Raw genomic sequence first — 56,798 nt, 5'->3', positions numbered from 1 at the left:
AGATCGTGGCCGCGCTGTCCCTTGACTTCGGCAACCGCTCGCCGCATGCCACCCGCACCGGCGACGTGCTCGGCGCCGTGGCGGCGATCCGCTACAACCGCGACAACCTGAGCCGCTGGATGGCACCCACGCCCATCGCACTGCCCGAGCCGATGGAGCGGGAAGGCGCGCGCGCCGAAGTGCGCTGCCAGCCGCTGGGGGTCATCGGTGCCATCGTGCCCTGGAACGGGCCGGTGCTGATGGGCGTGCTGGCCGCTGCCGGCGCGCTGGCAGCGGGCAACCGCCTGATGCTCAAGGTGCCCGAGCTGACCCCGCGCGCATCCGTGCTGCTGGAGCGCATGTTCGCGGGCAGCTTCGCGCCCGAAGAGGTCTGCGTGGTGCAAGGCGATGTGGCCACGGGGGCCGCCTTCAGCCGGCTGCGCTTCGATCACCTGCTGTTCACCGGCTCCCTGGCCACCGCGCGCCATGTCGCCCGTGCGGCGGCCGAACAGCTGGTGCCCGTCACCCTGGAGCTGGGCGGGCGCAACCCGGTGATCGTCGGGCGCAGCGCCGACATCGAACTCGCAGCGGCGCGGCTCGTCACCGGCAAGATGGCTTCCGCCGGCCAGGTGTGCGTGTCTCCCGACTACGTTCTGGTGCCGCGCGGCAGCGTGCAGGCGATGGTGGACGCCATGGCCGCACAGGCAGCCCGTCTCTATCCCACGCTGCTGGACAACGACGACTACACCGCCATCGCCTCGCCGGCGCATTTTGCGCGGTTGCGGCGCCTGCTGGAAGATGCGCGGCTGAAGGGCGCCCGGGTCCTGGAGATCAACCCTGCGGGCGAAGCCGTGTGGGACAGTGCGCAGCGGAAGTTTCCCCTGTGCCTGCTCACCGGCGTGACGCCCGACATGCGGGTGCTGCAGGAGGAAAGCTTCGGCCCGCTGCTCTGCATTCTTCCCTACGACTCTCTGGAGGAAGCCCTCGCCGTGGTCGCCGAGCAGCCGTCGCCGCTGTCGGCCTACTACTTCGGCAGCGATCCGGTGGAGCAGGAGAGCGTGGTCGAGCGCGTGGTTGCCGGCAACATGGTGGTCAACGACGTGCGCTGCCAGCTGTTCTTCGAGCAGTTGCCGTTCGGCGGCGTCGGGGCCAGCGGCATGGGCCGCTACCGGGGGCACGAAGGCTTCAAGACCTTCAGCAACGCCAAGACCGTTGTCCACCAGATGCCGGGCGATGCGCTGCTCGCGCAGCAGCGCCCGCCCTTTTCCGAAGCCTCCCGGGATGCCGTCAAGGCCCAGGTGGCTGCGCTTAGCCCGCACTTTTGAGTTCACCCCCCACAACACCCACAGCCAGGAGACAAACCATGATGATCTTTCGCGCCATCGCTGCGATGGCCTGCACCGCCGCAGCCTGCGTCGCCTTCGCCCAGGACTACCCCCAGCAGCCGATCAAGGTCGTTCTGCCCTTCACGGCGGGGGGCGGAACGGACAGCGTCACGCGCATCATCACGGAGCCGCTGGGCAAGCTGCTGGGGCAAAGCGTGGTCATCGACTACAAGGCCGGCGGCAACACCATCATCGGCGCGCAGGCTGTGGCCACCGCCCGGCCGGATGGGTACACCTTTCTTGCCACCATGGACATGACCGCCACCATCCTGCCGGCGGTCTACAGCAAGCTGCCCTTCGACCCGGCGAAGGACCTGATGCCGGTGGCCCTGCTGGCCCAGGTGCCGGCCCTGTTCGTGGCGCATCCCAGCGTGCCTGCCCGCAACCTCAAGGAGCTGGTGGAATACAGCAAACGCCATCCGGGGAAGCTCAACTACGGCTCGGCCGTCCTCTACGGGCAGGTCCTCGGGCAGCAGTTGAAGGGCGTCAGCGGGCTGAGCTACACCTATGTGCCCTACAAGGGCGCCCCTGAGGCGGTGCAGGCGCTGCTGGGCGGGCACCTGGACTTCATGATGCTGGACATCGCGACGGGCCTCAACTTCCTGAAGGACGGGCGGCTGAAGGCGCTCGCGATCACGGCACCGCAGCGCTCGCCCCAACTGCCGGATGTTCCCACGGTCGGCGAGATGGGCTGGCCGGAGGTGGAGATGAGCGTGTGGTATGGGCTCTTCGCCCCAACCGGCACACCGGCTTCCGTGGTCGAGAAAGTCAACGCCGGTGTCGCGCAGGTGGTGGCTGACCCGGCGATCCGCAAGCGCCTGGCCGACCTGGGGCATGAAGTGTCACCCCTTTCGCCCGTGCAGGTGCAGGCCTTGCTGCGCAAGGACACCGCCAAGTGGACCAAGGCGGCCCGGGAGGGAAACATCCGGCTGGACTAGCAGCGCCGCTGCATCTTCAGCGGCAGTTCAACGGCAGCAGGCCGGCCGGCACCGTGGTGCGGTCCTCGCCCATCACCGTCATCTTGTCGGGTCCCTTGGCGAGCCCGCAGACCCAGGCGACCGGCACCACCGGGGCGTCTGTCACCACGGCAGGACGCAGGGACAGGACCTTGTCCTTGAGGGCGCCGCTGGCGCGGTTACCAAAGCGGACATGGATGGCGCCATCGGCTATCGTCACTGCGCTCACGTAGTTGTTGACGATCTTGTCCGCTGCCGGCAGGCCCGCCGCGGCATTGTCGGCCGGCATCGTCTGCGTGCCGCTCCAGGCCAGTGCGATCGGCCGCTTCGCGAGATCGGCCAGTGGCAGCGCTTCGGCGATCTGTCCACGCACGACGCGGTCGAGGTAGCTTGGCAGGGCGATCAGCGAGAGGATGGCAATCACCGCCACCACCACCATCAGTTCCACCAGGGTGAAGCCGCGAGCCGGCTTTGGCTGTGCGCAGCGGCGGCGCGGGAAGCAAGAGGACGGCATGGAGATCGGGGCCCGGTGGAATGACCGCGCCACTTTACACGCGAATGCACGCGAACCGGCTGGAGCTCCGGCCACGGGGCTGCCCGCAGAATCGCAGCGCTCCGAGGCCGCGCCCCGGTGGCGGGCTTTCGCCCGCCACCGCCTACTTCAGCGTCTTGAGGTAGGCAACCAGGTCGGCGCGCTGCTTGGCGTCAGACACGCCGGAAAACGGCATCACATTGCCGGGGATGGCCTTTTGCGGATCGGCGAGGTAGGCATCGAGGGTCTTCTCATCCCACGCATAGCCCGCCGCCTTCATGGCGCGGCTGTAGCGGAAGCCGGGAAAGATGCCGGCCTTGCGGCCGTCGATGCCCTGCAGGCTGGGGCCGGCGCCATTGCTGCCGTCGATCGAATGGCAGGCCGCGCATTGCGCGAAGGCCGTCTTGCCGGCCGCTGCATCCTGGGCATGGCCGGAGTGGAATGCCAGCGCGAGTGCGCCGGCCGCGAGCAGTTGGAGTGAGGGGGTGAGGCTCATGGGCTTGCTTTCTGGTCGAAGGGGTTGGGAAGCCTCACAGCCTGCGCGGCCGCTCGACGTAGGACGCCATGTCGTCGCCCAGGCGCAGCGCCAGCGCGGCGAGGGGCCCCGTGGGGTTGTAGCCTGCGTTGTGCGTGAACACCGAGGCGCCGACGATGAACAGGTTCTGCGCATCCCAGTGCTGGAGCCGGGGTGACACCACGCTGGTGCCGGGGTTGGTGCCCATGATGGTGCCGCCGGTGATGTGGGTGCTGTTGTAGATGCGGGTGTCGAAGGGCGCCTGCAGCGGATTGGCCGGGCCGACGATGTCGGCTCCCACGGCCTTGGCGATGTCGGCCATCTTCTGCGTCACGTACTTCGACATCTTCAGCTCGTTGTCGCGCCAGTCGAAGTTCATGCGGATCAGCGGCTGGCCGTAGGCATCGGTGTAGGTCGGGTCGAGGTCGAGGTAGTTCTCGCGGTGGGGGTAGCAGCTGCCCTGGATGCCCAGGGCCATCGAGTGCGGATACCACTGCGCGTTCGCCCGCTTCCACTCGGTGCCCCAGCGCGGCGTGCCGGGGGGAACGCGCCGCCCGCCGATGGGTCGGCCGTGGAACTGGCTCGCGCCAATGCCGCCGCCGCCGAGAAAGCCCAGCCCGGTGTGGTCGAAGTTGTCGTTGTTGAACTCATCCATGTAGACCTGCGTGCTGCCGGTGGCCAGGAAGGGGTTGAACCAGCGGTCCTTCATGAACAGGCTCACGCCCGAATTGGCCTGGTAGCAGAAGTTCTTGCCCACCACGCCGGTGTTGCGCACCGGGTCGTAGGGACGGCCGATCCGGCTGGTCAGCAGCAGCTTGGTGTTGGTCATGGTGAACGCGCCCAGCATCACCACGTCGGCCGGCTGTTCGTACTCCTGGCCGGTCAGCAGGTCGACATAGTGCACGCTGGTGACTCGCTTGGCGGCCGCGTCGTACTTCAGCCCCAGCACATGGCAGTGCAGCCTCACCTCGAAGCTCTTGCGGCCCTTGAGCATGGGGTAGAGCAGCACCTCGGGCGAGGCCTTGGCCTTGGCCTCGCAGATGAAGCGCTCGCAATGGCCGCAGTACTGGCAGGCGCCGAGCTTCTGACCGTCCGGGTTGGTGTAGGCCCCCGAGGAGTTGGCGGCCGGCGTGGGAAACGGCTTGTAGCCCAGCTTCTCGGCCGTGGCCTTGAAGACCAGCCCGGCTTCGGTGAACTCCAGGGGCTTTTGCGGGTACTCGCCGTCGCGCGGCGCCTCGAACGGGTTGCCGCCGGGCTGGATCGCGCCGTTGATGTTGCCGGCCTTGCCGGCCAGGCCAAACAGCTTCTCGAACAGCTCGTGGTAGGGGCGCAGTTCGGCGTAGGTCGTGCCCCAGTCCTGCAGCGGCACATCCTTGGGGATGGCCTGCTTGCCGTAGCGGGTTTCGTTGCGTGTGCGGATCTGCGGCTCATATTCCGACCAGCGCCAGGTATGGCCGTTCCAGTGGTTGGCAGCGCCGCCCAGGCCTTCGCCGGGCAGGAAGGCCTCCATCCAGCGCACCGGCAGGGCGGTTTCGCTGCGGTTGTAGCGCAGGGTATAGGTCTGCACCGACCAGTCCTGCACCAGGCCCTGGCGCGTGTCCCAGCGCAGTTCGTCGCGCTGCGTGGGCAGCTTGGCTTCGGCGCCGTTGGTATGGTCGCCACCGCGCTCGAGCACCAGCACCTCGATGTTCTTGTCGGTGAGCTGGCGTGCGGCCAATGCGGCCGTCAGGCCTCCGCCGACGATGACCACGGTCTTGTTCGGGAGTTTCTTGATCATGATGCCTGCTCCTCAGCTGAAATCAGCGATCGACTTCGGGTCCTTGGCGCCCGGGAAGGGCTTGCCGCGGTACTGCACCATGTTGATGGTGTTGGTCGCGGGCAGGCCCGGATAGCCCACCATCTTCCAGAACACCTTGTTGTAGTTGCCGCCGTAGATCGGGTCGGAGAAGCAGGCCTGCGTGAACAGGGGGTAGACCAGGTCGTTGAACCAGGCCGCGAGCGACAGGCGCGGGTCCTTGACATTGCCGGAGGCCAGGTCGTTGAGGAAGGTGCTGGCGTCGGCCGGCGCGATCTGGTCGAAGGGCTGGCGGTGGCGGGCGACGCAGGCCTGATTGGCGGCTTCGATCCCGGCCTTGAAATGCTGCTCGGGCGTCATCGGCAACTGGTAGCCCTGCTGCGGCCTGCCGGGCTGCCACGGGCCCCGGCTGTAGCGCTTGGCGCCGCGGCCGAAGTCGCCGGCGAGCTGCCGGTCGATGTAGATCGGCAGGCCGCAATCGACGCCGCTGGGCGTGAATTCGTCGGCCGGGCACATGATGTTGACCATCGTTTCCACGAAGGCGGCCTCGTCCTGGCTGAAACAGACGTATCCGACCACCGGGTCGGCCGTGGCAGGCGGCGCGCCAGGCGCCGCCGTCGCCGCCAGCGAGGTGGCGGCCACGCCGCCCACCAGGCCATGGGTGAAGGGCAGCGCGCCCGTCGCCCCTGCCACCTGCTTGAGAAAGCCGCGCCGCTGATGGATATCTGTGGTTTTGTCGCTCATCGTGCTCTCCTGTCGTTAAAGACCGCTATTTCCGTGCCTTCATGGCAGGAGGTGGCGACTTCAAGCGAGCCCACGAGTTCATGGCGGCTTTTTTTGAAATGACGGCCTCTGCCCACTCCGGCGGCAGGCGGGGCCGATCGCTTCGAAGAACGGAGAGGAGGGCCCGCACTGCTGACAATGATCTTCCTGGTTTCGAGAAATACCGGTTGTCATTTTTGATACCAAATGTGAGAAACAGGCGGTTGCGCTGTAGGACAACTTTGACTTTGCATCTGCGCAGGTTGTGCGCGGCGCGGCGGCGGTGCTGCCGCCATGTCGTCAGGGGCCGGAGCAAACCCGCATGAGAGCCTGCATGTGGCACCCGGGTGGGCGACCCGATGGCGAGACGGACTACGGGTTCAGGAGGGAGAGGGAAGAGAGCCCACCACATCGCGAGCGGCGAGCGTTGCCGCCAGGCTCAGCGCTGTGCCTGGGGGTCGTCGGGCTGGGCAGACTGCGAGGCGTGCACGCGGCGCGCGCCATCGAAGCGGCGCTGCCAATAGCTCATGCGCATGTCTTCCACACGCACTTCCGCCCCAGGCTTGGGCGAATGGATGAACTTGCCTTCGCCCACATAGATGCCGACGTGGCTGAAGGCGCGGCGCATGGTGTTGAAGAAGACCAGGTCGCCGGGCTGCAGTTCGGTCTTGTCGATCTTTTCCGTGGCGGCGGCCTGCTGGTCGGCGCGGCGGGGCAGGATCAGGCCCACGGTCTGCTCGTACATGGCACGCACGAAGCCGCTGCAGTCGAAGCCGGTTTCCGCGGTATTGCCGCCGCGCCGGTAGGGCACGCCCAGAAACCCCATGGCGTTGACGACCAGTTCGGATGCGCGGTCGCTGACGGTCTGGCGCACCTGTTCAAGGTGCGTGAGCAGGCCCTTGTCGGCCAGAAAGCGGTCCATGTCGTCGGAGTTTGCCGGCGCCGGTGCTGCCTGCGCGCAGGCGCCGGCGAACAACAGGACGAAGGCAAATCGGGTCATGGCGGCTAGGTTAGTGGCTGGAAACCTAGAAGTCAAGTGAGATTTCAATTCCAAGTTGTTGATTCATATGAATATCAACTCGAAGGTACTCAAATAAATGCCAGATCGGACGGCTGCGGGCTGGAATAATCCCTGTCATTTCCAGGAAAAACCATGCTGCTCGAATCCGAAGACTCCCAATTGGTGCTGGTGGATTACCAGACCCGCCTGATGCCCGCGATCCACGAGGGGCCGGCCGTGCTGGCCCAAGCCGTGCGCCTGGCCCGCCTGGCGCAGGCCCTGCAAGTGCCGGTCTGGGGCACGGAGCAGAACCCGGCCGGATTGGGCGAGAGCGTTCCCGAACTGCGCACGGCCATCGAGCAGGCGGGCGGCAGGATGCTGGCCAAAATGCACTTCAGCGCCTGCGCCGACGGATTGCTGCCGTGGCTGCGCCCGCCGGCGCGCCAGCCGCAAGGCAATGCGCGCAGCCTGCCCAAGCACCTGCAAAAGGCCGCGCCGGCACCGGCTCCCGAACGCAACAGCGTCGTGATCGCGGGCTGCGAATCGCATGTCTGCCTGCTGCAGACCGCGCTCGAGCTGCTTGAAGAGGAGTTCGACGTCTGGGTTGTGACCGACGCCTGCGGCTCGCGCACCGAGCGCAACCGCGATGCGGCCTTCGACCGCCTGGCCGGCGCCGGGGCCGAACTGATCACCACCGAGATGGTGGCGTTCGAGTGGCTGCGCTCGGCGGAGCATCCGGTTTTCAAGGAAGTCTTGAGCCTCATCAAATAAGGCCGGGAGGCCGCGTCAGGTCTGCGCAAGTCCCTGCTGCCCATAATTTGGGCCATCGTCAGCAGTACAAAAGAGCAGGAGACCACAGCATGGGCAGTTTCGCGGACTTCTACCGCCGATCCATTGAAGACCGCGACGGCTTCTGGGCCGAGCAGGCGGCGTTGATCGACTGGGAAACACCGCCCCGGCAGATCTGCGACGCCAGCCAACCGCCCTTCACGCGCTGGTATGCGGGGGGACGCACCAACCTGTGCCACAACGCGGTGGACCGGCATCTCGCAACACGCGCCAGCCAGCCGGCATTGATCTGCGTGTCCACCGAAACCGGTACCGAAAGAACCTGGACGTTCGCCGAGCTGCATGCCGAAGTGCAGCGCATGGCGGCGGCCATGTTGGAGCTGGGTGTGCGCCAGGGCGACCGGGTGCTGATCTACATGCCGATGATCGCCGAGGCCGCGTTCGCGATGCTGGCCTGCGCGCGCATCGGGGCCATCCATTCGGTGGTGTTCGGCGGCTTCGCCTCGGGTTCGCTGGCCTCGCGCATCGAGGATGCGGCGCCGGTGCTGATCGTCAGCGCCGACGCGGGTTCGCGCAGCGGCAAGGTGGTGCCCTACAGGCCGCTGCTGGACGAGGCGATCCGGCTTTCGAGCCACAAGCCGGGTGCGGTGCTGCTGGTTGATCGGCAGCTGGATGCTATGAATTTGATAGCTGGCCGCGACCATCTGTGGCGGACCTTGCGCGAAAAACACCTGAATTCGGTGGTGCCGTGCGAGTGGCTGGACGCCACCCATCCCAGCTACACGCTCTACACCTCGGGCACCACCGGCAAGCCCAAGGGCGTGCAGCGCGACACCGGCGGCTATGCCGTGGCGCTGGCCGCCAGCATGAAGTACATCTTCGAAGGCAAGCCGGGCGAGACCTACTTCTCCACCAGCGACATCGGCTGGGTGGTGGGCCACAGCTACATCGTCTACGGCCCGCTGATCGCAGGCATGGCCACCCTCATGTACGAAGGCCTGCCGGTGCGGCCCGACGCGGGCATCTGGTGGCAGCTGGTGGAGAAATACAAGGTCACGCGCATGTTCAGCGCGCCGACGGCGGTGCGCGTGCTCAAGAAGCACGATGCCGCCTGGCTGAAGAAATACGATCTTTCCAGCCTCAAGGCGCTGTACCTCGCCGGCGAGCCGCTGGACGAGCCCACGGCGCAATGGATCAGCCAGGGCCTGGGCGTGCCGGTGATCGACAACTACTGGCAGACCGAGACCGGCTGGCCCATCCTCACGCTGGCCAATGGCGTGGAGCGGGCCGCCAGCAAGTTCGGCAGCCCCGGCGTGCCCATGTATGGCTACAACGTCAAGCTGCTGGACGAGAACACCGGGGAAGAGCTGCAGGGGGCGGGCCGCAAGGGCGTGGTGGCCATCGAGGGACCGCTGCCGCCCGGCTGCATGCAGACGGTCTGGCGCGATGATGCGCGCTTCGTCAACACCTACTGGAAGAGCATCCCGGGCCGGCTGGTCTACAACACCTTCGACTGGGGCATCCGTGACGGCGACGGCTACTTCTTCATCCTGGGACGCACCGACGACGTGATCAACGTGGCCGGCCACCGGCTCGGCACGCGCGAGATCGAGGAAAGCATTGCCAGTCATCCCAATGTGGCCGAGGTGGCCGTGGTCGGCGTGGCGGACACGCTCAAGGGCCAGGTGGCCATGGCCTTTGCCGTGGTCAAGGACGCCAGCGCCCTCACGGACGAGCCGGCCCGGCTCAAGCTGGAGGGCGAGATCATGAAGGCGGTGGACGCTCAGCTGGGGGCGGTGGCGCGCCCGGCGCGCGTGCGCTTCGTGACCGTGCTGCCCAAGACGCGCAGCGGCAAGCTGCTGCGCCGCGCGATCCAGGCCGTGTGCGAGGGGCGCGATCCGGGTGACCTGACCACCATCGAGGACCCGGCCGCGCTGCAGCAGATCAGGGATTTGCTGGCGGCGTGACCGAGGGGCTGGGGGGCACGTCGAAGGCCACGGGCGGCAGGCCTGCGCGCGCGCGTTCGGTCATGAAGGTCCAGGCGGCTTCCCATTCCCGCAGGCGTCCCGCCAGATCGAACAGCGGTGCTGTGGCACGGGCGGCCTGCAGGCGCGCGCGCAGCGCCTCCAGCGCGCCGGCATCGCGGCCCAGCGAGATGATGGCGTCGACATAGGCGCCCGCGTCGTCGTGCACGCCCTCCGGCAGGCCTGCCGCGCGCAGGATGCTGCCGCCCAGCCGCGAGGCCATGTTGTGGCCCGCGCAGGTGACCGCTGGCACGCCCATGCGCAGGGCGTCCACCAGGCCCTGGTTGGCATTGAAACGCACCGCATCGATGAACAGGTCGGCCTGCGCGATCTGCCCCAGCGCGCCAGCGCGGGTGCCGGGGTTGGCAAACACCAGCCGGGTGGGGCTCACGTTCGCGGCCTGGGCCTCGCGGGCAAGGTTGGCACGCGCCGCCGAGCTGTAGCCCGGCAGCCAGAGCACGGCGTCCGGCAGGGCGCGCAGGGCCTGCATCCACAGGCTGAAGGTGTGCGGGTCGATCATCGCGGCCGGCAGGAACGAGCACAGCACCAGCGCGCTCTCGGGCAGGCCCAGCTCGGCGCGGCTGAGGGGCGGCGCGTCGGGCGTTTCGTCGCCGCCGGTGAGCCAGCAGGTATGGGGGAAGCGGACGATGGCGCCGTAGCGGGGGGTGTCGTGCAGGTCCGGGTGGGTGAAGGCGTCGCCGGTGCTGTACTCGCAGGGCGAGCTCAGGTGGATGCGCTGCCAGTTCTGGTGGCGCATCTGCACCGGAGCCACGCGCTTGTAGGGCAGCTCGGCCTGGCACCAGGGGGTGTAGAACGCCAGGTCGATCATCACGTCCAGGCGGTCCAGGCGGATGCGCTGGGCCATTTCGTCGACGGACAGGTGCGCGATTTCCACCACGCTGTCGGCCAGCGGGCTCAGCGCCTGCGTCAGGCGGGCTTCGGGCTGCGGCGTTGGCGAATACACGTGGAAGGCGAAGCGGTTGCGGTCGTGCAGCGCCAGCTGCGCGCGCAAGCTTTCCGCGAACCGGCCGTCGCGCAGGCTCTGCGCCACCAGGCCGACGTGGATGCGGTCGTCGCCAGAGCGCCGGGTGGGCGTTCGGAAGGGCGGACTCCCGCTCTTGAACGTGGCCGGAATGGTCTGGGCCGTGACCACGCGCAGCTGCGTCTGCTCCTCCTCATCGAGCGGCAGCATCAGCGCATAGAACTGGGTGTCGCGCCAGTCGCGCAGCGCGCCGGTCTGGCGGGTGGTGGCCAGCATGGTGCGCAGGGCCTGGGTCAGGCGGTCGTGGTCGCGCCAGTCGGCCTCCTGAAGAGCCTCGAAGGCCTGCTGGGTGAACAGCTCATACGCGTCGGGCAGCACCAGCGGCGCCTTGCGCACGGCCCGGTTGCTGGCCGCGGCGGCGGTGCCAAGGAACGCCTTGAGCATGTCCTGGCCCTGCGGGCCGAGCGCGGCGAAGGCGGCTTGCGATGCCTCGAACTGCGCGTCAAAGGCCAGCAGGATCGCGCGCCGCAGTCCCAGTTCGGGAATCTGGGGAAAGCGCTGCACGGCCTCATCGATGCGCGCGAGCGCCACGGCATAGTCGCGCGAGGCCATGAGCAGATCGCCCAGGTTGGCCCACAGGTAGGGGTCGTTGGGCAGCAGTTCGACACAGCGCTGCGCATGGTCGATGGCAATGGCCCAACGGCCTTCGCGCGCGGCCATCAGCCCCAGGTTGTTGAGCGCCCGCACGTGGTTCGGATTGAGCGCCAGCGCTCGCTCATAGGCAACGCGCGCTTCCTGGTCCTGGCCGCAGGCCTCGGCCGCGATGGCCAGGTTGGCCGCGCCATCGGCGTCCTGGAGCAGGGCCTCGCGGGCGCCCTGCAGGGTCCGGTAGGCGGCCTGGGGCCGGTCCAGCTCGAACAGCAGCGTGGCGCAGGCCGATGCCGCGCGCGGGTGGGCCGGGTGCCGTTCCAGGGCCTGCTCGAACACCATCAGCGCGCGTTCCGCCTGGCCTGCCGCATGCAGTGCGGAGCCGTGGCGCATCAGGGCGTCGAGGTCCAGCGGCGAGGCGGCGGCCTGCGCTTCCAGTTCGGCCAGGGCGTGTGCGGTGGAGGGGGAGGCGGGCGGGGCGCGATCGGTCATGGCCGGATTATGGGGCGGGGAAGCCCGCCATCGCGATGCGGCTGCCGCCCTTCATAATGAATCGGCTCATGTCCGCCCCCGCCAGCCCGTTGCACCTCGTCGGCCGTTTCAACGATCCCTACACGGGGGCGGAACGGCGCCTGCTGGAGCTGGCCCGGCGTGTGGCGGCGCGCCGGGCCGTGCGGCTGTGGTCCGACGTGTTTCCCCATCGCTGGCATGCACAGCAAGGGGTGCGGCCGATCCAGCCGTTTGCGCAGCAGTTTCCCAAGGGGGGCTTGCTGCTGCTGGCGGGGGTGCATGTGCAGACAGGGCTTTGGCTGAGGCATGTGCACCCTGACCGGGTGGTGCTGCTGTACAACCTGCCGAGTCCAGAGCGCCTGTTCTCCGCGATCGAGTTGCTGCGCGAATCAACGGGCTGCGAGCCCGAGATCGTGTTCGCTTCGCACAGCGCCCAGCAGGCTGTGGGCCTGCCGGGCATTGTGGAGCCGAGCTGGCTGGATCTCTCTGCATTCCTGTCGATTCCGCTGCTACGGCCGGACACGCGGCCCTTCACGATCGGCCGCATGAGCCGCGACGTGATCGGCAAGCACCATGCCGATGACGTGGCGCTGTACCGCATGCTGGCGGCTCGCGGCGTGCGGGTGCGCATCATGGGCGGGCGTTGCCTGGCTGGGCCGCTGGCCGGTGTTGCTGGCATCGAGCTGCTGCCCACCGGGGCCGAAGAGGCCTCGGCGTTCTACGGCTCGCTCGACGCCGTGTTCTACCGGACTGGGGCCTTTGCTGAAGCCTACGGCCGTGTCGTGATCGAGGCCATGGCCGCTGGTCTGCCCGTGGTGGCCGGTGCGGAAGGCGGGTACGTCGATGCGCTGGAGCATGGGCGCTCGGGCATCCTGGTGCAGACCCAGGAGCAGGCCTGGAACGCGTTGATGCATCTGGCCGCTCACCCCGGCCTGCGCCAGCAGATGGGCGAGGCTGCCCGCCGGCGGGCCGTGGCGGTGCATGGTGAAGACGCTGCCGAGGGACTGCTGTCGTTCTACCTGCGCTGAGGGCTGCCGTGCGGGATGTGTGATGGCGGCCTCGACATAATCAGGCATGGCCATCGCATCCAAGACACCCCTGCATCTGCTCGGAAAGTTCAGCAGCCCGTTCATCGGCGCGGAGCGGGAATTGCCCGATCTGGCGCAGTGCCTGGCGGGCCGCCGGGAGACGGTTCTGTGGTCGGATGCGCCACCGCATCCGGCTTTCTCTGCGCATGGCGTGCGCGTGATCCGTCCGTTCGCGCAGGATTTTCCGAAGGGCGGCATGCTGCTGATGGGCGGCGTGCACGTGCCCCTGGGCATCTGGCTGCACCACTGCCGGCCGGAGCGTGTGGCGTTGCGCTACAACCTGCCCCAGCATGAACGCCTGTTTTCGCTGATCGAGCATGTGCGCGCCGTCACGGGCGTGGAGCCGGAACTGCTGTTCGCCTCGCAGGCCCTGCAGTTGAGCGTGGGCTTGCCCGGCGTGGTGGAGCCCAGCCTGATCCGGCTCGATGCTTTCCTGAAAACGCCGGTCGAACGTCCGGATCGCGGCGTTTTCACCGTGGGGCGGGCCAGCCGCGATGTGCCCGAAAAGCACCATGCCGAGGACGCCGCCCTGTATCGCATGCTGGCAGCGCACGGGGTGCGGGTCCGCATCATGGGCGGTACCTGCCTGGCATCGCAACTGGCCGGCGTTGCGGGGATCGAACTGCTGCCCACAGGCGCAGAGGAGGTCAGCAGTTTCTACCGGACACTTGATGCTGTGCTGTATCGCACGGGTGCTTTCTATGAACCCTATGGCAGGGTGGTGTTCGAGGCCATGGCCAGCGGTCTACCCGTGGTGGCCGCCAGCACGGGGGGGTACGCGGAATTCCTCACGCAGGAGCAGGATGGCTTCCTCTTTCGCACGCAGGAGGAGGCTTTCAATCTCCTGATGCGGCTGGCGGCTGACCGGCCGCTACGTGAGCGGGTCGGCCATGCGGCGCGGCAACGCGCCACCGCCCTGCACGGGGCGGAAGCGATCGAGGCGATGCTGCAGTTTTATCTGACCTGAGGAGGTTTACCGCACCGGGGCGTCGGGGGTGATCACCGTGGAGCGCTGGAAGGCGGCGGCACCGGCGATCTTGCCCAGCGCTCCGTCGTTTTGCTCATAGACCAGGCCTGCACGGTAGGCCATGTTGCCGGTGAAGAAGCCCCGGATGTTGGCGCCGCAGCCGCCCGAGAACGAGGCGCCATAGATGCTGGCTCCCTGCGAGGAGACCGTGACCGCGGTGTTGCCGAACTTTGTGTCGATCGACGCGCTGACGGACCCATAGGTGAAGTCGGCCGACAGCGAACCGCCCAGCAACTGGCCCACCTGGCTGATCCCGTCCTTGGTCGCCGTCGGGGCCGTGCCGCCGACCAGGGCGTAATTCGCCGTCCCGCTGACAGGCATCTGGGCCGCCGGCGTCGGCACGCCGACGATGTAGTGCACCTGGTCCAGCATGACGGAGCTGCCGCTGTAGCCATAGGGTGTTTCGGCCTTGACCCAGTGGCCCCAGCCGATGAAATCGCTGTCGGTGGGTTTGCCCAGGGCGCCGAACGTGGCCGGCTCCGTGCCGGACTGGGCCATGCGGCTGTAGGGGCCGCCGTAGTAGCTGCTCAGCTGGTCTCCATTAAAGGCATGGGCCCCCGAGGGGTAGAACTCCACAGGGCCCGATGTGTACGTATTGGCGTCGTAGCTGGAGAAGAAGCCGCCAAAGAAGCTCGGGTTGTAGAAGTAGGTGTTGGAGCTCGATCCATAGGCATAGGCGGATGCCATGTTGGTGAAGCTCTGGCTCTGCGGGATCGCCGCTTGCGAACCTTTGGTGAAGGTGGCGGCACCGCCGAAATAGCCATGCGCCGAACTGGAACCGCCATAGGTCAGGCCGGCATTCATCGCATTCGGGCCGCTGACAAAGCCGTTGACGAAGCCGATGCCGCAGCTCGCATAGCCCTGAATGCAGGCATCGCTGGAAACGGACAGAGAGCCGGCAAAGCCTGCGCCCGTGCCCGTCACGCCGCCCTGCAATTTGTAGAGCGTCGTATTGTCGCTGCGCACCGCGAGTGCCTGTGACACGCCGGAGGGGGTGGTGCCGGGCATTTCGACATCCAGATTGACGTTGGCGTAGTTGCCCGCACCGAGGAAGTCGATGGAGAGCTTGCTGGTGGGCAGCAGCGTGCCGACGGCACCGGTCGATGACAGCACGGCCGTGGCGTGGGCCAGCGAGTATTCGCCGCGCTGCCCGGCCAGGGAGGCGATCGAGGTGCTGGAGGTGGGAACACCGACCACGAAGGCCGAGGACGCCACGTTCAGCGGCGAACTGGAGGCACCGTCTTTCCAGGTGCTGCTGTCCCAGGTTCCGATCAGCAGGTAGTCGCCGGTTTCGAGCGAACCGGTGCTGCTGACGATGGTGGCGGCTCCGGTGCGGGTTCCATTGGCCCCGCCGCTGGCCGCGGTGTAGCTTTCGGGGGTGCCATCGGCTGCCAGCACCAGTGTGCCGTTGGTCTGGTGGCGTGTATCGGGAAGGTTGTCGCTGGTGAACCCGTAGCCCGACAAGGCCACGCCCACAAGGGCCTTGGCTCGCGGGGCGGGCGGCGGCGCAGTCGTCGGCTTGGGCGGGATGATGGCGCTCGTGCCACTGCTGTTGACCTGGTTGGCCACGATCTCGGGGGTCTGGCGCGGTGCGGGCGTCGGCAGGCTGGCGCGCGCATTGGTGCGTACCGGCAGATCCTGGTTGTTGTCGACACGCGCGGCTTCGCCGGCCGTCAGGCCGACGCAGCCCGCTTGGGTGCAGACCTCGATCTCGTCGAGTTCGGTGGCGACCGACAGGCTGCCGTCGGGGTTGTAGGCCAGATTGAAGGCGGAGCCCCGGATGCCGATGGTGGCCGTCGTGGTCGTGACCCGGAAGTTCTCGCGGTTGCGCTTGCCGATCAGGCCGGTCACGGCCCGCATGCCGCCGCGCAGCAGATCCACGAAGAAGCTGTCCTGCTTGGGATCGTTCTTGTCGGCGTAGTTGGAAATGTTGAACTGGGAGTTGGGCTGCAGGGCCACCAGGCCGCCGTCGGAGAACCGGATCTGCGCCCGCCCGCCCGGGCCGGTGACGATGGCATCGCCGCTTTCGAGGTCGCGCCCCTTGGTGAGCGGGTCGGTGCCGGCACCGCGGCGCAGGGTGACGTCGCCGCTCGTGAACTGGGTGATGCCCGCCGCGGCATGGCCATGCAGGGGGTAGGCCGCGGCCAGCGCCATCATCAGCATGGCGTTTTTCAGTTTGAATTGTTGCTTCATCGGGGAGCCCTCACAGGTGGGTGGCGGACAGACAGATCGTCGATGTCGGTCAGAATTCGCGGCGCACGGTGACCGACACCATGGTCTTGTCGTAGTCCGCGATGGGCACGTTGGATTTCGTACGCACGTAGGCCAGCTGGGGCGTCACGCGCCAGGCCTTGGCCGGCGCCCAGGACAGGCCGAGATTCAGGTTGGACTGCTTGTCATGCCGGGTGGTCATGAAGAGCGGATCGTCACCGCCGAAGCGGCGGTCTTCGTAGCCGCCGGTGAGAAAGATGGCCAGCGTTTCGCTGAACGGCTTCTGCACGCCTGCCCGCAGCCCGAACAGCTTGTGCCCCAGGTGCGGAACGCCCGATGCGCGCACTTTTTCCTCGCCGAGGTAGAGCCCCCCGAAGGCCAGCAGGCCGGAGTCGCGGAACAGGTGGGCATAGGAGCCGCCGATCACGTTGCGGTCGACATCGCGCAGGCGCTGCTGCGGGTAGGTCAGGCGCGACAGCTGGAGATAGGTGTTGAACTGGCGGTAGCCGTCCAGCCGGTAGGTCCATTCGCCAACCAGGCCGGCCTGGTCGCGCAGGCGTTCGTGGCCCACACCGTAGGTGCCGACCTGGGCGACCAGGGTGTATTCATTGCGCTCGACGCGGTAGGAGGCGCCGGCGTTGGCATCGAGCTGGTCGATGTCGAACTGGCTGGCGCCGCCGGAGTTGTGCCGGAAGCTGCCGTTGACATTGCCGATCAGCGACCAGCGCGGATCGATCACATAGCGCCCCGACAGGCCGCCGCCCACGGTGGCATAGCCGGCGCTGGTCTTGACCCCGCCCGGATTCAGCGTGAGCACCAGGCCGCCGAACGCGGGAACGGCCACGTTGCTGATGCCCGGGCCGCTGTTGACGTTGGAGTCATGGCCGATGCTGGCTTCGGCGTAGCCCTTGAGGGAGGAGCGGCCCGACTCCTCGACGCGGTCGATGGCCTGCAGGAACTGGTCGATGGTCTGCGCGGCTTCCACCGGGACGCCCTGGTCCTTGGTCTGCTGCAGCAGCGCGCGCGCGGCCTGCGTGTCGCCCACGGCAAACAGGGCGCGGCCTAATTCGGCCCGCGCCCTGGCGTTGCCGGGCTGCACCGCCAGCACGCGCTCAAGCGCGAAGACGGCCCGCGTGTACTGCCCCGTTTCGTTGGCGGCAATGCCGAGCACGGTATCGAAGTCGGGGTCGCCGGCGCGCGCGACCTCCTGGGGGGACAGCAGGTCGAAAGCCTGTTTGGCCTGTCCGCTCGTGGTCAGGGACAGGGCCTCGCGAACCAGGGCGTCGGCTTCCGCCAGGGCGCGGCCTGGCACCAGGGCGGCCGCCAGCATCAAGCCGAACAGGAGGTGGGATGGTCGTGGGAAGGCCATTTTTTGCATGCCGGCAATAGTAATTTACAACTTATAGCACGCGGTAACGAAACCTGTGACTTTTTTGACAGGGAGTGCCGCAAGCCGTGTCCCAACCCCCCGATTTGTGGGGGAGCCTGTTTCAGGGGCGCGACAGCGGCCGGACGGAACACGCCGTGCATGAGGGAAATCACGGAGCGGGAAGGGCGAGGAAGTCCATCACAATATCGGTAATTGCTTATATTCGAATGGAAGGGTTTCCATGGAACCACTCATGGCTGCGGCTGAAGAAGCCGAATCGGGCCGCGTGTTCGAGCTGGCCGCCGAACTGTTTGGCGTCCTGGCTGCGCCGATGCGGCTGCGCATCCTGAGCGCGCTGTGCGACGGCGAGCGCTCGGTCACGCAGTTGCTGGAGAAGATCGACACCACGCAGCCCAATCTGTCGCAGCACCTCAACGTGCTGTACCGCACCGGCGTGCTGGCCAAGCGCAAGGAAGGCGCGCAGGTGATCTACCGGGTGCAGAGCGAGAAGGCCGTGACGCTGTGCCGGGCCGTCTGCACGCAGATCGCGATCGAGGTGGACGAGCCGCTGCAACTGCCGGTGGCCGAACGCCTGGTCGGGCGCGTGGTGGCCTGAGGGGAGCGGACCAGGATGTCGTTCAACCGTTCCAGTTCATTTTTGCGCCGCGCCCCGGAGAACTTTCTCAGCCGTGACCAGATCCGCGACGTCCATGCCGGGCGCCGCGGTTTCCTGGCCGCGGCGCTCGCCTCGGCGGCCGGCGCGGCGGCGGCTCAAGCCAACCCGGCCCCGGCCTCCGGCGGCGATCCCAACATCCTCAATCTGCCGGACCACAGCAAATCGCTGGGCCAGGCGGTGGCGGCGCGCGGCTATGGCATGCCCAGCGCCTGGGAGAAGAACCTGCAGCGCCGCGAGAGCCCGGGCCTCACGCGGGTGCGCCAGGCCAGCGTGAGCTTCTGCCCCTTGCAGGGGCTGTTCGGCATCATCACGCCCAGCGGGCTGCACTTCGAACGCCATCACCAGGGCTGGTGGGACATCGATCCGAGCACGCATCGCTTCATGGTCAACGGCTCGGACGAGCAGATGCTCAAGCGGCCCATGGTGTTCACCATGGATGAGCTGATGCGCCTGCCCAGCGTGAGCCGCATCCATTTCATCGAGTGCGGGGCCAACACCGGCATGGAATGGGGTAATGTGGCCGTGCCGACGGTGCAGTACACCCATGGCATGCTGAGCTGCAGCGAGTTCACGGGCGTGCCGCTGCGCCTGCTGCTGGAGATGTGCGGCGCCGACTTCAAGCGCGGCAAGTTTGTGCTGGCCGAGGGCGCCGACGGCTCCTCGATGACGCGCACCATCCCGATGAGCCTGGTCATGAACGACGAGGTGCTGGTGGCCTATGGCCAGAACGGCGAGATGCTGCGGCCCGAGAACGGCTACCCGCTGCGCCTGGTGGTGCCGGGCGTGCAGGGCGTGAGCTGGGTCAAGTACCTGCGCCGCATCGAGCTGGGCGACATGCCCTATGCCACCAAGGACGAGACCGTCCACTACGTGGACCTGATGCCCGACGGCCAGCATCGCCAGTACACCAGCATCCAGGAGGTGAAGAGCGTCATCACCTCGCCCAGCGGCGGGCAGATGCTGCTGGACAAGGGGTTCCACAACATCACGGGCCTGGCCTGGAGCGGGCGCGACAAGATCCGCAAGGTGGACGTGTCGGTGGACGGCGGGCGCAACTGGCGGCCGGCGCGGCTGCAGACGCCGGTGCTGTCCAAGTGCCTGACGCGGTTCAACATCGACTGGTCGTGGGACGGCAAGCCCGCGCTGCTGATGAGCCGCGCGGTGGACGAGACCGGGCAGATCCAGCCGACCTATGCCGAGCTGCGCAAGGTGCGCGGCACGCGCGGCATCTACCACAACAATGCGATCCAGACCTGGCTGGTGGATGAAAGCGGGGAGGTGAAGAATGTCCAGCTGTCCTGACCACCTCCGAAACGGCGCGCGTGCCTTGCGTATCGTATGGGCCGCATCTGCACTCATGGTGATGTGGCCGTCCATGGCGCAGGTGGCCGGCTACCCAGGCGTCGGCCGCGCCGCCACACCGGCCGAGCTCAAGGCCTGGGACATCGATGTGCGGCCCGACTTCAAGGGCCTGCCGCCAGGGCAGGGCAGCGTCCGGCGCGGCGAGCAGGTCTGGGAGGCGCAATGCGCCTCCTGCCACGGCACGTTCGGCGAGAGCAACGACGTGTTCACGCCCATGGTCGGCTACACCACGAAGAAGGACATCGAGACCGGCCACGTGGCCAGCCTGCTGCCCGGCGGCGGCGCGCCGACGCGCACCACGCTGATGAAGGTGTCGCAGCTGTCCACGCTGTGGGACTACATCCGCCGCGCCATGCCCTGGACCGCGCCCAAGTCGCTGACGCCCGACGATGTCTATGCCGTGACGGCCTACATCCTGAACCTGGGCAATGTGGTGCCCGACGACTTCACGCTCAGCGACCGCAACATCCGCGAGGTGCAGCAGCGCCTGCCCAACCGCAACGGCGTGACCACGGCGCACGGCCTGTGGCCGGGCACGGAACTGGGCGGCACGCGCAAGCCCGATGTGCAGGGCTCGGCCTGCATGCGCGGCTGCAACGTCCCGGTCTCCGTGGCCAGCACCATCCCGGACTATGCGCGCAACGCGCACGGCAACCTGGCCGAGCAGTCCCGCAGCTTCGGCTCGACACGCGGCGCCGACACGGCGCCGCCGGCCGCCGATAAAGCGAAATCTGGCTCCAATGAGCCAGATGTCCGCGCCAGCTCGACGCAGCTTGCTATGAATACAGGAGCATCCCCGCTCCGGCAGGCCGACGTGATGCCGCTGCTGCAGCAGAACGCCTGCGTGGCCTGCCACGGCATGGACAGCAAGCTGGTCGGGCCTTCGTTCAAGGAAGTCGCGGGCAAATACGGCGCGCGTGCCGATGCCGTGGCCTACCTGGCGGGCAAGATCCGCTCGGGCGGGCAGGGCGCCTGGGGCGCCATTCCGATGCCGCCGCAGTCGATCGGCGAGGCCGATGCGAAGCGGCTGGCCCAGTGGCTGGCGCAAGGAGCCGCCCCGTGATCCGGCGCCGTGCCGGGCCTGCCAGCAGTAAGCCGAAAGCGTGCAGGGTAATGCCCATGACGCCGGGGCCTCGCGTTTCCCTAAAATCCACTCATTGACCAAAGGAGAGTCCTCACATGGAACGTCGTGAATTCATGCACAAGAGCTCGGGCGCCACGGTGCTCGGGCTGGCCGCCGCCGCAGGCCTGCTGCCGGCCGCCGCCAGTGCGCAAAATGCCCCGGGCTGGAACAAGGCCGCATTCGAAACCAAGTCGCTCAATGACGCCGTCAAGGCGCTCGGCGGAAGCGCTGCGGTGGAAAGCAAGGACCTGGTGCTGCAGGCGCCGGAAATCGCCGAGAACGGCAACGTGGTGCGCATCGGCGCGCAAAGCAACATTCCCGGCACTACGCAGGTGGCCTTCGTCATCGAAAAGAACCCCTACGCGCTGACGGCGGTGTTCGACATCCCGGCCGGCACCGACGCCAGCGTGGCGACCAACGTCAAGATGGGCCAGTCGTCCAACGTCTATGCGCTGGCCAAGGCGGGCGACAAGTATTACTACGCCGTCAAAGAGGTCAAGGTGACGCTCGGCGGCTGCGGCGGTTGATCAAGGAGAACAAGAATGTCCGATCCGATGCGAATCCGTGCCCAGGTGCAGGGCGACAAGACCACCGTGCGCGTGCTGGTGAGCCACGAAATGGAAAGCGGCCAGCGCCGCGACGGCGCCGGCAAGATCATCCCGGCCTGGTTCATCCAGAGCATCAGCGCGGTGTATGACGGCAAGACCGTGATGAGCGCGCAATGGGGCCCGGCCGTGGCCAAGAACCCCTTTGTCCAGTTCAGCTTCAAGGGCGGCAAGGCCGGCGACAAGGTCAGCGTGAGCTGGGTGGACAATCGCGGCGACAAGCGCACCGACGAAGCCGTCATTTCCTGACGCCGCGCCGGCACAGTCCCTGACATGAACAACAAGAGGAGAACACGATGAAATGGAGCTTGATGGGGCTGGCGGCGCTGTGCGTGCTGCCGCTGTCCGCTGCAGCCCAGAAGAGCACGGCCGACGGCATTGCCGAATACCGCGCGATGCTGCAGGATGGCAATCCGGCCGAGCTGTTCGAGGCGCGCGGCGAGGGGCTGTGGAAGCAGGCGCGCGGCCCGAAGAACGTTTCGCTCGAGAAATGCGACCTGGGCAAGGGGCCGGGCGTCGTCAAGGGCGCCTTCGTCGAGTTGCCGCGCTACTTCGCCGACACCCAGCGCGTGCAGGATCTCGAGTCCCGCCTGCTGACCTGCATGGAAACGCAGCAAGGCTTCAACGCCGCGGAGATCGCCAAGACGCCGTTCGGCGCCGGCGAGCAGAAGACCCTGGAATCGCTGGTGGCCTTCATCTCGGCCGAGTCGCGCGACATGACGTTCAACCTGCCGCAATCCCATTCCCAGGAAAAGCTGGCCTATGAGGTGGGCAAGCGCCTGTTCTACCTGCGCGGCGGCCCCTACGATTTCTCCTGCGCCTCGTGTCACGGCGAGGACGGCAAGCGGGTGCGCCTGCAGGACCTGCCGAACCTCACGAAGAATCCCGGCGCGGGCAACGGCTTCGGCGCCTGGCCGGCCTACCGCGTCTCCAGCGGCGAGCTCTGGAGCATGCAGCGCCGCCTCAACGACTGCTACCGCCAGCAGCGCTTCCCGTTCCCGGGCTTCGCCTCGGATGCGACGATCGCGCTCGGTGTCTACATGGGCGTGAACGGCAAGGGCGGGGTCTCCACCGCACCGGCTCTCAAGCGTTAACACGGCAGGAAGCATTGACATGAAGAAGAAAACCTACAGGCATGCCGGGCTGCTGGCGTTCAGCGCCGTCCTCGCGGGATGCGCCACCGGCCCTTCCACGCAGCAGGTCGACGAGGCCACGCAGCAGGTGCTCAAGTCCTCGTTCCGCGAGCAGGGCATCGCCAAGCTCGACCGCCTGGTGCTCGACGCCTCGAACAAGGCCTGCTCCGAAGCGGCCGGCGCCAACCTTGACGACAAACTGGCGAAATCCATCGAGGCCGCCAACCTCGCCACGGTGAAGCTGCCGGCCGACGGTAAATTCCTGGGCGACTGGCGCGAGGGCGAAAAGATCGCCCAGAACGGCCGCGGCCTGACCTGGAGCGACAAGCCCGGCGAAGCGAATGGCGGCAGCTGCTACAACTGCCACCAGATCAGCAAGGCCGAGCTGTCGTTCGGCTCGATCGGGCCGAGCCTCTACAACTACGGCAAGATCCGCGGCGTGGCCGATCCGGCGTCGCCCGGCAGCCGGGCCATCGTCGAATACACCTGGGGCAAGCTCTGGAATGCCAAGGCCTACAACGCCTGCTCCGGCATGCCGCGCTTCGGCCATGCCGGCATCCTGAACGAAGGCCAGATCCGCGACGTGATGGCGCTACTGCTCGACCCGAAATCGCCGGTCAACCAGTGATTTGAGAGTGTTTTATGCCCGAGGTCCAGGTGGCTCGGGCATTTCCTGCTATTGAAACGATAGCATCCAAGGCGAAACCCATGAACTTGTCCCGCCGCGAATTTGCCAGCGTGATGGCCGCCGCACTGGCCAGCGGCTTCCCGCTGGCGCGCGAAGCCAGCGCACAGCAGGCCGCGAACCTGTACGACGCGCCGAAGTCCGGCAACGTGCACCTGCTGCACATGACGGACTGCCATGCGCAGCTGCTGCCGGTGTACTTCCGCGAGCCGTCGGTCAACCTCGGCGTGGGCGCCATGCGCGGGCAGATGCCGCATCTGGTGGGGCAGAACCTGCTGAAGGCGGCGGGGCTGAAGGCCGGCACGCCCGAGGCGCACGCTCTGACCTACCTCGATTTCGAGCGCGCGGCGCGGCAGTACGGCAAGGTCGGCGGCTTTGCGCACCTGGCCACGCTGGTCCAGCGGCTCAAGGCCTCGCGCCCCGGGGCGCTGCTGCTCGACGGCGGCGACACCTGGCAGGGCAGCGCCACCGCGCTCTGGACGCAGGGGCAGGACATGGTCGATGCCTGCAAGCTGCTGGGCGTGGACGTGATGACCGCGCACTGGGAGTTCACCTATGGCGAGGAGCGCGTCAAGCAGATCGTCGAGAAAGAGCTGGCCGGCAAGATCGAGTTCCTGGCGCAGAACGTCAAGACCAACGATTTCGGCGACCCGGTGTTCAAGCCCTATGTGATCCGCGAGATGAACGGCGTGCCGGTGGCCATCGTCGGCCAGGCCTTTCCGTACACGCCGATCGCCAATCCTTCCTGGCAGATGCCGAACTGGACCTTCGGTATCCAGGAAAAGGAGCTGCAGGACACCGTCAACGAAGCCCGCGCCAAGGGCGCGCAGGCCGTGGTGCTGCTCAGCCACAACGGCATGGACGTCGACCTGAAGCTGGCCTCGCGCGTGAGCGGCATCGACGCCATCCTGGGCGGCCACACGCACGACGGCGTGCCGGTGCCGGTGATCGTGAAGAACCCCGGCGGCCAGACCATCGTCACCAACGCGGGCAGCAACGGCAAGTTCCTCGGTGTGCTCGATCTGGAGGTCAAGGACAGGAAGGTCACGGCATTCCACTACCGGCTGCTGCCGGTGTTCGCCCACCTGCTGCCGGCCGACCCCGCCATGGCGGCGCTGATCGACAAGGTGCGCGCGCCGCACAAGGCGAAGCTTGAGGAAACACTGGCCACGACCGAGGGCACGCTGTATCGCCGCGGCAACTTCAACGGCACCTTCGACCAGCTCATCCTGGATGCGCTGATGGAGGTGCGCGGCGCCCAGATCGCGTTCTCGCCGGGCTTTCGCTGGGGCACCTCGCTGCTGCCGGGGCAGGCCATCACGCGCGAGCATGTGATGGACCAGACCGCCATTACCTATCCCTGGACCACGCTCACCGACATGACGGGCGAGACGATCAAGACCATTCTGGAAGACGTGGCCGACAACCTCTTCAACCCCGATCCCTACTACCAGCAGGGTGGCGACATGGTGCGCGTGGGGGGCCTGAGCTACACCTGCGACCCCAACGCCAGAATGGGTTCCCGCATCCAGGGCATGCGCCTGGGCGGCCAGCCGATCGAGGCCGGCAAGACCTACAAGGTGGCAGGCTGGGCGCCGGTCAACGAAGCCAGCAAGAACGCCGGGCCGCCGGTATGGGACGTGGTCGAAACCTGGCTGAAGGCGCACAAGACGGTCAAGCCGCTGCGGCTGAACAATCCCCAGCTGCTGGGCGTGGACGGCAATCCGGGCCTGGCCGCCTGACGCCGATCGGCCCGGAACCGGCGTTCCAGCACCAAAAGCGAACGGGCGTTCCATTCGTGGCCATCGATTCGGTGGCACAATCCTGCCTGTACTTAGGCCCTTCCCCAGCCACAGTCGCATCCGCCAATCGGTTCAGCCGTGTCGCGGAAGGTTTCTCAACCAGCTAATGTTTCCCGAAGGGAAACGGAGGTCAGCGCAACATGAGTGAGACAAATTCTGTCTACACCGCCTATCAAGGCAATTCGTATCTCTTCGGCGGCAACGCGCCGTATGTCGAGGAGATGTACGAGAACTATCTAGCCAACCCGGGCAGCGTGCCCGACAACTGGCGCGACTACTTCGACGCCCTGCAGCATGTGCCCGCCGTGGACGGCAGCAATGCCAAGGACGTGCCCCACCTGCCGGTCATCAACGCATTCGCCGAGCGCGCCAAGCAGGGCATGACCCGCGTGGTGGAGGCCAGCGGCGCAGACTCCGAGCTGGGGCGCAAGCGCACCGCGGTGCAGCAGCTGATCGCCGCCTACCGCAACGTGGGCGTGCGCTGGGCCGACCTGGACCCGCTCAAGCGCACCGAGCGCGAAAAGATTCCCGAACTGGAGCCCTCGTTCTACGGCTTCAGCGATGCCGACCAGGAAACCGTGTTCAACACCAGCAACACGTTCTTCGGCAAGGACACCATGTCCCTGCGCGACCTGATGAACGCGCTGCGCGAGACCTACTGCGGCACCATCGGTGCCGAGTACATGTACACCACCGACCAGAACCAGAAGCGCTGGTGGCAGCAGAAGCTTGAGGCGGTGCGCAGCAAGCCCAACCTGTCGGCCGACAAGAAGAAGCACATCCTGGACCGCCTGACGGCCGCCGAAGGCCTGGAGCGCTTCCTGCACACCAAGTATGTCGGGCAAAAGCGCTTCTCGCTCGAAGGCGGCGAGAGCTTCATCGCCTCGATGGATGAGCTGATCCAGGATGCCGGCGCCCGTGGCGTGCAGGAAATCGTGATCGGCATGGCCCACCGCGGCCGCCTGAACGTGCTGGTGAACTCGCTGGGCAAGATGCCCGCCGACCTGTTCGCCGAGTTCGACCACACGGCGCCCGAAGAGCTGCCCAGCGGCGACGTCAAGTACCACCAGGGTTTCAGCTCCGACGTCACCACCAGCGGCGGGCCGGTGCACCTGAGCCTGGCCTTCAACCCCTCGCACCTGGAAATCGTGAACCCGGTGGTCGAAGGCTCGGTGCGCGCGCGCATGGACCGCCGCGCCGACCCGCAAGGCAAGCAGGTGCTGCCCGTGTTGGTGCACGGCGACGCCGCCTTCGCCGGCCAGGGCGTGATCATGGAAACCCTGGCGCTGGCCGAAACGCGCGGCTACTTCACCGGCGGCACGGTGCACATCGTCATCAACAACCAGATCGGCTTCACCACCTCCGATCCGCGCGACAGCCGCTCCACGCTGTACTGCACCGACGTGGTCAAGATGATCGAGGCGCCGGTGCTGCACGTCAACGGCGACGATCCCGAAGCGGTGGTGCTGGCGACCCAGCTCGCGCTCGAGTTCCGCATGGAGTTCCGCAAGGACGTGGTGCTCGACATCATCTGCTTCCGCAAGCTGGGCCACAACGAGCAGGACACGCCGGCGCTGACCCAGCCGCTGATGTACAAGAAGATCGCGGCGCACCCCGGCACGCGCAAGCTGTACGCCGACAAGCTGGCCGCGCAGGGCCTGGGCGCCACGCTGGGCGACGACATGGTCAAGGCCTACCGCGCCGCGATGGATGCCGGCAAGCACACGGTGGACCCGGTGCTGACCAACTTCAAGAGCAAGTACGCGGTCGACTGGAGCCCGTTCCTCGGCAAGAAGTGGACCGATGCGGGCGACACCGCGATCCCGCTGGCCGAGTGGAAGCGCCTGGCCGAGAAGATCACGACCATTCCCGCCTCCGTGACGCCGCACCAGCTCGTCAAGAAGGTCTATGACGATCGTGCGGCCATGGGCCGCGGCGACATGCCGGTGGACTGGGGCATGGGCGAGCACATGGCCTTCGCCTCGCTGGTGGCCAGCGGCTACCCGGTGCGCCTGTCGGGCGAAGACTGCGGGCGCGGCACCTTCACGCACCGCCATGCCGTCATCCATGACCAGAAGCGCGAGAAGTGGGACATCGGCACCTACACACCGCTGCAGAACGTGGCCGACAACCAGGCCCCGTTCGTCGTGATCGACTCCATCCTGTCCGAAGAGGCGGTGCTGGGCTTCGAGTACGGCTACGCGTCCAACGACCCGAACACGCTGGTGATCTGGGAAGCGCAGTTCGGCGATTTCGCCAACGGCGCGCAGGTCGTGATCGACCAGTTCATCGCTTCGGGCGAGGTGAAGTGGGGCCGCGTCAACGGCATCACGCTGATGCTGCCGCACGGCTACGAAGGCCAGGGCCCGGAGCACAGCTCGGCGCGCCTGGAGCGCTTCATGCAGCTGTCGGCCGACACCAACATGCAGGTGGTGCAGCCCACCACGGCCAGCCAGATCTTCCACGTGCTGCGCCGCCAGATGGTGCGCAGCCTGCGCAAGCCGCTGATCATCATGACCCCGAAGTCGCTGCTGCGCAACAAGGACGCGACCTCGCCGCTGTCCGAGTTCACCAAGGGCGGCTTCCAGACCGTGATTCCGGAGCACAAGGAGCTCAAGGCCGACAAGGTCAAGCGCGTCATCGCCTGCTCGGGCAAGGTCTATTACGACCTGGCCAAGAAGCGCGAGGAAAAAGACTTCGACGACACGGCCATCATCCGCGTCGAGCAGCTCTATCCGTTCCCGCACAAGGCTTTCGCGAGCGAACTCAAGAAGTATCCGAATGCCACCGAAGTGGTCTGGTGCCAGGACGAGCCGCAGAACCAGGGCGCCTGGTTCTTCGTGCAGCACTACATCCACGAGAACATGCTCGAAGGCCAGAAGCTCGGCTACTCGGGCCGCGCCGCGTCGGCATCGCCCGCCGTCGGCTACTCGCATCTGCACCAGGAGCAGCAGAAGGCGCTGGTGGACGGCGCCTTCGGCAAGCTCAAGGGTTTCGTGCTGACCAAGTAAGGCCGGCCCCCGCACACAGAACACATAGATACAGATACGGAAAGAATTCAAATGGCTATCGTAGAAGTCAAAGTTCCCCAGTTGTCCGAGTCCGTTGCCGAAGCCACGATGCTGCAATGGAAGAAGAAGGCCGGCGAGGCCGTGGCGGTCGATGAAATCCTGATCGAGATCGAAACCGACAAGGTCGTGCTCGAAGTGCCGGCGCCGGCCGCCGGCGTGCTGGCCGAGATCGTGGTGGCCGATGGCGGCACCGTCGTCGCCGAGCAGCTGATCGCGAAGATCGACACCGAAGGCAAGGCCGGCGCCGCCGCGCCCGCGGCAGCGGCGCCTACCGCTGCACCGGCAGCCGCCCCGGCGCCTGCCGCAGCCGCTGCTGCCACGGGGGAGGCCATGGCAGGCGTGGCCATGCCGGCCGCTGCCAAGCTGATGGCCGACAACAACCTGGCGACGGGCTCCGTGCCGGGCACCGGCAAGGACGGCCGCGTGACCAAGGGCGATGTGCTCGGCGCCGTGGCTTCCGGCGCGGCGGCCAGGCCCGCGGCGCCCGTGGCGATCCCGGCCGCAGCCCCGGCGGCGGCCTTGCCCCAGGTGGCGGCCCCGGCCGTGAAGCTGGGCGACCGCCCCGAGCAGCGCGTGCCCATGAGCCGCCTGCGCGCCCGCATCGCCGAGCGCCTGCTGCAGTCGCAAGCGACCAACGCGATCCTGACCACCTTCAACGAAGTGAACATGGCGCCCGTGATGGAGCTGCGCAAGCGCTTCCAGGACAGCTTCACCAAGGAACACGGCGTCAAGCTCGGCTTCATGAGCTTCTTCGTCAAGGCCGCGGTGCATGCGCTCAAGAAGTACCCCGTCATCAACGCCAGCGTGGACGGCAACGACATCGTCTACCACGGCTACTTCGACATCGGCATCGCCGTCGGCAGCCCGCGCGGCCTGGTGGTGCCGATCCTGCGCAACGCCGACCAGATGAGCTTCGCCGACATCGAGAAGAAGATCGCCGAATACGGCAAGAAGGCACAGGACGGCAAGCTGGGCATCGAGGAGATGACCGGTGGCACGTTCTCCATCTCCAACGGCGGCACCTTCGGCTCCATGCTGTCCACGCCCATCATCAACCCGCCGCAGTCGGCCATCCTGGGCGTGCACGCGACCAAGGACCGCGCCGTAGTGGAGAACGGCCAGATCGTCATCCGCCCGATGAACTACCTGGCCATGAGCTACGACCACCGCATCATCGACGGCCGTGAAGCCGTGCTGGGCCTGGTGGCGATGAAGGACGCGCTGGAAGACCCCTCGCGCCTGCTGTTCGACATTTGATCAACCTTGCGGGGCAGGGCGCGGCAACACCGCGCCCCGCCTCGAACTGACTGGAAATCATGAGCAAGAACTTTGACGTGATCGTCATCGGCGGCGGCCCCGGCGGCTACATTGCCGCCATCCGCGCCGCGCAACTCGGCTTCAACGTGGCCTGCATCGACGAGTGGAAGAACGACAAGGGCGGCCCGGCGCCGGGCGGCACCTGCACCAACGTGGGCTGCATTCCCTCGAAGGCGCTGCTGCAGTCCTCCGAGCACTACGAGCACGCCGGCAAGCACTTTGCCGATCACGGCATCGAGGTCAAGGGCCTGGGGCTCGACCTGGCGAAGATGCTGGGCCGCAAGGACACCGTGGTCAAGCAGAACAACGACGGCATCCTGTACCTGTTCAAGAAGAACAAGGTCAGCTTCTTCCATGGCCGCGGCTCCTTCGTGAAGGCCGTTCCACCCGGTGAGGGTGGAACCTCCGGTTCCACGGGCGACTATGAAATCAAGGTCGCCGGCATCGCCGAAGAAACGCTCATTGGCAAGCACATCATCGTGGCCACGGGCTCCAATGCCCGCGCGCTGCCCGGCGTGCCGTTCGACGAAGAGAGCATCCTGTCCAACGACGGCGCTCTGCGCATCGGCGCGGTGCCGAAGAAGCTGGGCCTGATCGGCTCGGGCGTGATCGGCCTGGAGATGGGCTCGGTCTGGCGCCGCCTGGGCGCCGAGGTGACGGTGCTCGAAGGCCTGCCGACCTTCCTGGGCGCGGTGGACGAGCAGATCGCCAAGGAAGCGAAGAAGGCGTTCGACAAGCAGGGCCTGAAGATCGAACTCGGCGTCAAGGTCGGCGAGGTCAAGGCCGGCAAGAAGGGCGTGTCGGTGGCCTACACCAATGCCAAGGGCGAGGCGCAGACCCTGGACGTGGACAAGCTGATCGTCTCGATCGGCCGCGTGCCGAACACGATCGGCCTCGGCGCCGAGGCCATTGGCCTGAAGCTGGACGAGCGCGGCGCCATCGTGGTGGACGACGACTGCAAGACCAGCCTGCCCAACGTCTGGGCGGTGGGCGACGTGGTGCGAGGCCCGATGCTGGCGCACAAGGCCGAGGAAGAGGGCGTGGCGGTGGCCGAGCGCATTGCCGGCCAGCACGGCCATGTGAACTTCAACACCGTGCCCTGGGTGATCTACACCAGCCCCGAGATCGCCTGGGTCGGCCAGACCGAGCAGCAGCTCAAGGCCTCGGGCCGTGCCTACAAGGCCGGCACCTTCCCGTTCCTGGCCAATGGCCGCGCACGCGCGCTGGGCGACACCACGGGGATGGTGAAGTTCCTGGCCGATGCGGCGACCGACGAGATACTGGGCGTGCACATCGTCGGGCCGATGGCCAGCGAGCTGATCGCCGAGGCCGTGGTGGCGATGGAGTTCCGCGCCAGCAGCGAAGACATCGCACGCATCTGCCATGCGCACCCGTCGCTGAGCGAGGCGACCAAGGAAGCTGCCTTGGCCGTCGACAAACGCGCGCTGAACTTCTGATTTGGAATCAAATAGGCTCCATGTCCGCGTCCCGCGGTCATGGAGTGCTATTGAATCCATAGCAAATGGAAGATCGCCCGTGAACGTCCGTCAGGTCTATGAAGCCGAGCTGGTTGCGCGGGGCTATCGGAGCGACCCCGCGCAGCTGCGTGCCGTCGATGCGCTGGAGCGCTGCGCCGACGAATGGGCGGCCTACAAGCAAAAGCGCTCCAACAGCCTCAAGAAGCTCATCAACCGGCCGGATATTCCGCGCGGGGTCTACATGTACGGCGGAGTCGGGCGCGGCAAGAGCTTCCTGATGGACTGCTTCTACAACGCCGTGCCGATCCGGCGCAAGACGCGCCTGCACTTCCACGAATTCATGCGCGAGGTGCACCGCGAGCTGGCCGAGCTGCAGGGCACGGTCAACCCGCTGGACGAGCTGGGCCGGCGCATGGCGCTGCGCTACAAGCTGATCTGCTTCGACGAATTCCATGTGGCCGACATCACCGATGCGATGATCCTGCACCGGCTGCTGGCGGCGCTGTTCGACAACGGCGTGGGCTTCGTCACCACCTCCAACTTCCGGCCGGACGATCTCTACCCCGACGGCCTGCACCGCGACCGGCTGCTGCCGGCGATCGCCTTGCTCAACGAGAAGCTCGAAGTCATCAGTGTGGACAACGGCACGGACTATCGCCAGCAGACCCTGTCCCAGTTGAAGCTCTACCACACGCCTCTGGGCCCGCAGGCCGATGCCGAGATGAGCGAGGCCTTTGACCGGCTGGCGGAATCGCAGGACGAAGATCCGGTGCTGCACATCGAGGCGCGCGAAATCCGGGCGCGGCGCAAGGCCGGCGGCGTGGTCTGGTTCGACTTCAGGACCCTGTGCGGCGGGCCGCGCTCGCAGAACGACTACCTCGAGATCGCGTCCCAGTTCCACACGGTGCTGCTGAGCGACGTGCCCTACATGCCGGTGCGCATGGCGTCCGAGGCGCGGCGCTTCACCTGGCTGGTGGACGTGCTTTACGACCGGCGCGTCAAGCTCATCATGTCGGCCGAAGTGCCGCCGCAGGCGTTGTACACGGAAGGGCCGCTGGCCCACGAGTTCCCGCGCACCGTCTCGCGCCTGAACGAGATGCAATCGGCCGAATTCCTGGCGCTGGAGCGCCGCATGGTGGATACCCGTCTGACATGAAACGCCTGCTGTTCTCCCTGTTGTCGCTGGCGATCTGCACGGTCGCGGCCGGGCAGCAGGCCGCTGCCGGCGCCGAAGACTCCCCGGTGGCGGCCGAGCGGGCGCGCATCAGCGCCGAGCGCAGCAAGGTCGAGGCCGCCTACACCGCCGAAGAGGCGGCTTGTTACAAGAAATTCTCGGTCAACGACTGCCTGAGCGCCGCCAAGGCGCGCCGGCGGGTGGCGATGGCGGATCTGCGCCGCCAGGAGATCTCGCTCAACGACTCCGAGCGCAAGCGCAAGGGCGCCGAGCAGATCCAGCGCATCGAGGAGAAATCGTCCCCCGAAAAGCAGCAGCAGGACGCCGACCGGCGCGCCAAGGCCCTGGAGGACCAGCAAAAGCGCGAGGACCGGGCTGCCGAGAAGGCCGGCAAGCGCGCGGAAACCCAGGCCGGCGAGGGCGGCAAGCGCCAGGCCCGCGACGACAAGCTGCAGGGGCAGGCCGAGCATGCCGCATCGCGCGCGAGCAAGGCGGCTTCGGCGGCCGAGGAGGCACGGCGCTACAACAGCCGGCAGCAGGATGCCGCCGAGCACAAGGCGAATCGCCTGCAGAAGAACGCCGAGCGCACCAAACCCCGCTCCGATCCGCTGCCCGCGCCGCCCTGAGGCGGCCGTCCGTTCAGCGGCCCTCGGCCAGAGGCGGCAACGGGGCGATCGCGGGCCGTTCGGGCGCCAGGGGCTCGAGCTTCACGATGACCAGCGACAGGTTGTCGCCGCCTCCGCGGCCGCGCGAGCGAGCCTTGTCGATCAGGAATTCGCTGGCTTCCCGCGGCGACAGCGAGGACAGCACCGAACCGAGCTCATTGGGGCTGAAGTAGTGCCAGACACCGTCGCTGCACGCCATCAGCACATCGCCGGGGCGCATCTGCGGGATGAAATGCGTGTCGGCCGGCGGATCGTCCTCGGTGCCCAGGCAGCCCATCAGGATGTTGGACTGCGGGTGGATGTTGGCTTCTTCCTCGGTGATTTCGCCGCGCTCGACCAGGGTCTGCACATAGGAATGGTCCAGTGTGCGCTTGACCAGCTTGTTGGCGTGGAAATGGTAGATCCGGGAGTCGCCGGCATGAACCCAGTGGCAGTCCCCGCCGGGGTTGAGCAGGAACGCGGCCACGGTGCTGTGCGGCTCCTGCTCGGCCGAGATGGCCGTCAGCTTGATGACGATGTGCGCTTCCTGCACCAATTGCTTGAGCATGGACGGCGCATCGTCGGTTTCGGGGGCGTAGCGCTCGAACAGCTGCTTGGCCGTCATCATGACCTGGTCGGAGGCCTTGCGGCCGCCGCTGCGGCCACCCATGCCATCGGCAACCACGCCGAGCACGCAGCCCGTCACGCGCGGGTGGCTGAGCAGTGCGATCTGGTCCTGCTGGTATTCGCGGTCGCCTCTGTGAATGCCGGTCGCTGCGGTAAGTCGGTAACCTTTGGCCATATTGAAATTTCGAAACGCCCTATTGTTGCGCACGCGCTCGATTAATTCCCGGTAAACACGTATTATCAAGCGAACTCGACGACAGCCGCGATGGCCCTGATTGACCTCTTGGACTCCAACCTGCACTCCCCCGAGCGGCGCCTGATCGAGCTGCGCATCGAACATGCCGATCTGGATGCCCTGATCGACCGCATCGGTCACGACACGCCGGTGGACGAACTCATGATGCGCCGCCTGAAAAAAAGGCGGCTCGGCCTGCGCGACGACATCTCGCGCCTGGAGCAGGCCCTCGATCCCAAAGAACCCGCGTGAGCAAGGCCTGGCCGCCCCGGGGCGGAACGACGGCCGCCGCAAGGCGCGCACGCGCCGTGGCTGACGCAGCGATCCATGCGAGAGGCGCCCGATGAGCCTGCTGTCGCTCGTCGAGGAAGCGTTTGCGCCCGAGGGCGTGCTGTCGCGCGCGGCCGAGCAGTTCTGCCCACGCGAGGGGCAGACCGCGATGGCGCTGGCCGTGGCCCGGGCCGTCGAAGAGGGCGGGCTGCTGGTGGTGGAGGCCGGAACGGGCGTCGGCAAAACGTTCTCCTACCTGGTGCCGGCCTTGCTCAGCGGTGAGCGGGTCCTGCTGTCCACCGCCACCAAGACCCTGCAGGACCAGCTTTATGGCCGCGATCTGCCGCGTCTGCTGCAGGCCCTGGGCTTGCCATTGCGCACCGCGCTGCTCAAGGGGCGCAGCAGCTATCTGTGCCTGCATCGCATGGAACTGGCGCGCCGCGATGCGGCGCTGCCGGACCGTGGCGCCGTGCGCGCCCTGGCCAAGGTCGAGCAATGGTCGAAAGCCACGCGCACCGGCGACCTGGCCGAGATGCCCGGGCTGGACGAGCGTTCGCCGGTGATTCCCCTGGTCACGTCCACCCGCGACAACTGCCTCGGCGCGCAGTGCCCCCAGTTCCGCGCCTGCCACGTCAACCTGGCGCGCCGCGAGGCGCTGGCCGCGGACGTGGTGGTCATCAACCATCATCTGTTCTTTGCCGATCTCGCGGTGCGCGAATCGGGCATGGCCGAACTGCTGCCTTCCGTGCGGGTGGCGATTTTCGACGAGGCGCATCAGCTCAACGAAACCGGCGTCCAGTTCCTGGGCTCGAGCCTGACCACCGGCCAGGTGCTCGATTTCGCCCGCGACCTGCTGGGCACCGGGCTGCAACTGGCCCGCGGCCTGGTGGACTGGCAACTGCTGGCTTCGGACGTCGAGCGCGCCGGGCGCGACCTGCGCCTGGCGGTGGGCAAGGGCGGGCTGGGCGGCAAGCTGCGCTGGGCCGGCCCGGCGCCCGAGGGTGTGCCTGCGGCGGCCTGGGAAGAGACCCTGCATGCCCTTCACGCAGCCTGCCTGCGGGCGATGGCCGGGCTGGCCACGGTGAGCGAGATCGCGCCCGACTTCGTGCGCCTGCATGAACGGGCCGGCTTGCTGGCCGAACGGGTCGAGTGCTTTGCCCGGCCTGGCGCGCCGGAGGCCGTGCGCTGGCTCGATGTGGGCACGCAGCTGCGCCTGCAGGAATCGCCGCTCGACATCGCCGAGGCGGTGCAGACGCGGCTGCTGAATCGCGATGCAGGGGGCGCTGAGGCCGGCGGGCCGGGCCGCACCTGGGTGTTCACTTCCGCCACGCTGGGCGACGATGAGCGCCTGCGCTGGTTCACCGAGCCCTGCGGCCTGGGCGCGGCCGAGGTGCTGCGCGTGGGCAGCCCGTTCGACTACGCCCGGCAGTCCGCCCTCTATGTGCCGGCCCATCTGCCCAAGCCGAGCGATCCCTCCCACAGTGCGCAGGTGGCTGCGCTGGTGGCTGCTGCCGTGCGCCGCCTGGGCGGGCGGGCCATGGTGCTCACCACCACGCTGCGGGCGCTCAGGGCGATCGGCGAGGCATTGCAGGCCGAGTTTGCGGACTCGGGCGAGCTGGAGGTGCTGGTGCAGGGGCAGTGGCCCAAGCGCCGCCTGATGGAGCGTTTTCGCGAGGGCGCGGCGGGCGGCGGTCAGCCGGGTTGCGTGCTGGTGGCCTCGGCGTCGTTCTGGGAAGGGGTGGACGTGCCCGGCGATGCTCTGCAACTGGTGGTCATCGACAAGCTGCCGTTTCCACCGCCGAACGATCCGCTGGTCGAGGCCCGCTCGCAGCGGCTCGAATCACAGGGGCGCAGCCCGTTCAAGGACTATTTCGTGCCGGAAGCTGCCGTGGCGCTCAAGCAGGGGGCGGGGCGGCTGATCCGGCGCGAGTCGGACCGCGGCATCCTGGTGGTGTGCGACACGCGCCTGACCGGCATGGGCTATGGGCGGCGGCTGCTGGCGGCTCTGCCGCCGATGCGGCGGCTTCAGTCGCAGGCGGAATTCGAGGAGGCGCTGGATGCGCTCACCAGAGCTGCCACCACGGATCCGAGCGCGTCTTGAAGCCGCGGCTCAGGTATTCGCTCTGGGGATAGCTCTTTTCCATCACGCGCTTGGTGTCGTCGCGCAACTGGGTCATGCCCAGCGCATCGTAGGAGCGGTACAGGATGAACAGGGCTTCCTCGAGCGCCGGCACGTCGCGGTAGTCGGCCAGCGCGATCTGGGCCCGGTTGACGGCGGCCACGTAGGCGCCGCGGCTGTAGTAGTAGCGGGCCACGTGCACCTCGTACTGGGCCAGCGAATTGACGATGTAGGTCATGCGCTGGCGGGCGTCGGGGGTGTAGCGCGAGTCGGGGAAGCGTGCCGCCAGCTCCTTGAACGATTCGAACGATTCCTTGGCGGCCTTCTGGTCGCGCTCAGACAGATCCTGCCGCGACAGGAACGAGAACAGCCCCAGGTTGTCGTTGAAGTTGACGATGCCCTTGAGGTACAGCGCATAGTCCAGCGCCGGGCTGGACGGGTGCAGCTTCATGAAGCGGTCGAGCGTGGCGATGGCCTGGGCCTGCTCATTGGACTTGTACTGGGCGTAGGCCTTGTCGAGCTGGGCCTGCTGCGCCAGCGGCGTGCCGGCGGCGCGGCCTTCGAGCTTCTCGAGCAGCGGAACGGCCTTGTCGTAGCCGCCGGAACTCATCTCGTCCTTGGCTTCGGCATAGATCTTGTTCGGGCTCCAGCCGGCGGTCTTGTCCTCCTTGGTGCTCGAGCACGCTGACAGCAGCAGGGCCAGGGCCACCGCGGACAGCGCAGGGACAACCGATAATTTGGCTCGAAACATTAGGGACATCTTTCTTGAATCAGGGCCATTTCATTATATCGAGCGACCCCGCGGCCGAAGAGGCTGCCGAGGGCCTGGACGACGCGGCCGCCGAGGCCGAGTGGCGTCCGTTGACCGTGGGGCCGGCACAGCATGGCGAGCGCCTCGACCGGGCGCTGGCGGAGCTGGTGCCCGAATTTTCGCGCAGCCATCTGCAGCAGCTGCTCGAGGCCGGCGCCGTCACGCTGAACGGCGTGGTCGCGCTCAAGTCCTCGGCCCGGGTCAAGGCCGGCGACCAGGGCGTGATCGAGCTGCGGCCCACGCTGCAGAGCCAGGCCTTCAAGCCCGAAGCCATGGCGCTGGACGTGGTGTTCGAGGACGAACACCTGCGGGTCATCAACAAGCCGGCCGGCCTGGTAGTGCATCCGGCGCCGGGCAACTGGAGCGGCACGCTGCTCAACGGCCTGCTGGCACGCGACGAGCAGGCGCGGCTGCTGCCGCGCGCCGGCATCGTGCACCGGCTGGACAAGGACACCAGCGGCCTGATGGTGGTGGCCCGCACCCGGGCGGCGATGGATGCGCTGGTGCAGCAGATCGCGGCGCGCGAGGTGAGCCGGCAGTATCTTGCGCTGGCGCATCGCCCGTGGGCCGGGCCGGAGCAGCGGCAGGTCGAGGCGCCCGTCGGCCGCGATCCGCGCAACCGGCTGCGCATGGCGGTCGTCGATCTGAGCAAAAACGCCGGGAAGTCCGCGAGCACCGGTCTTGAGCTGCTACAAAATTCGGAGCAGGGCTGCTGGGTGCGCTGCACGCTGCAAACCGGCCGCACGCACCAGATCCGGGTCCACATGGCGTCCATCGGCCATCCGCTGGTGGCCGATGCGCTGTATGGCGGCGCGCCGGCCGCCGGGCTGGAGCGCCAGGCGCTGCATGCGTTCCGGCTCGCGTTCGTCCATCCCGCCACGCAGCAGCCGCTCGAGTTCCGGGCCGCCTTGCCCGGCGATCTGAGCCGGGCCTTGCAGGCCTGGGGGCTGAGTTACAATTCACCGTAGTGGCCCCAGGGCCATGGCCCCCGCCGCTCTGCGGAGTGGCACCCGTTGCGCAGCTTCCCGGTTGGCCGCAACGCTCGAACTAAAACGCGCCTGTTGGCGCCTTTTCCCGGAATCGCAACATCATGAATACGGCGGATGCCAAGCGTGTCCTCGAAACCGCCTTGATCTGCTCGCAGCAACCCTTGCCGGTGCGCGAGCTGCGCGTGCTGTTCAATGACGAACTCGGGGCCGACACGATCAAGACCCTGCTGCAGGACCTGCAGAACGACTGGGCCCAGCGCGGCGTCGAGCTGGTCGGCGTGGCCAGCGGCTGGCGCTTCCAGAGCCGGCCCGAGATGCGCGAATACCTGGACCGGCTGCATCCCGAGAAGCCGCCCAAGTACACCCGCGCCACGCTGGAGACGCTGGCCATCATCGCCTACCGCCAGCCGGTCACGCGCGGCGACATGGAAGACATCCGCGGCGTCACCATCAACACGCTGATCCTCAAGCAGCTCGAGGACCGGGGCTGGGTCGAGGTCATCGGCCACCGCGAGGCGGTCGGCCGTCCGGCGCTGTTCGCCACCACGCGGCAGTTCCTCGACGATCTCGGCATCGAATCGCTCGACCAGCTGCCCATGCTGGACAACCCGGCCCAGCAGGCCAGCGTGCTGGAATCCCTGAACCATCTGAGCGCCACATTGCAGCCGGGCCTGCCCATCGATGCGGACGCACCCCACGAGGAAGAGGCCGCGGTCACCGCGGCGGAGTCCGGCGAGGTCGCCTCGGGCGACGAGGCCGGGCCCATTGGAACCCCATCATGAACGAACACACTCCCGGCACGGCAACCCAGGCATCCGCCGACGAAATTGAGGAAAACAAGGCGCAGGTCCTTGTCCCGCGGCCGCGAGATGCTATGGAATCTGTAGCAGAGGAAGCACTCGAAGCGCAGGACGACGACCGCGACGAGGAGGATGACGAAGACGACGAGGACGGCCCTGGCCGCCGCCGCGCGTCCGAGGCGCCGCGTGCTGCCGAGCCGGAGGCCAACCGCTTTGCCGACGTGGTGTCGGGCCAGTTCGATGCCGACGAGGAGAGCGCCGAGCTGGCGCCGCCCAAGCGCGTGCTGGGCGCCCAGGTCGACACGCCCAAGCTGCACAAGGTGCTGGCCCAGGCCGGGCTGGGTTCGCGCCTCGAGATGGAGCAGCTCATCATGGAAGGGCGCATCTCGGTCAACAACGAGCCGGCCCACATCGGCCAGCGCATCCAGTTCGGCGATTCCGTCAAGGTCAACGGCAAGCCGATCCGCTTTCGCATCGCGCCGCCGCCGGCCCGGGTGATCGCCTACCACAAGCCGGTGGGCGAGGTCGTGACGAACGACGATCCGCAGAACCGGCCCACCGTGTTCCGCAAGCTGCCCAAGCTGTTCCAGGGCAAATGGCAGTCGGTCGGCCGGCTCGACCTGAACACCGAAGGCCTGCTGCTGTTCACCAGCTCGGGCGAACTGGCCAACAAGCTCATGCACCCGCGCTTCGGGCTGGAGCGCGAGTACGCGGTGCGCGTGCTCGGCGCCTTGAGCAACGAGGAGCGGCAGCGCCTGCTGGACGGCGTGAAGCTGGACGACGGCATGGCCCAGTTCGGCTCGATCGAGGACGGCGGTGGCGAAGGCTCCAACTGCTGGTACCGGGTGACGATTTCCGAGGGCCGCAACCGCGAGGTGCGGCGCATGTTCGAGGCGGTCGGCCATGCCGTGAGCCGCCTGATCCGCATCCGCTACGGCGCCATGGTGCTGCCGCGCGGGCTCAAGCGCGGGGCCTGGATGGAGCTCGACGAGCGCGACATCCGCGCCCTGATGCAGGCCGCCGGCGCCGAGCGGGCTGCCGGCCGCGGCCAGGCGGGCGGGCAGGCCGATGACGCCGAAGGCCAGGGCCGCGGCGGCAATCGCAACAACCGCCGCCGGGGCGGGCGCAGCGGCGGGCCGCGTGGCGACGGCCAGCGCCAGCCGCCCTCCCAGGCGGGCAACGGCAATGGCGGCGGCCAGGGCCAGCGGCGCAAGGACCGCTCCGACCGTGGCGACCGCCAGGGGCAGGGCGGCAATGCGCAGCCCGATCCGATGAAAACCGCCTTCGGCTACATCGGTGCCGACAGTTTCACGCGCCAGCGCCAAGGCCCGGGCCAGGGACAGCGCCGCGGCCCCGGGGGCGGCGGTGGCATGGGCGGCGGACAGCGCCGGGGCGGCGGTGGCGGCCGCGGCCGCTGATCCGGACGCCAGGCGGCGCGCACGGCCGCGCTGACAGGATTGTTTTTGCCTGATTTCACGGGGAAATCACCCGGGCAGGCTAAAATACAAGGCTTTGCCCAATGGGCGAAAAATCGAAACCACAAGTTCAGGATCAAAGACTCATCATGGCTATCGAACGCACCCTTTCCATCATCAAACCCGACGCTGTGGCGAAAAACGTGATCGGCCAGATCTACGCCCGTTTCGAGGCCGCCGGCCTGAAGATCGTGGCCGCCAAGATGGCCCACCTGTCGCGCGGCGAAGCCGAAGCCTTCTACGCCGTGCACAAGGAACGTCCCTTCTTCAAGGACCTGGTGGATTTCATGATCTCCGGCCCGGTGATGATCCAGGCGCTCGAAGGCGAGAACGCCATCCTGAAGAACCGCGAGCTGATGGGCGCGACCGATCCCAAGAAGGCGGCCCCGGGCACCATCCGCGCCGACTTCGCCGACAGCATCGATGCCAATGCCGTGCACGGCTCCGATGCCGCCGAAACCGCCCAGGTGGAAGTCGGCTTCTTCTTCCCCGGCATGAACGTTTACTCCCGGTAATCGTTCCCGATGCGATGACGGCCAACCTGCTCGACCACGACCTCGACGGTTTGGCCGCCTTCTGCGAGCGGCTCGGCGAAAAACGCTTCCGGGCCACCCAGCTGTTCCGCTGGATCCACCAGAAGGGCGCTTCCGACTTCGACCAGATGAGCGATCTGGCCAAGTCGCTGCGCGAGAAGCTCAAGACGGCGGCCCATGTGCAGGGCCTGCCCGTCATCACCCAGCACGAGTCCGCCGACGGCACCATCAAGTGGCTGTTCGACGTGGGCGACGGCAATGCCGTCGAAGCCGTTTTCATTCCCGAGGATGACCGGGGCACGCTGTGCGTGTCGTCGCAGGCCGGCTGCGCGGTCGGCTGCCGCTTCTGCTCCACCGGCCACCAGGGCTTCAGCCGCAACCTGACCGCGGGCGAAATCATCGCCCAGCTCTGGTTCGCCGAGCATTTCCTGCGCCGGCATCTGAAGACCGACGAGCGCGTGATCTCCAACGTGGTGATGATGGGCATGGGTGAGCCGCTGCAGAACTATGCGGCGCTGGTGCCTGCATTGCGCACCATGCTGGACGACCATGGCTACGGCCTGTCGCGCCGCCGCGTCACCGTGTCCACCTCCGGCGTGGTGCCGATGATGGACCGGCTCGGCGAGGACTGCCCGGTGGCGCTGGCCGTCTCGCTGCATGCGCCCAACGATGCGCTGCGCGACAACCTGGTGCCGCTGAACCGCAAGTACCCGCTGGCCGAGCTGCTCGATGCCTGCCAGCGCTACCTGGCCCATGCGCCGCGCGACTTTATCACCTTCGAATACTGCATGCTCGACGGCGTGAACGACCAGCCCGAGCACGCGCACCAGCTGATCGACCTGGTGCAGCGCCACGCGGGGCGGGGCGTGTCGTGCAAGTTCAACCTGATTCCCTTCAATCCTTTTCCCGCCTCCGGACTGACGCGCTCGCCCCACAGCCGCGTGGTGGCATTCGCCAAAATCCTCAGTGATGCTGGTATCGTGACGACCGTGCGCAAAACCCGCGGCGACGATATCGATGCCGCTTGCGGCCAGCTCGCCGGGGACGTGAAAGACCGCACCCGCGTGGGCGAACGCATCACTAGGCAGCGCACCGTGATGTTGAAACCGGCCGGCGCACTGGCCGCTACCAAGGAGAGCTGAGGCATGAAAAGGTCCGCTGTGGGGTGGGAGCACGCCAGGCAATGGTTTTTCTGGGCATGGCTGGCCGCCGTCTCGCTGGGAGGGCTGGCGGGCTGCGCGTCCCATTCCTCGGGGCCGGGCGCCTCTGACAGCCACGCCGACCTGGTGACGAACTCCGACGAGCCCGAGGCCCGCAAGCGTGCGCGCATCCGCCTGGAGCTGGCCACCGGCTATTTCGAGCAGGGCCAGACCACAGTGGCGCTGGACGAGCTCAAGCAGGCGATCGCCACCGACCCCAGCTTTGCCGACGCCTACAGCCTGCGCGGCCTGGTCTACATGCGCCTGAACGACGCGCGCATGGCGGAAGACAGCTTTCGCCGGGCCATTTCGCTGAATCCGCGCGATGCCAATGCCCTGCACAACTACGGCTGGCTGATGTGCCAGCAGGCCCGCTACAGCGAGGCCGACCAGGCATTCGCCCAGGTCCTGACCAACCCCACCTACGGCGACCGGGCCAAGACCCTGATGACCCAGGGCCTGTGCCAGGCCCGGGCCGGCAAGCGCGAGGAGGCCGAGCGCAGCCTGTCGCGCGCCTACGAGCTCGACGCCGCCAACCCGGTGACCGGCTACAACCTGGCCCTGCTGTTGTACCAGCGCAGCGAATTCACGCGCGCCCAGTTCTACATCCGGCGCCTGAACAACAGCGAACTGGCCAATGCCGAGTCGCTGTGGCTGGGCGTCAAGGTGGAGCGACGCATGGAGAACCGTGAAGCCATGCAGCAACTGGTGGAGCAGCTCAAGAAGCGCTATCCCCAATCGAAGGAACTCGCGGCGTACGATCGGGGGACTTTCGATGAATGAGTCTGCTGCCTCGATGGCGGACCCGTCCGCAGCCCTGACGCCGGTGATGGAATCCGCCGTGGCGGCGGGGGCGCTGCTGCGCCAGGCGCGGGAAGCCGCGGGCCTGCATATCGCCGCGCTGGCGGTGTCGCTCAAGGTGCCGGTGAAGAAACTGGAGGCGCTGGAAGCGGGCCGCCTCGACCTGCTGCCCGACGCCGTGTTCGTTCGCGCCCTGGCGTCCAGCGTCTGCCGCACGCTCAAGGCCGACCCTGCGCCCATTCTGGACCGGCTGCCGCAACTGGGCGCGCCGCTGCTGAAGCTCGATCAGTCCGGCCTCAACGCGCCTTACCGCGCGCCCAGCGATGCCCCGCGCCCCAGCCTGTGGGGCTCGCTGTCGCGGCCGGGCCTGCTGGCCGTGCTGGCCTTGCTGCTGGCGGCCCTGGTGTTGCTGCTCCTGCCTGCCATGCCGGCGCCGCGCGATGAGCCGCCTGTGGCGGCCGCGGTGCCCGAGCAGCCGCTGCCGGCCGTGGCGGACTCCGCCGCTGCGGCGGCGGCAGCGCTCCCTGCCGCGGCCCGGCTCCCCGATGAAGCCGAGGCCGGCGCGGGGCAGTCCAAACTCCCGGCAGCGGCCACGCCTGCTGCGCCCGCCGTTGCGGCGGCCTCTACGGCGGGTGCTCCGCTGCCATCGGCGTCTGCGGCCGTCGCCGCGCCGCCGGCCGTCGCCGCGGCCGCCATGCCCGCAGCAACCTCCGGCATCGTGGTGTTCAAGGCCCGCGGCGAGTCCTGGGTCGAGGTCACCGATGCCAAGGGCACGGTGCCGCTGCGCAGGATCATGGCGTCCGGCGAGACCGTCGGCGCCTCCGGTGCGCTGCCGCTGTCCGTCATCGTCGGCCGGGCCGACTCCACCCAGGTGGAAGTGCGCGGCAAGCCGCTGGATCTCGTGCCCCTGGCCCGCGACAACGTGGCACGTTTCGAGGTGAAGTGATGGAACCCTGCCTGCCCATCGAACCGGCAGCGCCCAAGGCGCGGCGCTCCCGCCAGTCCAGCGTGGCCTGGGGTTCCCGTGTCGTCACGGTCGGCGGCGATGCGCCCGTGCGCGTGCAGTCCATGACCAACACCGACACGGTGGACGCCATCGGCACCGCCATCCAGGTCAAAGAGCTCGCGATCGCGGGTTCCGAGATGGTTCGCATCACCGTCAACACGCCCGAGGCCGCCGCCCAGGTGCCCTACATCCGCGAGCAGCTCGACCGCATGGGCATCGACGTGCCGCTGATCGGCGACTTCCACTACAACGGCCACCGCCTGCTGACCGACTACCCGGCCTGCGCCGAGGCGCTGAGCAAGTACCGCATCAACCCCGGCAACGTGGGCAAGGGCGACAAGAAGGACCGCCAGTTCGGCCAGATGATCGAAGCCGCGGTGCGCTGGAACAAGCCGGTGCGCATCGGCGTCAACTGGGGCAGCCTCGACCAGGAGCTGCTGGCCAGCCTGATGGACACCAACAGCCAGCGCGCCGAGCCCTGGGACGCCAAGTCGGTGATGTACGAGGCGCTGATCACCTCGGCCATCGACTCCGCCAAACTCGCCGAATCGATGGGCATGGACGGCCGCCAGATCATCCTGAGCTGCAAGGTCAGCGGCGTGCAGGACCTGATCTCGGTCTACCGCGAGCTGGCCCGCCGTTGCGACTATGCGCTGCACCTGGGCCTGACCGAGGCCGGCATGGGTACCAAGGGCACGGCGGCGTCGTCGGTGGCGCTCGGCATCCTGCTGCAGGAAGGCATCGGCGACACCATCCGCGTCTCGCTCACGCCGCAGCCGGGCGAATCGCGCACGCAGGAAGTGGTGATCGCCTCCGAGATTCTGCAGGCCCTGGGCCTGCGCAGCTTCGTGCCCAGCGTCACGGCCTGCCCGGGCTGCGGCCGCACCACCAGCACCACCTTCCAGGAACTGGCCAAGCAGATCGACGACTACCTGCGCGCGCAGATGCCGGTCTGGCGCGCCAAGTACCCGGGCGTCGAGAAGATGAAGGTGGCCGTGATGGGCTGCATCGTCAACGGCCCCGGCGAGAGCAAGCATGCCGACATCGGCATCAGCCTGCCGGGCACCGGCGAGGCGCCGGCCGCGCCGGTGTTCATCGACGGCGAGAAGGCGCTCACGCTGCGTGGCGAGAACATCGCCAGCGAATTCCACCAGATTGTCGAAAACTACATCGAAAAGCGCTTTGGCGAACACATCGCCGAAATCGCCTGAAGAAGAAATCCATGGCTGAGAAACTATCTGCCGTCAAAGGCATGAATGACATTTTGCCGCCCGATTCGGCGCGCTGGGAGTGGTTCGAGTCCAAGGTGCGCGCGCTGATGGCGCGCTATGCCTATGCCAACGTGCGCACGCCCATCGTCGAGCCAACGGCGCTGTTCGTGCGCGGCCTGGGCGAGGTGACCGACATCGTCGAGAAGGAGATGTACTCCTTCGAGGACTCGATGAACGGCGACAGGCTCACGCTGCGTCCCGAGGCCACCGCCGGCATCGTGCGCGCCATGATCGAGCACAACGCGCTGTACAACGGGCCGATGCGGGTCTGGTCCGCGGTGTCGCTGTTCCGCCATGAACGGCCGCAGAAGGGGCGCTACCGCCAGTTCCACCAGATCGACGTCGAGGCGCTGGGCTTTGCCGGGCCGGATGTCGATGCCGAGCAGATCCTGATGTGCCGCGCGTTGCTGCGCGACCTCGGCATCCCGATGGAGCATGTGCGGCTCGAACTCAACAGCCTGGGCCAGCCCAGCGAGCGCATGGCGCACCGGGCCGCGCTGATCGCGCACTTCGAGGCGCATGCCGATGTGCTGGACGAGGACGCCCGGCGGCGGCTGCACAGCAATCCGCTGCGCATCCTCGACACGAAGAACCCGGCCATGCAGGCCATCGTGGAGGCGGCGCCGCAGCTGATGGACTTCCTCGGCGAGGCATCGCTGGCTCACCTGAACGCGGTGCGCGCGGTGCTCGACGCGGCCGGACTGGCCTACCGCATCAACCCGCGCCTGGTGCGCGGCATGGACTACTACAACCTCACCGTGTTCGAGTGGATCACCGACAAGCTCGGCTCGCAGGGCACGGTCTGCGGCGGCGGCCGCTATGACGGCCTGTTCGAGCAGCTCGGCGGCAAGCCGACGCCGGCGGTCGGCTGGGGCATGGGCGTGGAGCGCATGCTGCTGCTGCTCGAGGCGGTCGGCGTGCAGCCGCCCGCGAGCGCCCCCGACGCCTACGCCATCGTGCCCTCGGCCGAGGCTATGCCCGTGGCCATGGTCACCTGCGAGGCGCTGCGCGCCGCAGGCGCCAGCGTGCAGATGCATGCGGGCACGGGGGAGGGCATGGGCAGCATGAAGTCGCAGTTCAAGAAGGCCGACGCCAGCGGCGCGCGCCATGCGCTGATCTTCGGCGCCGACGAGCTGGCCCAGGGTCTGGTGACCGTCAAATCCCTGCGCGACGGCGGTGGCGCCCAGATCGCGCGACCGCTCGCCGAGGCTGCGGCCTGGGCGCCCACCCTACAATCGCTGGCTTAAACCGATACGTCCCATGGCAAAACATCTCGATCTCGAAGAACAAGAACAGCTCGACCAGCTCAAGCATTTCTGGCGTCAATACGGCAATCTCATCACCTGGGTGCTGATTGTGGTGTTCGGCTCGTTTGCGGCCTGGAACGGCTACCAGTACTGGCAGCGCAGCCAGGCGGCGCAGGCCTCGGCGATGTACGACGAAGTCGAGCGCGCCGCCCAGTCCGGCGACCTGTCCCGGCTGGAGCGGGCCCTGGGCGACATGAAGGACAAGTACGGCGGCACCGCCTTCGCCCAGCAGGCGGGCCTGCTGGCGGCCAAGACCTTCTACGACAAGGGCAATGTGGAGGCGAGCCGCTCGGCCCTGGCGTGGGTGGCCGACAAGGCCTCGGACGAAGGCTACCAGGCGCTCGCCCGGCTGCGGCTGGCGGGCCTGCTGCTCGAGACCAAGGCCTACGACGAGGCCCTCAAGCAGCTCTCCGGCTCGTTCCCCAAGGACTTCGAGGCCCTGGTGGCCGACCGCAGGGGCGACATCCTGGTGCTGCAGGGCAAGAAGGCCGAAGCCCGGGCCGACTACGAGAAGGCCTACAAGGGCTTCGACGAGCGTAGCGAGTACCGCCGGCTGGTCGAGGTCAAGCTCAATGCGCTGGGCGTGGACCCCCGGGCTTCCGCCGCTGTCGCGCCGGCCGCGTCCGGCTCCGCCGCAGGGGAAAAACCGTGAAATTCATGCGATTTGTGCCCGATGTCCGCGTCACCCGGACATTGGCTGCTATCGGAATGATAGCAATCCTGGCCGCCTGCTCGAGCGGAGCCGACAAGCCGAAACCGGCCGAGCTGGCGCCCAACGCGGCACTGATCGGCGTGCGGCTGTCGTGGAGCGCCAAGATCGGCGAGGTGGCCTTTCCCCTGGACATCCATGTCAATGGCAGCACCGCGACGGTGGCCAGCGCCGACGGCACGGTGGCGGCGATCGACGCCCGCACCGGGCGCGACCTGTGGCGCACCAGCATCGGCACTCCGATCGCAGCCGGGGTGGGCAGCGACGGCCGGCTGGCCGCCGTGGTGACGCGCGCCAATGAGGTCGTCGTCCTGGACGCCGGGCGCGAATTATGGCGGCAGAAACTCGCGGCGCAGGCCTATACCGCGCCCTTCGTGGCGGGCGGGCGCGTCTTCGTCCTGGCGGCCGACCGTTCCGTCAGCGCTTTCGACGGTCAGAGCGGCCGCCGGCTGTGGACGCAGCGGCGCCCCAGCGAACCCCTGGTGCTGCGCCAGGCCGGCGTCATGCTGGCCGTGGGCGACACCCTGGTGGTGGGCCTGTCGGGCCGGCTGGTGGGCATGAACCCGCTCAACGGCAGCGTGCGCTGGGAAGCGCCGCTGGCTTCGCCGCGCGGCACCAATGACGTGGAGCGCCTGGTCGACATGGTCGGGCGCGTCAGCCGCGTGGGCGACGTGGTCTGCGCACGCGCCTTCCAGGCCAGCGTGGGCTGTGTCGATGCCGCGCGCGGCTCCGTGCTGTGGAGCAAGCCCGCCAGTGGCTCCGAAGGCATCCACGGCGACGAGCGCCAGGTGTTCGGCACCGAGGCGGACGGCAAGGTCGTCGCCTGGCGCCGCGCCGACGGCGAGCGCGTCTGGTCCTCCGAGCGGCTGCAGTACCGCGGCCTGACCGCGCCGCTGCTGGTCGGCCGTTCCGTGGTGGTGGGCGACAACACCGGGCTGGTGCACCTGCTGTCGCGTGAGGACGGCTCCCCCCTGAACCGCCTGACCACCGACGGCTCGGCCATCGCGGCGGCGCCGGCGCTGGCCGGCGACACCCTGGTGGTGGCGACCCGCAATGGCGGCATCTATGGCTTCCAGCCGGAGTAGCCGCCGGCAATGATGTTTTTCCGCCCGCTCAAAGGCCGTTCATGAAACCCGTCCTGGCCCTCGTGGGCCGCCCCAATGTCGGTAAATCGACGCTGTTCAACCGCCTGACCAAGTCGCGCGACGCCATCGTGGCCGACTTCGCCGGCCTGACGCGCGACCGCCATTACGGCAACGGCAAGCAGGGCAAGCACGAATACATCGTCATCGACACCGGCGGCTTCGAGCCCGACGCGGCCAGCGGCATCTTCAAGGAGATGGCCAAGCAGACCCGCCAGGCCGTGGCCGAGGCCGACGTCGTGATCTTCGTGGTGGACGCCCGCGCCGGCTTGTCGGCGCAGGACCACGACATCGCCAACGAGCTGCGCCGCCTGGGCAAGCCCTGCGTGCTGGTGGCCAACAAGGCCGAAGGCATGACCGAGGGCGTGCAGCTGACCGAGTTCTTCGAGCTCGGCCTGGGCGAGGTGCACCCCGTTTCGGCCGCTCACGGCCAGGGCATCCGCAGCCTGGTCGAGCTCGCGCTGGCGCCGCTGGGCCTGCCCGAGCCCGACGAGGACGCCGCAGAGGCTGATGGCGGCGTCATCAAGCTGGCCGTGGCGGGCCGCCCGAACGTCGGCAAATCGACCCTCATCAACACCTGGCTGGGCGAGGAGCGCCTGGTGGCGTTCGACCTGCCCGGCACCACGCGCGACGCCATCACGGTGCCGTTCGAGCGCAACGGGCAGAAGTTCGAGCTGATCGACACGGCCGGCCTGCGCCGCAAGGGCCGGGTGTTCGAGGCGATCGAGAAGTTCTCGGTGGTCAAGACGCTGCAGGCCATCGAATCGGCCAACGTCGTGCTGCTGCTGCTGGACGCCACCCAGGGGGTGACCGACCAGGATGCGCACATCGCCGGCTACATCCTCGAATCCGGCCGCGCCGTGGTGCTGGCGATCAACAAGTGGGACGCGGTGGACAGCTACCAGCGCGAGCTGCTGCAGCGCTCGATCGAGAGCCGGCTGGCGTTCCTGAAGTTCGCCGACCTGCACTTCATCTCCGCCAAGAAGCGCCAGGGTCTGGGGCCGCTGTGGGGCGCCATCGCGCAGGCGCACAAGTCGGCCACCTGCAAGATGTCGACGCCGGTGCTGACCCGGCTGCTGCTCGAGGCGGTCCAGTTCCAGACGCCCCAGCGTTCCGGCATGTTCCGCCCGAAGATGCGCTACGCCCACCAGGGCGGCATGAATCCGCCGGTGATCGTGATCCACGGCAATTCCCTCGAACATGTCACCGAGGCTTACAAGCGGTTTCTCGAAGGGCGCTTCCGCAAGGAGTTCAACCTGGTCGGCACGCCGCTGCGCATCGAGATGAAAACCTCGCACAACCCCTACGCCGGCAAGGACGGCGCCTGACGGCCCGTTGACGGATCGGCCAGTTCCGTAAATTCCTTGTGGAATTGGGCCGCTATTTTCCGGTGGCAACCGCCCCCTGTGGTAAGGTGGCGCTTTCCAACAACATTTTCTGAACACGGAGAATATCGTGAGCAACAAAGGGCAGTTACTACAAGATCCTTTCCTCAATACCTTGCGCCGTGAGCATGTGCCCGTGTCGATTTACCTCGTCAACGGCATCAAGCTGCAAGGCCAGATTGAGTCCTTCGACCAATACGTCGTCCTGCTTCGCAACACCGTGACCCAGATGGTGTACAAGCACGCCATCTCGACCATCGTGCCGGGACGCGCCGTGAATTTCTCCACGGCAGAGGACGCCGACCCCGGCGCCGCCGCCTGATTCCGCAGTTGCCTTCCAAGCTGCGGCCACGGGCGGGCGTCACACCCCTGATTCGCTGATTTGAGCTCGCCTGTCACACCTGATTCTCCTTCTACCCCGGTACTCCTGGTCGGGGTCGATTTCGGTTTGCCGCATTTCGACGGCGAGCTTGACGAACTGGGCCTGCTCGCGCAGACCGCCGGCCTGGCGCCGGTCGCCCGCCTGACCTGCAAGCGCAAGGCGCCCGACGCGGCGCTGTTCGTGGGCAGCGGCAAGGCCGACGAGATCAAGTTCCTGGCCGAGCAGCACGGCGCGCTCGAGGTGCTGTTCGACCAGTCGCTGAGCCCGGCGCAGCAGCGCAACCTCGAACGCCACCTGGGCCTGCCGGTCAACGACCGCACGCTGCTGATCCTCGAGATCTTCGCGCAGCGCGCGCGCAGCCACGAGGGCAAGCTGCAGGTCGAGCTGGCCCGGCTGCAGTACGTGAGCACCCGGCTGGTCCGGCGCTGGTCCCACCTGGAGCGCCAGACCGGCGGCGCCGGCGTGCGCGGCGGCCCGGGTGAAAAGCAGATCGAACTGGACCGCCGCATGATCGGCGAGGCCATCAAGCGCACCAAGGAGCGGCTGGTCAAGGTCAAGCGCCAGCGCAGCACCCAGCGCCGCCAGCGCGAGCGGCGCGACACCTTCACGATCTCGCTGGTGGGCTACACCAATGCCGGCAAGTCCACGCTGTTCAACGCGCTGGTCAAGGCCCGCGCCTATGCGGCCGACCAGCTGTTCGCCACGCTGGACACCACCACGCGCCAGCTCTACCTGGGCAACGGGCAGGACGGCGGTCGCTCGGTCTCGCTGTCCGATACCGTGGGCTTCATCCGCGACCTGCCGCACGGCCTGATCGACGCCTTCCAGGCCACGCTGCAGGAGGCGGCCGACGCCGACCTGCTGCTGCATGTGGTGGATGGCGCGAATCCCGGCCACCCGGAGCAGATGGCCGAAGTCCAGCGCGTGCTCGCGGAGATCGGCGCCGCCGACATCCCGCAGGTGCTGGTGTTCAACAAGCTCGACGCGATTGACGCGGCGCAGCGGCCGCCCTCGCTGATCGACCAGTTCGAGGTCGACGGCGTGCAGGCGCCCCGGCTGTTCGTCAGCGCGCGCAGCGGCGAGGGGCTGGCCGCGCTGCGCCAGCAGCTGGCGCAGATGGCGGCCAGCGCGATGCCCTCAATGCCCCTTCGCCACGATACCGAATTCCACGAAGCCGCGGCCTGATTGGGCACAATCGGGCCACGACCAAAAGAAGAGACTGTGCGCATGAATCCAAATCCATTCTTGTTTCGATGGGCTGCGCTGCCAGGCCGCATCAGGGGGATGTTCAACCTCAACGATCCGCGCTGGGGCCGGGGCGAGGACGGCAAGTCCTCCGAAGGCTCCCGCCCGGAGGGCGAGCCGCCGGTGCCGCCCCCGCAGAACGGCAACGGCCGCGGCCAGGGGCCGAACCAGGGCCCGCCGGACCTGGACGAGCTGTGGCGCGATTTCAACCGCAAGCTAGGCGGCCTGTTCGGCGGCGGCAAGAATGGCGGTCGCGGCAATAACAAGGGCGGCTTCGGCGGTGGCAATGGCGGGGGCTTCCAGCCCGACATGCGCAGCGCCGGCATCGGGGTCGGGCTGGTCGCCGCCGTGGTGGCGCTGATCTGGCTGGGCACCGGCTTCTTCATCGTGCAGGAAGGCCAGCAGGCCGTGATCACGCAGTTCGGCAAGTACAAGACCACGGTGGGTGCGGGCTTCAACTGGCGCCTGCCGTACCCGATCCAGCGCCATGAGCTGGTGTTCGTGACACAGATCCGCTCGGTCGACGTGGGGCGCGACTCCGTCATCAAGAGCACGGGCCTGCGCGAGTCGGCCATGCTGACGGAAGACGAGAACATCGTCGAGATCAAGTTCGCCGTGCAATACCGCCTGAACGACGCGCGTGCCTACCTGTTCGAGAGCAAGAACCCCAGCGAGGCCGTGGTGCAGGCGGCCGAGACGGCGGTGCGCGAGGTGGTGGGCAAGATGAAGATGGATTCGGTGCTGACCGACGAGCGCGACCAGATCGGCCCGCGCGTGCGCAAGCTGATGCAGACCATCCTGGACCGCTACAACGTGGGCATCGAGGTCGTGGGCATCAACCTGCAGCAGGGCGGCGTGCGTCCGCCCGAGCAGGTGCAGGCGGCCTTCGACGACGTGCTCAAGGCCGGCCAGGAGCGCGAGCGCGCCAAGAACGAGGCCCAGGCCTATGCCAACGACGTGATCCCGCGCGCGGCCGGCTCGGCCTCGCGCCTCAAGGAAGAGTCCGAGGCCTACAAGGCGCGCATCGTGGCGCAGGCGCAGGGCGATGCGCAGCGCTTCCGCTCCGTGCTGGCCGAATACCAGAAGGCGCCGCAGGTCACGCGCGACCGCATGTACCTCGACACCATGCAGCAGATCTACGGCAACGTCACCAAGGTGCTGGTGGACTCCAAGCAGGGCTCCAACCTGCTGTACCTGCCGCTGGACAAGATCCTGCAGCAGACCGGAACGCCGCCGGCGCCCGGCGCCGAGGCGCAGAACGGCCCGGCCGGCAGCGTCTCCACGGTGCCGACGCTGCCCTCGGCATCCTCGAGCCTGTCCAGCGATGCGCGCTCGCGCGACGGTGCGCGTTCGCGCGAACGCGAAACACGCTAGCCAGGGGCGCATGCTGATGCCATCCTTCGCTCATATTGATCTACAGCCCTCCGGAGGGGGCGCAGGCCGGCCAGACGGCGGCCCGGCGGGAGTCCAGAAATGAACAGAATAGGTTTTATCGTTTCGTCGCTGCTGGTGGTGCTGGCGCTGCTGAGTTCCACGCTGTTCGTGGTCGACCAGCGCCAGTTCGGCGTGGTGTACGCGCTCGGCCAGATCAAGGAAGTGATCACCGAGCCGGGGCTCAACGTCAAGCTGCCGCCGCCGTTCCAGAACGTCTCGTACATCGACAAGCGCCTGCTCACGCTCGACAGCACCGACACCGAGCCCATGCTGACGGCCGAGAAGCAGCGCGTGGTGATCGACTGGTACGTGCGCTGGCGCATCACCGATCCCTCGGAGTACATCCGCAACGTGGGCCTGGACGAGAACGCCGGCGCCAACCAGCTCAACCGCGTGGTGCGCAACGCCTTCCAGGAAGAGATCAACAAGCGCACCGTGAAGGACCTGCTGTCGCTCAAGCGCGAGGCCCTGATGGCCGACGTCAAGCGCGAGGTGCTCGAAGTGGTCAAGGGCGCCAAGCCCTGGGGCGTGGACGTGGTGGACGTGCGCATCACGCGCGCCGACTACGTCGAGGCCATCACCGAATCGGTCTACCGCCGCATGGAGGCCGAGCGCAAGCGCGTGGCCAATGAACTGCGCTCCACCGGCGCCGCCGAGGGCGAGAAGATCCGCGCCGACGCCGACCGCCAGCGCGAGGTGATCATCGCCAACGCCTACCGCGATGCCCAGAAGATCAAGGGCGAGGGCGATGCCGAGGCCGCGCGCATCTACGCCGATGCCTTCGGCCGCGACCCGCAGTTCGCGCAGTTCTACCGCAGCCTCGACGCCTACAAGGCCAGCTTCAACAAGAAGGGCGACGTGATGGTGCTCGACCCTGCGTCTTCCGAGTTCTTCAAGGTGTTCCGCGGCGCCGCCGCGCCCGCGGCGCCGGCCCGCAAGTAAGAAGGCCCGGGCCTTTCGCGCTTGGACAGCGACACCTTCTGGGCCGCCGTGGCGCTGGTCCTCGTGATCGAGGGCCTGTTGCCGTTTCTCTCGCCGGCCGCCTGGCGCCGCATGTTCCAGCAGATCCTGCAACTGCATGACGGGCAGATCCGCTTTTTCGGCCTGTGCAGCATCGTGGCCGGGCTTTTGTTGATCTGGCTGCTGCTGTAATCGCCAGGGCCCGTCCGGGCGCTCCCAAGCCCGGTAAAATCACGTTTTTAACAGCCTCCCAAAATCCCCATGTCTGCTTGGGTCCTGCCGGATCACATCGCCGATGTTCTGCCTTCCGAGGCCCGGCACATCGAAGAACTCCGCCGCGATTTGCTCGACACCGCCCGCAGCTACGGCTACGAGCTGGTCATGCCGCCGCTGCTGGAGCACCTGGAGTCGCTGCTCACCGGCACCGGCGAGGCGCTCGACCTGCAGACCTTCAAGCTGGTGGACCAGCTCTCGGGCCGCATGATGGGCCTGCGCGCCGACACCACGCCGCAGGTCGCCCGCATCGACGCCCACCTGCTCAACCGCAGCGGCGTGGCCCGCCTGTGCTACTGCGGTCCGGTGCTGCACACCCGGCCCGACCGGCCGCACGCCACGCGCGAGCCGCTGCAGTTCGGCGCCGAAATCTACGGCCATGCCGGCCTGGAGGCCGACCTCGAAATCCTGCAGCTCGCGCTCGACTGCCTGAAGGCCGCGCAGGTGCAGGACATCAGCGTGGACATGGCCGATGCGCGCATCGTGCGCTCGCTGCTGTCCGGCGTGCCGGTGGAGGCCGCCGTGCTGGCGCGCGTGCATGCCGCGCTGGCCGCCAAGGACGCCAGCGAGCTCGCCGGCCTGACCCGCGACTTCCCCGCCGCCTCGCGCGACGGCCTGCGCGCGCTGGTGCAGCTCTATGGCGACGAGAAGGTGCTCGACGAGGCCGAAAAGGCCCTCAAGTCCACGCCGGTGCTGCGCGAGGCGCTGTCGAACCTGAAGTGGCTGGCCTCGCACCTGGGCGGCACCCGGGTCACCTTCGATCTGGCCGACCTGCGCGGCTACGCCTACTACAGCGGCGCGCGCTTCGCCATCTATGCCCAGGGCGCCAGCGATGCGCTGGTGCGCGGCGGCCGCTACGACGAGGTCGGCGCCGTGTTCGGGCGCAACCGGCCTGCGGTGGGCTTCAGCCTCGATGTGCGGCAGCTGGTCGGCGCAGTCGCGCCGCGCCCGCTCAAGGCCGCGATCCGCGCGCCCTGGGGCGAGGCGCCCGAGCTGCGCGCGGCCATCGCCGCGCTGCGCCGGCGCGGCGAAACCGTGGTCTGCGTGCTGCCCGGCCACGAGAGCGAAGTCGATGAGTTCCATTGCGACCGCGAGCTGGTGCAGGCCGCGGGGCAGTGGGTCGTGAAAGCTGTTTGAGTTCCGGTCGCGCTGGGGCGGGCAGCCCGCCGGCGACCGATTTTCTGAAGGATTGAGAGTTTTATGAGCAAGACAACCGGGCGCAACGTGGTCGTGGTCGGCACCCAGTGGGGCGACGAGGGCAAGGGCAAGCTGGTCGACTGGCTGACCGAGAGCGCCCAGGGCGTGGTGCGGTTCCAGGGCGGCCACAACGCGGGCCACACGCTGGTCATCAACGGCGTCAAGACCGCGCTGCACCTGATTCCCAGCGGCATCATGCGCCCGGGCGTCAAGTGCTACATCGGCAACGGCGTGGTGCTGTCGGCTGCCAAGCTGTTCGAGGAGATCGAAGGGCTGGAGAAGGCCGGCGTCGAGGTGCGTTCGCGCCTGCGCATCAGCGAGGCCTGCCCGCTGATCCTGCCGTTCCACGCGGCGCTGGACGTGGCGCGCGAGGCGCTGCGCGAGAAGGGCGGCACCGAGAAGATCGGCACCACCGGCCGCGGCATCGGCCCGGCCTACGAGGACAAGATCGCGCGCCGCGCGCTGCGCGTGCAGGACCTGAAGCACCCCGAGCGCTTCGCCGCCAAGCTCAAGGACCTGCTGGCGCTGCACAACCACGTGCTCACCACTTGGCTGCACGCGCCGGCGATCGACTTCGACACGGTCTATGCCGAGTCGATGAAGCACGCCGAGCTGCTGCGCCCGATGATGGCCGACGTGTCGTACGAGCTCAACGAGGCGCACCTGCACGGCGACAACCTGCTGTTCGAAGGCGCCCAGGGCACGCTGCTCGACGTGGACCATGGCACCTACCCCTACGTCACCTCCAGCAACTGCGTGGCCGGCAACGCCGCCGCGGGCTCGGGCGTGGGCCCGGGCATGCTGCACTACATCCTGGGCATTACCAAGGCCTACTGCACCCGCGTGGGCGGCGGCCCGTTCCCGACCGAGCTCGACTGGGCCACGCCGGGCACCGTGGGCTACCACCTGTCGACCGTGGGCGCCGAGAAGGGCGTGACCACCGGGCGCAGCCGCCGCTGCGGCTGGTTCGACGCCGCGCTGCTCAAGCGCAGCGCCCAGGTCAACGGCCTGTCCGGCCTGTGCATCACCAAGCTCGACGTGCTCGACGGCCTCGAGACGCTGCAGCTGTGTACCGGCTACGAGCTCGACGGCGAACAGATCGACATCCTGCCGCTGGGCGCCGACGACATCGCGCGCTGCAAGCCGGTCTACGAGGTGATGGACGGCTGGAGCGAAAGCACCGTGGGCATCACGGAGTACGACGAGCTGCCCATCAATGCGCGCCTGTACCTGCAGCGCATCGAGCATGCCACGGGCGTGCCGATCCACATGGTGTCCACCAGCCCGGACCGCGACCACACCATCATGATGCGCCACCCGTTTCTGGCGGATTGAAGATCAAATCAGCCAATAGTCCAGGCGCTCTGGCCATTTCATGCTATTAATTCAGGAGCAAATCGAATGTTGACCGAAGACGGCAAACACCTGTACGTGAGCTACGACGAGTACCACAGCCTGATCGAGAAGCTCGCGCTCAAGGTCCACCAGTCGGGCTGGGAGTTCGACACCATCCTGTGCCTGGCGCGCGGCGGCATGCGCCCCGGCGACATTCTTTCGCGCATCTTCGACAAGCCGCTGGCCATCATGTCCACCAGCTCCTACCGCGCCGACGCCGGCACGATCCAGGGCCACCTGGACATCGCCCGCTTCATCACCACGCCCAAGGGCGAGATCGCCGGCAAGGTGCTGCTGGTGGACGACCTGGCCGACTCGGGCCACACGCTCAAGGCCGTCATCAACCAGCTGCGCAACAACTACCAGCCCATCACCGAGCTGCGCAGCGCGGTGATCTGGACCAAGGGCGTCTCCACCTTCACGCCCGACTACTCGGTGGAATTCCTGCCCACCAACCCCTGGATCCACCAGCCCTTCGAAGGCTACGACGCCCTGCGTCCGGCGCAGCTGCTGGAGAAGTGGAAGCTCTGAGCGGCTGATCGCTGCCCGGCCGCGGCGCTGCGGCGAAGGGGCTTGGCAGGTCTCACGGGGC

At 67.7% G+C, this 56,798-nt stretch carries 52 protein-coding genes (2 of these 52 running past the window's edge); 41 read left to right on the top strand and 11 right to left on the bottom strand.

The features are described from left to right. Together MMF98_RS10305 and MMF98_RS10300 are read left to right on the top strand one after the other, a co-directional pair. Positions 1-1,304, top strand: partial view of an aldehyde dehydrogenase family protein gene (locus MMF98_RS10305; protein WP_243306183.1) — the 3' portion only. Its footprint begins 133 nt before the window's first position; only the last 1,304 of its 1,437 coding nucleotides appear in the window; its start codon lies off the left edge, out of view; it ends in the stop codon at positions 1,302-1,304. Between the two features lie 38 nt (positions 1,305-1,342). Continuing rightward, positions 1,343-2,302, top strand: coding sequence for a Bug family tripartite tricarboxylate transporter substrate binding protein (locus MMF98_RS10300; protein ID WP_243306182.1), 960 nt, complete (start codon positions 1,343-1,345; stop codon positions 2,300-2,302). A 16-nt stretch (positions 2,303-2,318) separates the two neighbouring features. Here MMF98_RS10300 and MMF98_RS10295 read toward each other — a convergent pair whose 3' ends face one another. The 5 genes from MMF98_RS10295 to MMF98_RS10270 form a co-directional block, all read right to left on the bottom strand. Then, positions 2,319-2,834 (bottom strand): pilin, encoded by a 516-nt coding sequence (locus MMF98_RS10295; protein WP_279343556.1) that lies wholly within the window; start codon positions 2,832-2,834, stop codon positions 2,319-2,321. Between the two features lie 142 nt (positions 2,835-2,976). Then, entirely contained in the window at positions 2,977-3,348 is a 372-nt protein-coding gene (locus MMF98_RS10285) for a c-type cytochrome (protein WP_243306181.1), read from the bottom strand. Between the two features lie 34 nt (positions 3,349-3,382). Next, a complete protein-coding gene (locus tag MMF98_RS10280) occupies positions 3,383-5,143 on the bottom strand; it encodes a GMC family oxidoreductase (protein WP_243306180.1) in 1,761 nt (586 codons plus the stop codon). 12 nt (positions 5,144-5,155) lie between these two features. After that, complete coding sequence (locus MMF98_RS10275) at positions 5,156-5,905, bottom strand: gluconate 2-dehydrogenase subunit 3 family protein (RefSeq protein ID WP_243306179.1); 750 nt, start codon at positions 5,903-5,905, stop codon at positions 5,156-5,158. Between the two features lie 457 nt (positions 5,906-6,362). Continuing rightward, positions 6,363-6,923 (bottom strand): C40 family peptidase, encoded by a 561-nt coding sequence (locus MMF98_RS10270; protein WP_243306178.1) that lies wholly within the window; start codon positions 6,921-6,923, stop codon positions 6,363-6,365. A gap of 153 nt (positions 6,924-7,076) precedes the next feature. Here MMF98_RS10270 and MMF98_RS10265 point away from each other — a divergent pair, with 153 nt between their 5' ends. Together MMF98_RS10265 and MMF98_RS10260 are read left to right on the top strand one after the other, a co-directional pair. Further along, a complete protein-coding gene (locus MMF98_RS10265) occupies positions 7,077-7,694 on the top strand; it encodes an isochorismatase family protein (RefSeq protein WP_243306177.1) in 618 nt (205 codons plus the stop codon). 89 nt (positions 7,695-7,783) lie between these two features. Next, entirely contained in the window at positions 7,784-9,679 is a 1,896-nt protein-coding gene (locus MMF98_RS10260) for a propionate--CoA ligase (protein WP_243306176.1), read from the top strand. Here MMF98_RS10260 and MMF98_RS10255 read toward each other — a convergent pair. Beyond that, positions 9,657-11,858, bottom strand: coding sequence for an O-linked N-acetylglucosamine transferase, SPINDLY family protein (locus MMF98_RS10255; RefSeq protein ID WP_243306175.1), 2,202 nt, complete (start codon positions 11,856-11,858; stop codon positions 9,657-9,659). The genes MMF98_RS10260 and MMF98_RS10255 overlap by 23 nt on opposite strands. 68 nt (positions 11,859-11,926) lie before the next feature. Between MMF98_RS10255 and MMF98_RS10250 the strand changes: the two genes are divergently transcribed. Together MMF98_RS10250 and MMF98_RS10245 are read left to right on the top strand one after the other, a co-directional pair. Then, a complete protein-coding gene (locus MMF98_RS10250; RefSeq protein WP_243306174.1) occupies positions 11,927-12,904 on the top strand; it encodes a glycosyltransferase in 978 nt (325 codons plus the stop codon). A gap of 46 nt (positions 12,905-12,950) precedes the next feature. Further along, complete coding sequence (locus MMF98_RS10245) at positions 12,951-13,931, top strand: glycosyltransferase (protein ID WP_243306173.1); 981 nt, start codon at positions 12,951-12,953, stop codon at positions 13,929-13,931. Positions 13,932-13,937: 6 nt separating this feature from the next. Here MMF98_RS10245 and MMF98_RS10240 read toward each other — a convergent pair whose 3' ends face one another. Then, on the bottom strand, positions 13,938-16,184 hold the full coding sequence (locus MMF98_RS10240; RefSeq protein ID WP_243306172.1) for a FecR family protein: 2,247 nt from the start codon (positions 16,182-16,184) through the stop codon (positions 13,938-13,940). 49 nt (positions 16,185-16,233) lie between these two features. Continuing rightward, positions 16,234-17,571, bottom strand: a complete 1,338-nt coding sequence (locus tag MMF98_RS10235) for a surface lipoprotein assembly modifier (RefSeq protein ID WP_243306171.1) — start codon at positions 17,569-17,571, stop codon at positions 16,234-16,236. Between the two features lie 253 nt (positions 17,572-17,824). On the opposite strand from MMF98_RS10235, the gene MMF98_RS10230 reads away from it, so the two are divergent. The 13 genes from MMF98_RS10230 (at position 17,825) to MMF98_RS10170 (ending at position 32,623) form a co-directional block, all read left to right on the top strand. Continuing rightward, positions 17,825-18,187, top strand: coding sequence for an ArsR/SmtB family transcription factor (locus MMF98_RS10230; protein WP_423837592.1), 363 nt, complete (start codon positions 17,825-17,827; stop codon positions 18,185-18,187). 15 nt (positions 18,188-18,202) lie between these two features. Next, positions 18,203-19,549 carry a sulfite dehydrogenase gene (gene soxC / locus MMF98_RS10225; RefSeq protein ID WP_243306169.1) on the top strand — a complete coding sequence of 449 codons (1,347 nt, stop codon included), beginning with the start codon at positions 18,203-18,205 and terminating at the stop codon, positions 19,547-19,549. A 55-nt stretch (positions 19,550-19,604) separates the two neighbouring features. Continuing rightward, positions 19,605-20,672 (top strand): c-type cytochrome, encoded by a 1,068-nt coding sequence (locus tag MMF98_RS10220; RefSeq protein WP_243306168.1) that lies wholly within the window; start codon positions 19,605-19,607, stop codon positions 20,670-20,672. A 116-nt stretch (positions 20,673-20,788) separates the two neighbouring features. Continuing rightward, positions 20,789-21,259: a thiosulfate oxidation carrier protein SoxY gene (gene soxY, locus MMF98_RS10215; protein ID WP_243306167.1), complete on the top strand. Its 471-nt coding sequence runs from the start codon at positions 20,789-20,791 to the stop codon at positions 21,257-21,259. Between the two features lie 15 nt (positions 21,260-21,274). Further along, positions 21,275-21,586 carry a thiosulfate oxidation carrier complex protein SoxZ gene (gene soxZ, locus MMF98_RS10210; protein WP_243306166.1) on the top strand — a complete coding sequence of 104 codons (312 nt, stop codon included), beginning with the start codon at positions 21,275-21,277 and terminating at the stop codon, positions 21,584-21,586. A gap of 47 nt (positions 21,587-21,633) precedes the next feature. Continuing rightward, entirely contained in the window at positions 21,634-22,431 is a 798-nt protein-coding gene (gene soxA, locus MMF98_RS10205; RefSeq protein WP_243306165.1) for a sulfur oxidation c-type cytochrome SoxA, read from the top strand. Between the two features lie 19 nt (positions 22,432-22,450). Then, positions 22,451-23,098: a sulfur oxidation c-type cytochrome SoxX gene (gene soxX / locus MMF98_RS10200; RefSeq protein ID WP_243306164.1), complete on the top strand. Its 648-nt coding sequence runs from the start codon at positions 22,451-22,453 to the stop codon at positions 23,096-23,098. An 80-nt stretch (positions 23,099-23,178) separates the two neighbouring features. Next, positions 23,179-24,897 carry a thiosulfohydrolase SoxB gene (gene soxB / locus MMF98_RS10195; RefSeq protein ID WP_243306163.1) on the top strand — a complete coding sequence of 573 codons (1,719 nt, stop codon included), beginning with the start codon at positions 23,179-23,181 and terminating at the stop codon, positions 24,895-24,897. Between the two features lie 200 nt (positions 24,898-25,097). Then, positions 25,098-27,968, top strand: coding sequence for a 2-oxoglutarate dehydrogenase E1 component (locus tag MMF98_RS10190; protein WP_243306162.1), 2,871 nt, complete (start codon positions 25,098-25,100; stop codon positions 27,966-27,968). Between the two features lie 51 nt (positions 27,969-28,019). After that, on the top strand, positions 28,020-29,285 hold the full coding sequence (odhB, locus tag MMF98_RS10185; RefSeq protein ID WP_243306161.1) for a 2-oxoglutarate dehydrogenase complex dihydrolipoyllysine-residue succinyltransferase: 1,266 nt from the start codon (positions 28,020-28,022) through the stop codon (positions 29,283-29,285). 59 nt (positions 29,286-29,344) lie between these two features. After that, a complete protein-coding gene (gene lpdA / locus MMF98_RS10180; protein WP_243306160.1) occupies positions 29,345-30,802 on the top strand; it encodes a dihydrolipoyl dehydrogenase in 1,458 nt (485 codons plus the stop codon). Between the two features lie 79 nt (positions 30,803-30,881). Then, positions 30,882-31,979, top strand: coding sequence for a cell division protein ZapE (gene zapE / locus MMF98_RS10175; RefSeq protein ID WP_243306159.1), 1,098 nt, complete (start codon positions 30,882-30,884; stop codon positions 31,977-31,979). Continuing rightward, on the top strand, positions 31,976-32,623 hold the full coding sequence (locus tag MMF98_RS10170) for a hypothetical protein (RefSeq protein WP_243306158.1): 648 nt from the start codon (positions 31,976-31,978) through the stop codon (positions 32,621-32,623). Before zapE ends, MMF98_RS10170 begins: the two co-directional genes overlap by 4 nt. A gap of 13 nt (positions 32,624-32,636) precedes the next feature. Here MMF98_RS10170 and MMF98_RS10165 read toward each other — a convergent pair whose 3' ends face one another. Continuing rightward, positions 32,637-33,443 (bottom strand): PP2C family protein-serine/threonine phosphatase, encoded by an 807-nt coding sequence (locus MMF98_RS10165; RefSeq protein WP_243306157.1) that lies wholly within the window; start codon positions 33,441-33,443, stop codon positions 32,637-32,639. A gap of 108 nt (positions 33,444-33,551) precedes the next feature. On the opposite strand from MMF98_RS10165, the gene MMF98_RS10160 reads away from it, so the two are divergent. Next, positions 33,552-33,755, top strand: coding sequence for a YdcH family protein (locus MMF98_RS10160; protein WP_243307365.1), 204 nt, complete (start codon positions 33,552-33,554; stop codon positions 33,753-33,755). Between the two features lie 91 nt (positions 33,756-33,846). Next, positions 33,847-35,874: a DNA repair helicase YoaA gene (gene yoaA / locus MMF98_RS10155; protein WP_243306156.1), complete on the top strand. Its 2,028-nt coding sequence runs from the start codon at positions 33,847-33,849 to the stop codon at positions 35,872-35,874. Here yoaA and MMF98_RS10150 read toward each other — a convergent pair. Beyond that, on the bottom strand, positions 35,837-36,643 hold the full coding sequence (locus MMF98_RS10150) for an outer membrane protein assembly factor BamD (protein WP_243306155.1): 807 nt from the start codon (positions 36,641-36,643) through the stop codon (positions 35,837-35,839). The two genes, yoaA and MMF98_RS10150, sit on opposite strands and share 38 nt — an antisense overlap. Positions 36,644-36,657: 14 nt before the next feature. On the opposite strand from MMF98_RS10150, the gene MMF98_RS10145 reads away from it, so the two are divergent. The 20 genes from MMF98_RS10145 (at position 36,658) to MMF98_RS10050 (ending at position 56,737) form a co-directional block, all read left to right on the top strand. Then, positions 36,658-37,671 (top strand): RluA family pseudouridine synthase, encoded by a 1,014-nt coding sequence (locus tag MMF98_RS10145; RefSeq protein WP_423837591.1) that lies wholly within the window; start codon positions 36,658-36,660, stop codon positions 37,669-37,671. Between the two features lie 122 nt (positions 37,672-37,793). Further along, positions 37,794-38,474, top strand: a complete 681-nt coding sequence (scpB, locus tag MMF98_RS10140; RefSeq protein WP_423837590.1) for an SMC-Scp complex subunit ScpB — start codon at positions 37,794-37,796, stop codon at positions 38,472-38,474. After that, the gene (locus MMF98_RS10135) at positions 38,471-39,910 is read left to right on the top strand and encodes a pseudouridine synthase (RefSeq protein ID WP_423837589.1); all 1,440 of its coding nucleotides are present in this window, start codon (positions 38,471-38,473) and stop codon (positions 39,908-39,910) included. Before scpB ends, MMF98_RS10135 begins: the two co-directional genes overlap by 4 nt. Before the next feature lie 146 nt (positions 39,911-40,056). Continuing rightward, the gene (gene ndk / locus MMF98_RS10130) at positions 40,057-40,482 is read left to right on the top strand and encodes a nucleoside-diphosphate kinase (protein ID WP_243306153.1); all 426 of its coding nucleotides are present in this window, start codon (positions 40,057-40,059) and stop codon (positions 40,480-40,482) included. Between the two features lie 14 nt (positions 40,483-40,496). Next, complete coding sequence (rlmN, locus tag MMF98_RS10125) at positions 40,497-41,642, top strand: dual-specificity RNA methyltransferase RlmN (protein WP_243306152.1); 1,146 nt, start codon at positions 40,497-40,499, stop codon at positions 41,640-41,642. A gap of 3 nt (positions 41,643-41,645) precedes the next feature. Then, complete coding sequence (gene pilW / locus MMF98_RS10120; RefSeq protein ID WP_243306151.1) at positions 41,646-42,482, top strand: type IV pilus biogenesis/stability protein PilW; 837 nt, start codon at positions 41,646-41,648, stop codon at positions 42,480-42,482. After that, a complete protein-coding gene (locus MMF98_RS10115) occupies positions 42,475-43,446 on the top strand; it encodes a helix-turn-helix domain-containing protein (protein ID WP_243306150.1) in 972 nt (323 codons plus the stop codon). The genes pilW and MMF98_RS10115 overlap by 8 nt, the downstream gene beginning before the upstream one ends. Next, positions 43,446-44,717, top strand: coding sequence for a flavodoxin-dependent (E)-4-hydroxy-3-methylbut-2-enyl-diphosphate synthase (gene ispG, locus MMF98_RS10110; protein ID WP_243306149.1), 1,272 nt, complete (start codon positions 43,446-43,448; stop codon positions 44,715-44,717). The genes MMF98_RS10115 and ispG overlap by 1 nt, the downstream gene beginning before the upstream one ends. 11 nt (positions 44,718-44,728) lie before the next feature. Further along, positions 44,729-46,024: a histidine--tRNA ligase gene (gene hisS / locus MMF98_RS10105; protein WP_243306148.1), complete on the top strand. Its 1,296-nt coding sequence runs from the start codon at positions 44,729-44,731 to the stop codon at positions 46,022-46,024. Positions 46,025-46,037: 13 nt separating this feature from the next. Further along, positions 46,038-46,736, top strand: a complete 699-nt coding sequence (locus MMF98_RS10100; protein ID WP_243306147.1) for a YfgM family protein — start codon at positions 46,038-46,040, stop codon at positions 46,734-46,736. 5 nt (positions 46,737-46,741) lie between these two features. Then, complete coding sequence (gene bamB, locus MMF98_RS10095; RefSeq protein WP_243306146.1) at positions 46,742-47,878, top strand: outer membrane protein assembly factor BamB; 1,137 nt, start codon at positions 46,742-46,744, stop codon at positions 47,876-47,878. 41 nt (positions 47,879-47,919) lie between these two features. Next, positions 47,920-49,263: a ribosome biogenesis GTPase Der gene (gene der / locus MMF98_RS10090; RefSeq protein WP_243306145.1), complete on the top strand. Its 1,344-nt coding sequence runs from the start codon at positions 47,920-47,922 to the stop codon at positions 49,261-49,263. A 127-nt stretch (positions 49,264-49,390) separates the two neighbouring features. After that, positions 49,391-49,642, top strand: a complete 252-nt coding sequence (gene hfq, locus MMF98_RS10085; protein ID WP_423837588.1) for an RNA chaperone Hfq — start codon at positions 49,391-49,393, stop codon at positions 49,640-49,642. A 60-nt stretch (positions 49,643-49,702) separates the two neighbouring features. After that, a complete protein-coding gene (gene hflX, locus MMF98_RS10080; protein WP_243306144.1) occupies positions 49,703-50,887 on the top strand; it encodes a GTPase HflX in 1,185 nt (394 codons plus the stop codon). 42 nt (positions 50,888-50,929) lie between these two features. Further along, positions 50,930-52,321 carry an FtsH protease activity modulator HflK gene (gene hflK, locus MMF98_RS10075; protein WP_243306143.1) on the top strand — a complete coding sequence of 464 codons (1,392 nt, stop codon included), beginning with the start codon at positions 50,930-50,932 and terminating at the stop codon, positions 52,319-52,321. Positions 52,322-52,420: 99 nt separating this feature from the next. Beyond that, positions 52,421-53,323: a protease modulator HflC gene (gene hflC, locus MMF98_RS10070; RefSeq protein ID WP_243306142.1), complete on the top strand. Its 903-nt coding sequence runs from the start codon at positions 52,421-52,423 to the stop codon at positions 53,321-53,323. A 21-nt stretch (positions 53,324-53,344) separates the two neighbouring features. Beyond that, positions 53,345-53,533 (top strand): DUF2065 domain-containing protein, encoded by a 189-nt coding sequence (locus tag MMF98_RS10065; RefSeq protein WP_243306141.1) that lies wholly within the window; start codon positions 53,345-53,347, stop codon positions 53,531-53,533. A 69-nt stretch (positions 53,534-53,602) separates the two neighbouring features. Then, entirely contained in the window at positions 53,603-54,751 is a 1,149-nt protein-coding gene (locus tag MMF98_RS10060) for an ATP phosphoribosyltransferase regulatory subunit (protein ID WP_243306140.1), read from the top strand. A 63-nt stretch (positions 54,752-54,814) separates the two neighbouring features. Next, positions 54,815-56,146 (top strand): adenylosuccinate synthase, encoded by a 1,332-nt coding sequence (locus MMF98_RS10055; protein WP_243306139.1) that lies wholly within the window; start codon positions 54,815-54,817, stop codon positions 56,144-56,146. Between the two features lie 66 nt (positions 56,147-56,212). Further along, the gene (locus tag MMF98_RS10050; RefSeq protein ID WP_243306138.1) at positions 56,213-56,737 is read left to right on the top strand and encodes a phosphoribosyltransferase; all 525 of its coding nucleotides are present in this window, start codon (positions 56,213-56,215) and stop codon (positions 56,735-56,737) included. Between the two features lie 52 nt (positions 56,738-56,789). Here MMF98_RS10050 and MMF98_RS10045 read toward each other — a convergent pair whose 3' ends face one another. Next, positions 56,790-56,798: the 3' portion of a VOC family protein gene (locus MMF98_RS10045; RefSeq protein WP_243306137.1), read on the bottom strand. It continues 492 nt past the right edge of the window; only the last 9 of its 501 coding nucleotides appear in the window; its start codon lies off the right edge, out of view; its stop codon occupies positions 56,790-56,792.

Origin of the sequence: Variovorax terrae, assembly GCF_022809125.1 — a bacterium.
In the GTDB taxonomy this organism is placed as follows: Bacteria; Pseudomonadota; Gammaproteobacteria; order Burkholderiales; family Burkholderiaceae_C; genus Variovorax_A; species Variovorax_A terrae.
Note: the sequence above shows the minus strand (reverse complement) of the source record. Positions and strands in the feature narration are given on the sequence as shown.

Bases quoted from the DNA above. Each gene is read 5' to 3' on its own strand.
- MMF98_RS10300 (WP_243306182.1), top strand. From the start codon at position 1,343: ATGATGATCTTTCGCGCCATCGCTGCGATGGCCTGCACCGCCGCAGCC.
- MMF98_RS10295 (WP_279343556.1), bottom strand. From the start codon at position 2,834: ATGCCGTCCTCTTGCTTCCCGCGCCGCCGCTGCGCACAGCCAAAGCCG.
- MMF98_RS10285 (WP_243306181.1), bottom strand. From the start codon at position 3,348: ATGAGCCTCACCCCCTCACTCCAACTGCTCGCGGCCGGCGCACTCGCG.
- MMF98_RS10280 (WP_243306180.1), bottom strand. From the start codon at position 5,143: ATGATCAAGAAACTCCCGAACAAGACCGTGGTCATCGTCGGCGGAGGC.
- MMF98_RS10275 (WP_243306179.1), bottom strand. From the start codon at position 5,905: ATGAGCGACAAAACCACAGATATCCATCAGCGGCGCGGCTTTCTCAAG.
- MMF98_RS10270 (WP_243306178.1), bottom strand. From the start codon at position 6,923: ATGACCCGATTTGCCTTCGTCCTGTTGTTCGCCGGCGCCTGCGCGCAG.
- MMF98_RS10265 (WP_243306177.1), top strand. From the start codon at position 7,077: ATGCTGCTCGAATCCGAAGACTCCCAATTGGTGCTGGTGGATTACCAG.
- MMF98_RS10260 (WP_243306176.1), top strand. From the start codon at position 7,784: ATGGGCAGTTTCGCGGACTTCTACCGCCGATCCATTGAAGACCGCGAC.
- MMF98_RS10255 (WP_243306175.1), bottom strand. From the start codon at position 11,858: ATGACCGATCGCGCCCCGCCCGCCTCCCCCTCCACCGCACACGCCCTG.
- MMF98_RS10250 (WP_243306174.1), top strand. From the start codon at position 11,927: ATGTCCGCCCCCGCCAGCCCGTTGCACCTCGTCGGCCGTTTCAACGAT.
- MMF98_RS10245 (WP_243306173.1), top strand. From the start codon at position 12,951: ATGGCCATCGCATCCAAGACACCCCTGCATCTGCTCGGAAAGTTCAGC.
- MMF98_RS10240 (WP_243306172.1), bottom strand. From the start codon at position 16,184: ATGAAGCAACAATTCAAACTGAAAAACGCCATGCTGATGATGGCGCTG.
- MMF98_RS10235 (WP_243306171.1), bottom strand. From the start codon at position 17,571: ATGGCCTTCCCACGACCATCCCACCTCCTGTTCGGCTTGATGCTGGCG.
- MMF98_RS10230 (WP_423837592.1), top strand. From the start codon at position 17,825: ATGGCTGCGGCTGAAGAAGCCGAATCGGGCCGCGTGTTCGAGCTGGCC.
- soxC (WP_243306169.1), top strand. From the start codon at position 18,203: ATGTCGTTCAACCGTTCCAGTTCATTTTTGCGCCGCGCCCCGGAGAAC.
- MMF98_RS10220 (WP_243306168.1), top strand. From the start codon at position 19,605: ATGGTGATGTGGCCGTCCATGGCGCAGGTGGCCGGCTACCCAGGCGTC.
- soxY (WP_243306167.1), top strand. From the start codon at position 20,789: ATGGAACGTCGTGAATTCATGCACAAGAGCTCGGGCGCCACGGTGCTC.
- soxZ (WP_243306166.1), top strand. From the start codon at position 21,275: ATGTCCGATCCGATGCGAATCCGTGCCCAGGTGCAGGGCGACAAGACC.
- soxA (WP_243306165.1), top strand. From the start codon at position 21,634: ATGAAATGGAGCTTGATGGGGCTGGCGGCGCTGTGCGTGCTGCCGCTG.
- soxX (WP_243306164.1), top strand. From the start codon at position 22,451: ATGAAGAAGAAAACCTACAGGCATGCCGGGCTGCTGGCGTTCAGCGCC.
- soxB (WP_243306163.1), top strand. From the start codon at position 23,179: ATGAACTTGTCCCGCCGCGAATTTGCCAGCGTGATGGCCGCCGCACTG.
- MMF98_RS10190 (WP_243306162.1), top strand. From the start codon at position 25,098: ATGAGTGAGACAAATTCTGTCTACACCGCCTATCAAGGCAATTCGTAT.
- odhB (WP_243306161.1), top strand. From the start codon at position 28,020: ATGGCTATCGTAGAAGTCAAAGTTCCCCAGTTGTCCGAGTCCGTTGCC.
- lpdA (WP_243306160.1), top strand. From the start codon at position 29,345: ATGAGCAAGAACTTTGACGTGATCGTCATCGGCGGCGGCCCCGGCGGC.
- MMF98_RS10170 (WP_243306158.1), top strand. From the start codon at position 31,976: ATGAAACGCCTGCTGTTCTCCCTGTTGTCGCTGGCGATCTGCACGGTC.
- MMF98_RS10165 (WP_243306157.1), bottom strand. From the start codon at position 33,443: ATGGCCAAAGGTTACCGACTTACCGCAGCGACCGGCATTCACAGAGGC.
- yoaA (WP_243306156.1), top strand. From the start codon at position 33,847: ATGAGCCTGCTGTCGCTCGTCGAGGAAGCGTTTGCGCCCGAGGGCGTG.
- MMF98_RS10150 (WP_243306155.1), bottom strand. From the start codon at position 36,643: ATGTTTCGAGCCAAATTATCGGTTGTCCCTGCGCTGTCCGCGGTGGCC.
- scpB (WP_423837590.1), top strand. From the start codon at position 37,794: ATGAATACGGCGGATGCCAAGCGTGTCCTCGAAACCGCCTTGATCTGC.
- MMF98_RS10135 (WP_423837589.1), top strand. From the start codon at position 38,471: ATGAACGAACACACTCCCGGCACGGCAACCCAGGCATCCGCCGACGAA.
- ndk (WP_243306153.1), top strand. From the start codon at position 40,057: ATGGCTATCGAACGCACCCTTTCCATCATCAAACCCGACGCTGTGGCG.
- rlmN (WP_243306152.1), top strand. From the start codon at position 40,497: ATGACGGCCAACCTGCTCGACCACGACCTCGACGGTTTGGCCGCCTTC.
- pilW (WP_243306151.1), top strand. From the start codon at position 41,646: ATGAAAAGGTCCGCTGTGGGGTGGGAGCACGCCAGGCAATGGTTTTTC.
- MMF98_RS10115 (WP_243306150.1), top strand. From the start codon at position 42,475: ATGAATGAGTCTGCTGCCTCGATGGCGGACCCGTCCGCAGCCCTGACG.
- ispG (WP_243306149.1), top strand. From the start codon at position 43,446: ATGGAACCCTGCCTGCCCATCGAACCGGCAGCGCCCAAGGCGCGGCGC.
- hisS (WP_243306148.1), top strand. From the start codon at position 44,729: ATGGCTGAGAAACTATCTGCCGTCAAAGGCATGAATGACATTTTGCCG.
- MMF98_RS10100 (WP_243306147.1), top strand. From the start codon at position 46,038: ATGGCAAAACATCTCGATCTCGAAGAACAAGAACAGCTCGACCAGCTC.
- bamB (WP_243306146.1), top strand. From the start codon at position 46,742: ATGCGATTTGTGCCCGATGTCCGCGTCACCCGGACATTGGCTGCTATC.
- der (WP_243306145.1), top strand. From the start codon at position 47,920: ATGAAACCCGTCCTGGCCCTCGTGGGCCGCCCCAATGTCGGTAAATCG.
- hflK (WP_243306143.1), top strand. From the start codon at position 50,930: ATGAATCCAAATCCATTCTTGTTTCGATGGGCTGCGCTGCCAGGCCGC.
- hflC (WP_243306142.1), top strand. From the start codon at position 52,421: ATGAACAGAATAGGTTTTATCGTTTCGTCGCTGCTGGTGGTGCTGGCG.
- MMF98_RS10060 (WP_243306140.1), top strand. From the start codon at position 53,603: ATGTCTGCTTGGGTCCTGCCGGATCACATCGCCGATGTTCTGCCTTCC.
- MMF98_RS10055 (WP_243306139.1), top strand. From the start codon at position 54,815: ATGAGCAAGACAACCGGGCGCAACGTGGTCGTGGTCGGCACCCAGTGG.
- MMF98_RS10050 (WP_243306138.1), top strand. From the start codon at position 56,213: ATGTTGACCGAAGACGGCAAACACCTGTACGTGAGCTACGACGAGTAC.